Origin of the sequence: Micromonospora sp. H33 (assembly GCF_052068455.1) — a bacterium.
Classification (GTDB): Bacteria; Actinomycetota; Actinomycetes; order Mycobacteriales; family Micromonosporaceae; genus Micromonospora.
Genome location: NZ_JBQHDE010000022.1, coordinates 1 through 41,820, shown reverse-complemented (window position 1 = coordinate 41,820; position 41,820 = coordinate 1). Strand labels below are relative to the sequence as shown.

At 69.1% G+C, this 41,820-nt stretch carries 47 protein-coding genes and 1 pseudogene; 20 read left to right on the top strand and 28 right to left on the bottom strand.

The genetic code is table 11. From position 1 onward, the window contains the following. Positions 1–746 precede the first annotated feature (746 nt). The 3 genes from ACTMS0_RS28265 to ACTMS0_RS28255 all read right to left on the bottom strand — a co-directional run bounded on the left by ACTMS0_RS28265 (position 747) and on the right by ACTMS0_RS28255 (position 2,137). Entirely contained in the window at positions 747–1,055 is a 309-nt protein-coding gene (locus ACTMS0_RS28265; protein ID WP_441158316.1) for an SCO4848 family membrane protein, read from the bottom strand. 91 nt (positions 1,056–1,146) lie between these two features. Continuing rightward, entirely contained in the window at positions 1,147–1,611 is a 465-nt protein-coding gene (locus ACTMS0_RS28260; RefSeq protein ID WP_441158315.1) for an alpha-ketoglutarate-dependent dioxygenase AlkB, read from the bottom strand. A gap of 91 nt (positions 1,612–1,702) precedes the next feature. Further along, complete coding sequence (locus ACTMS0_RS28255; protein ID WP_441158314.1) at positions 1,703–2,137, bottom strand: hypothetical protein; 435 nt, start codon at positions 2,135–2,137, stop codon at positions 1,703–1,705. Between the two features lie 219 nt (positions 2,138–2,356). Here ACTMS0_RS28255 and ACTMS0_RS28250 point away from each other — a divergent pair, with 219 nt between their 5' ends. After that, positions 2,357–2,482, top strand: coding sequence for a hypothetical protein (locus ACTMS0_RS28250; RefSeq protein WP_441158313.1), 126 nt, complete (start codon positions 2,357–2,359; stop codon positions 2,480–2,482). Between the two features lie 78 nt (positions 2,483–2,560). Then, positions 2,561–3,016 (top strand): DUF6098 family protein, encoded by a 456-nt coding sequence (locus ACTMS0_RS28245; RefSeq protein WP_441158312.1) that lies wholly within the window; start codon positions 2,561–2,563, stop codon positions 3,014–3,016. A 73-nt stretch (positions 3,017–3,089) separates the two neighbouring features. Here ACTMS0_RS28245 and ACTMS0_RS28240 read toward each other — a convergent pair whose 3' ends face one another. The 4 genes from ACTMS0_RS28240 to ACTMS0_RS28225 are packed head-to-tail and all read right to left on the bottom strand — an operon-like array spanning position 3,090 to position 5,222. After that, positions 3,090–3,359, bottom strand: a complete 270-nt coding sequence (locus ACTMS0_RS28240; RefSeq protein ID WP_441158311.1) for a hypothetical protein — start codon at positions 3,357–3,359, stop codon at positions 3,090–3,092. A gap of 13 nt (positions 3,360–3,372) precedes the next feature. After that, the gene (locus ACTMS0_RS28235; RefSeq protein ID WP_441158310.1) at positions 3,373–4,458 is read right to left on the bottom strand and encodes a hypothetical protein; all 1,086 of its coding nucleotides are present in this window, start codon (positions 4,456–4,458) and stop codon (positions 3,373–3,375) included. Further along, entirely contained in the window at positions 4,436–4,777 is a 342-nt protein-coding gene (locus ACTMS0_RS28230) for a WXG100 family type VII secretion target (protein WP_441158309.1), read from the bottom strand. Before ACTMS0_RS28230 ends, ACTMS0_RS28235 begins: the two co-directional genes overlap by 23 nt. Positions 4,778–4,781: 4 nt before the next feature. Beyond that, entirely contained in the window at positions 4,782–5,222 is a 441-nt protein-coding gene (locus ACTMS0_RS28225) for a YbaB/EbfC family nucleoid-associated protein (RefSeq protein ID WP_441158308.1), read from the bottom strand. Positions 5,223–5,357: 135 nt separating this feature from the next. On the opposite strand from ACTMS0_RS28225, the gene ACTMS0_RS28220 reads away from it, so the two are divergent. After that, positions 5,358–5,885 carry a DUF6244 family protein gene (locus tag ACTMS0_RS28220; RefSeq protein ID WP_441158307.1) on the top strand — a complete coding sequence of 176 codons (528 nt, stop codon included), beginning with the start codon at positions 5,358–5,360 and terminating at the stop codon, positions 5,883–5,885. Positions 5,886–5,899: 14 nt separating this feature from the next. Here ACTMS0_RS28220 and ACTMS0_RS28215 read toward each other — a convergent pair whose 3' ends face one another. The 3 genes from ACTMS0_RS28215 to ACTMS0_RS28205 form a co-directional block, all read right to left on the bottom strand. Beyond that, on the bottom strand, positions 5,900–7,060 hold the full coding sequence (locus tag ACTMS0_RS28215) for an epoxide hydrolase family protein (RefSeq protein WP_441158306.1): 1,161 nt from the start codon (positions 7,058–7,060) through the stop codon (positions 5,900–5,902). Between the two features lie 156 nt (positions 7,061–7,216). Continuing rightward, positions 7,217–7,738, bottom strand: coding sequence for a hypothetical protein (locus tag ACTMS0_RS28210; RefSeq protein ID WP_441158305.1), 522 nt, complete (start codon positions 7,736–7,738; stop codon positions 7,217–7,219). A gap of 53 nt (positions 7,739–7,791) precedes the next feature. Continuing rightward, positions 7,792–8,106 carry a cold-shock protein gene (locus ACTMS0_RS28205; protein WP_441158304.1) on the bottom strand — a complete coding sequence of 105 codons (315 nt, stop codon included), beginning with the start codon at positions 8,104–8,106 and terminating at the stop codon, positions 7,792–7,794. 135 nt (positions 8,107–8,241) lie between these two features. On the opposite strand from ACTMS0_RS28205, the gene ACTMS0_RS28200 reads away from it, so the two are divergent. Both ACTMS0_RS28200 and ACTMS0_RS28195 read left to right on the top strand, forming a co-directional pair. Then, on the top strand, positions 8,242–8,616 hold the full coding sequence (locus ACTMS0_RS28200) for a PadR family transcriptional regulator (RefSeq protein WP_441158303.1): 375 nt from the start codon (positions 8,242–8,244) through the stop codon (positions 8,614–8,616). Beyond that, positions 8,613–9,986 (top strand): permease prefix domain 1-containing protein, encoded by a 1,374-nt coding sequence (locus ACTMS0_RS28195; protein ID WP_441158302.1) that lies wholly within the window; start codon positions 8,613–8,615, stop codon positions 9,984–9,986. Before ACTMS0_RS28200 ends, ACTMS0_RS28195 begins: the two co-directional genes overlap by 4 nt. Before the next feature lie 113 nt (positions 9,987–10,099). Here the strand turns inward: ACTMS0_RS28195 and ACTMS0_RS28190 are convergent, their stop codons facing one another. From ACTMS0_RS28190 to ACTMS0_RS28150, 9 genes are all read right to left on the bottom strand, one after another. After that, entirely contained in the window at positions 10,100–10,423 is a 324-nt protein-coding gene (locus ACTMS0_RS28190; protein ID WP_441158318.1) for an STAS domain-containing protein, read from the bottom strand. Then, a complete protein-coding gene (locus ACTMS0_RS28185) occupies positions 10,423–10,941 on the bottom strand; it encodes an ATP-binding protein (RefSeq protein WP_441158301.1) in 519 nt (172 codons plus the stop codon). The genes ACTMS0_RS28190 and ACTMS0_RS28185 overlap by 1 nt, the downstream gene beginning before the upstream one ends. A 1,493-nt stretch (positions 10,942–12,434) precedes the next feature. Continuing rightward, positions 12,435–13,496 carry a hypothetical protein gene (locus ACTMS0_RS28180; RefSeq protein WP_441158300.1) on the bottom strand — a complete coding sequence of 354 codons (1,062 nt, stop codon included), beginning with the start codon at positions 13,494–13,496 and terminating at the stop codon, positions 12,435–12,437. Further along, the gene (locus ACTMS0_RS28175; RefSeq protein ID WP_441158299.1) at positions 13,493–13,828 is read right to left on the bottom strand and encodes a PadR family transcriptional regulator; all 336 of its coding nucleotides are present in this window, start codon (positions 13,826–13,828) and stop codon (positions 13,493–13,495) included. Before ACTMS0_RS28175 ends, ACTMS0_RS28180 begins: the two co-directional genes overlap by 4 nt. Before the next feature lie 111 nt (positions 13,829–13,939). Continuing rightward, complete coding sequence (locus ACTMS0_RS28170; protein ID WP_441158298.1) at positions 13,940–17,095, bottom strand: M36 family metallopeptidase; 3,156 nt, start codon at positions 17,093–17,095, stop codon at positions 13,940–13,942. Positions 17,096–17,531: 436 nt separating this feature from the next. Further along, positions 17,532–18,218: a DNA alkylation repair protein gene (locus ACTMS0_RS28165; protein ID WP_441158297.1), complete on the bottom strand. Its 687-nt coding sequence runs from the start codon at positions 18,216–18,218 to the stop codon at positions 17,532–17,534. 984 nt (positions 18,219–19,202) lie between these two features. After that, a complete protein-coding gene (locus tag ACTMS0_RS28160; protein ID WP_441158296.1) occupies positions 19,203–21,245 on the bottom strand; it encodes a carboxypeptidase regulatory-like domain-containing protein in 2,043 nt (680 codons plus the stop codon). Between the two features lie 293 nt (positions 21,246–21,538). Next, entirely contained in the window at positions 21,539–21,814 is a 276-nt protein-coding gene (locus ACTMS0_RS28155; protein ID WP_441158295.1) for a hypothetical protein, read from the bottom strand. 201 nt (positions 21,815–22,015) lie between these two features. Continuing rightward, positions 22,016–22,375, bottom strand: coding sequence for a hypothetical protein (locus tag ACTMS0_RS28150; protein WP_441158294.1), 360 nt, complete (start codon positions 22,373–22,375; stop codon positions 22,016–22,018). Between the two features lie 484 nt (positions 22,376–22,859). Between ACTMS0_RS28150 and ACTMS0_RS28145 the strand changes: the two genes are divergently transcribed. The 7 genes and pseudogenes from ACTMS0_RS28145 to ACTMS0_RS28115 all read left to right on the top strand — a co-directional run bounded on the left by ACTMS0_RS28145 (position 22,860) and on the right by ACTMS0_RS28115 (position 28,184). Further along, positions 22,860–23,240 carry a YciI family protein gene (locus ACTMS0_RS28145; RefSeq protein WP_441158293.1) on the top strand — a complete coding sequence of 127 codons (381 nt, stop codon included), beginning with the start codon at positions 22,860–22,862 and terminating at the stop codon, positions 23,238–23,240. A gap of 5 nt (positions 23,241–23,245) precedes the next feature. Then, entirely contained in the window at positions 23,246–23,632 is a 387-nt protein-coding gene (locus tag ACTMS0_RS28140; RefSeq protein WP_441158292.1) for a YciI family protein, read from the top strand. Next, positions 23,629–24,873, top strand: a complete 1,245-nt coding sequence (locus tag ACTMS0_RS28135; RefSeq protein ID WP_441158291.1) for an RNA polymerase sigma factor — start codon at positions 23,629–23,631, stop codon at positions 24,871–24,873. The genes ACTMS0_RS28140 and ACTMS0_RS28135 overlap by 4 nt, the downstream gene beginning before the upstream one ends. 171 nt (positions 24,874–25,044) lie before the next feature. Then, positions 25,045–25,626 carry a maleylpyruvate isomerase family mycothiol-dependent enzyme gene (locus tag ACTMS0_RS28130; protein WP_441158290.1) on the top strand — a complete coding sequence of 194 codons (582 nt, stop codon included), beginning with the start codon at positions 25,045–25,047 and terminating at the stop codon, positions 25,624–25,626. A 119-nt stretch (positions 25,627–25,745) separates the two neighbouring features. Further along, a pseudogene (locus tag ACTMS0_RS28125) lies at positions 25,746–26,232 on the top strand (IS256 family transposase); the annotation flags it as partial. 27 nt (positions 26,233–26,259) lie between these two features. Then, the gene (locus ACTMS0_RS28120; protein WP_441158289.1) at positions 26,260–26,409 is read left to right on the top strand and encodes a hypothetical protein; all 150 of its coding nucleotides are present in this window, start codon (positions 26,260–26,262) and stop codon (positions 26,407–26,409) included. Between the two features lie 575 nt (positions 26,410–26,984). Beyond that, complete coding sequence (locus ACTMS0_RS28115; protein ID WP_441158288.1) at positions 26,985–28,184, top strand: acyl-CoA dehydrogenase family protein; 1,200 nt, start codon at positions 26,985–26,987, stop codon at positions 28,182–28,184. 7 nt (positions 28,185–28,191) lie between these two features. Here ACTMS0_RS28115 and ACTMS0_RS28110 read toward each other — a convergent pair whose 3' ends face one another. From ACTMS0_RS28110 to ACTMS0_RS28070, 9 genes are all read right to left on the bottom strand, one after another. Next, a complete protein-coding gene (locus tag ACTMS0_RS28110) occupies positions 28,192–28,764 on the bottom strand; it encodes a GAF domain-containing protein (protein ID WP_441158287.1) in 573 nt (190 codons plus the stop codon). 22 nt (positions 28,765–28,786) lie between these two features. Next, on the bottom strand, positions 28,787–29,377 hold the full coding sequence (locus tag ACTMS0_RS28105; protein WP_441158286.1) for a GTP-binding protein: 591 nt from the start codon (positions 29,375–29,377) through the stop codon (positions 28,787–28,789). Then, a complete protein-coding gene (locus ACTMS0_RS28100; RefSeq protein ID WP_441158317.1) occupies positions 29,355–29,726 on the bottom strand; it encodes a DUF742 domain-containing protein in 372 nt (123 codons plus the stop codon). The genes ACTMS0_RS28105 and ACTMS0_RS28100 overlap by 23 nt, the downstream gene beginning before the upstream one ends. 2 nt (positions 29,727–29,728) lie before the next feature. Next, complete coding sequence (locus ACTMS0_RS28095; protein ID WP_441158285.1) at positions 29,729–30,124, bottom strand: roadblock/LC7 domain-containing protein; 396 nt, start codon at positions 30,122–30,124, stop codon at positions 29,729–29,731. 71 nt (positions 30,125–30,195) lie between these two features. Further along, positions 30,196–31,785 (bottom strand): sensor histidine kinase, encoded by a 1,590-nt coding sequence (locus tag ACTMS0_RS28090; protein WP_441158284.1) that lies wholly within the window; start codon positions 31,783–31,785, stop codon positions 30,196–30,198. 1,486 nt (positions 31,786–33,271) lie between these two features. After that, positions 33,272–34,729, bottom strand: coding sequence for an amino acid permease (locus ACTMS0_RS28085; RefSeq protein ID WP_441158283.1), 1,458 nt, complete (start codon positions 34,727–34,729; stop codon positions 33,272–33,274). A gap of 45 nt (positions 34,730–34,774) precedes the next feature. Next, positions 34,775–35,140: a hypothetical protein gene (locus ACTMS0_RS28080; protein WP_441158282.1), complete on the bottom strand. Its 366-nt coding sequence runs from the start codon at positions 35,138–35,140 to the stop codon at positions 34,775–34,777. Between the two features lie 83 nt (positions 35,141–35,223). Then, entirely contained in the window at positions 35,224–35,397 is a 174-nt protein-coding gene (locus ACTMS0_RS28075) for a hypothetical protein (protein WP_441158281.1), read from the bottom strand. Between the two features lie 99 nt (positions 35,398–35,496). Then, entirely contained in the window at positions 35,497–35,907 is a 411-nt protein-coding gene (locus tag ACTMS0_RS28070; protein ID WP_441158280.1) for an IS701 family transposase, read from the bottom strand. A 217-nt stretch (positions 35,908–36,124) separates the two neighbouring features. Here ACTMS0_RS28070 and ACTMS0_RS28065 point away from each other — a divergent pair, with 217 nt between their 5' ends. From ACTMS0_RS28065 to ACTMS0_RS28030, 8 genes are all read left to right on the top strand, one after another. Continuing rightward, positions 36,125–36,367, top strand: a complete 243-nt coding sequence (locus ACTMS0_RS28065; protein WP_441158279.1) for a hypothetical protein — start codon at positions 36,125–36,127, stop codon at positions 36,365–36,367. Between the two features lie 743 nt (positions 36,368–37,110). Continuing rightward, positions 37,111–37,839 (top strand): ANTAR domain-containing protein, encoded by a 729-nt coding sequence (locus ACTMS0_RS28060; protein ID WP_441158278.1) that lies wholly within the window; start codon positions 37,111–37,113, stop codon positions 37,837–37,839. Positions 37,840–37,928: 89 nt separating this feature from the next. Further along, positions 37,929–38,660: a GAF and ANTAR domain-containing protein gene (locus ACTMS0_RS28055; RefSeq protein WP_441158277.1), complete on the top strand. Its 732-nt coding sequence runs from the start codon at positions 37,929–37,931 to the stop codon at positions 38,658–38,660. 150 nt (positions 38,661–38,810) lie between these two features. After that, positions 38,811–39,611: a SigB/SigF/SigG family RNA polymerase sigma factor gene (locus ACTMS0_RS28050; RefSeq protein ID WP_441158276.1), complete on the top strand. Its 801-nt coding sequence runs from the start codon at positions 38,811–38,813 to the stop codon at positions 39,609–39,611. A gap of 130 nt (positions 39,612–39,741) precedes the next feature. Beyond that, complete coding sequence (locus tag ACTMS0_RS28045; protein WP_441158275.1) at positions 39,742–39,864, top strand: hypothetical protein; 123 nt, start codon at positions 39,742–39,744, stop codon at positions 39,862–39,864. 405 nt (positions 39,865–40,269) lie between these two features. Then, positions 40,270–40,668: a lipopolysaccharide assembly protein LapA domain-containing protein gene (locus ACTMS0_RS28040; protein ID WP_441158274.1), complete on the top strand. Its 399-nt coding sequence runs from the start codon at positions 40,270–40,272 to the stop codon at positions 40,666–40,668. Continuing rightward, a complete protein-coding gene (locus tag ACTMS0_RS28035; RefSeq protein WP_441158273.1) occupies positions 40,668–41,225 on the top strand; it encodes a DUF5994 family protein in 558 nt (185 codons plus the stop codon). The genes ACTMS0_RS28040 and ACTMS0_RS28035 overlap by 1 nt, the downstream gene beginning before the upstream one ends. 323 nt (positions 41,226–41,548) lie before the next feature. Beyond that, positions 41,549–41,820, top strand: a 272-nt coding sequence (locus ACTMS0_RS28030) for an inorganic diphosphatase (RefSeq protein ID WP_441158272.1), incomplete at its 3' end; no start/stop codon positions are given.

The following is a 41,820-nucleotide window of genomic DNA, read 5'->3' as shown; positions in this document are numbered from 1 at the left end:
TATCAAGCACCCTGTTGAGTTCTCAAAGAACAACCACACACCATCCGGAAACCCACCACGTGGGCCCCATCCGGGGCTATCACCCACCCGCCGCTCCCGCGCCGGGCACTTTTACTACGTTACCTCACCGTCTCCGCCGTGTCAAACCGTGTGTCCCGGTCTGTCACGCTTCGTACGGTCAGGCGCCGATGATCGCACGCAGCGGCGCACCGCTGGTTCGATCATCGGATTCAGCAGGCCGGCCGCCGCGGTTACCCGCTGGCTCGCCCGGTGCCCTGCCGGTCGTTAACCATACCCGGTCGGTTCCGCCTCACCAAATCCGCCTCCCGGCAGATCCAGCGGGCCCCGCCCGACCGACGTCGCAAGGGGTTCAACCCCTCGGGCGCCGGTGCCATTCCCGTCCCGGAGCTTCAGGTCTTTCGCCCTGTTTGCCCCGTTCCGCGCTGGCAAAGAGAAAGTTACGCGTCTGCGGGTTTGAACGTCAAATCCATGGGAAGCGGCCCGCGTCACACTTCCCCGAAGCGGCGTCGCCGGTTCCGGCGACGATGCCTGGCCCCTAGGCCGAAGGCACCCACTGATAGCTGCAACGCCTCACCCGCGCCCCGCATTCCGGGCCTGACCTGGAGACCGGAACCGCGCCGGAAAACGCCGGCACGGAGCAGCAACGCCCTCAGCCCGCATTCCGGGTCGACCCCGACGCTGCAGCCACGCCGAACCGCTGGGGCAGTGCTCCGGCGCCTCCCAGGTCAGGAGGTCGATCGCCGGCGGGTGGCGCGCAGGGCACGAACACCGAGCACGCCGACGGTCGTACCGATGACGAGGGACGCCGCGATCAGCAGGGCGTGGATCCAGAGGAACCCCGTCGCCGGGAAGTCCCCGACCGTGCCGGTCGACCAGGAGCGGGGGTCCTTCCAGATGGCGACGGCGAACCGCGGCCAGATCACCCAGGTCCAGACGCCGACCCCGATCAGGAAGAACGCCCAGCCGCGCGACAGCACCATGGCGACCGAGTATGCCACCGGGCCGGCGGCGGGACGGCGAACCGACTCAGCCACCCCGCAGCTGACGGAAGGTGATCGAGTACCGCAGCTCGGGCACCGGCGGGATGCTGTGCTGCCAGGCCGTCCGGGCCGCGCCGGCGAGCACCTACGCGGAGCGTGGTGCCAGCTCCGCCTCGTACACCCGGCGCTCCGGACCGCGACCCCGCTGGAACCGCAACAGACACGCGGAGCCCAGCGACAGACCGACGACGGTCGGGCCGAAGGCCGGGGCGTCGCGGTGCCAGCCGATGACCGAACCGGGCGGATAGCGGGTGACCAGCGCCTGCGAGAGGCTGCCGGCCGGAACGCCGGCCAGGGCGGCGCACCGCTCCCGCACCCCGTGAAGTTCCACCGGCAACGCCTCGGTCTCGGTGAGCTGGAAAGAGCCGTAGTCGTAGCGGAAGCCGAACTGCCGCACCGTCCGCCGGGCGATTTGGCCGTGCATGCGGACCTCGCCGAAGTCGTACGCGGACAGCGCGGTCAGCAGGGAGAGTTCCTCGTCGACGTCGAGAAGCTCCGGCTGGTACGTGAACCCCTCCGGACGCTCGTGGACGCCACGCATCCGCCCCATCCGACCGACGGTAGTCCCGATCCGGGGCCGCCACGGGCGGAAGCGGCGGGCGGGCCGCACCTAGCTACCGGTGCGGGCCCGCCCAGCTGGATCAGAAGCAGGTGCCGATGCCGCCGATCGCCGGGTTCGCCCGGTCGTGGTAATGGATGGCGCCGGACGGGTCGGCCATGAAGCCACCCCAGATGGTGCAGCCGCCGCGCACGTACGCCCGCGTCGGGCCCGCCGCGTAGAGCTTGTTGGCGTCGTCGACCTGAGTGGGCAGGTACTGCGCGGAGAGGTAGACCTGGGTACGGGTGAGCGTGCCGACGTACGCGGACTTGATGGTGGCCGTGCAGCCGTACCCGGTGAGGGTGTTGTACATCAGGTAGACGGTGCCGAGCCGCTCACGGGTCTGCGAGTGGTGGATGGGGTCCTGGTCCCGAACGACGTAGCCCAGGCCGCAGAGCGACTGCGGGGTGACCGGGTTGACGGCGGCCTGCGCGGCCGCTCCGACCCCACCGACCAGCCCCACCGCGAGCGCTAGCACGATTGCGGTTCGACGAATGGCACGGAACATGTCTGTCGCCTCTCTTCTGTCCGGCGGATGCGGGACCAGAATCGCGGCGCAGCGTCATCGGTCGAATGTGCGGCAGAGCCACTCCCGATTACGGTCCGGTGTGCCGGCCGCCGATTCCGGCCCGGCCGACCTGCGGCAACCACCACGCATCCATAGATGGACGCCGAATATGACGAATTTCGCAGACACATGTTCCGGCGAACCACAAATTGCCCGGACGTTTCTGCACCGGCCTTCGAGCCCGACGCGTACGACCGCCCGGACTACCGCCAGCGGGTCGGTCGCTACGACGAGGAGAGCTACCGGCGGGGCTGACACTTGCGGAACGGCAGGCATGGTCGAACGGTCGGGGGGGCACAAGAGGGCATGAGCGGGGTACGTCAAGAGGCGGTCATGCCGGTCGTCGACGATCTGGACCAGCTCGTCGACCTGCTGCGCCGGACCGGTCCCGAGGAGGAGCTGTACATCCGCTGGTCCCGGGGTCCGGACGCGGACCTGTCCGGCGGGTACGGCACGGAGCAGTCGAGCAAGGACGCGCTGACCGGCATCGACCTGCCCGGCCTCTCCGCGAACCCGCTCGCGGTCGAGCCGTGGTGGGGTGGCCGACCGCTGCGCCTGTGGGTGGCCCGCCGGCTCTACGACTACTGCCACCTGCGCGAGCTGCGCGGTCCCGGCGTACGCCCGTGGGTGCTGGTGGGTGAGCAGCTCGGCCGGGGACCGGACAACGAACCGCTCGTACGCTGCCACCGCCCGGTGGCATGGGTGTCGGAGCGGGCGCTGCATGAGGCCGACCGCGCGGTGGAGGCGCAGGCCTCGGCGGAGTGGGGGCCGCTGCACCGGGCCGACTGACCGCCGGGCCGCTCAGCCCGTGCCGCCGAAAGCCGTGCCGGTCAGGCGCGTGCCGGTCAGGCGCGCGTGCCGATCAGGCGCGTGCCGCCAGGGCCGCCGAGAGCTTGCCGAGGAACGCGCGGATGCTCTCCTCGCTGTGCGGCGCCTCGACCTGGTCGTTCAGCGGACCCGGATACCGCAGCGCCTGGGTGAGCGCGTCCAGCGTCTCCGCGCGGTCACCGGGGTAGAGCCCGCCGACCACCCCGTCGGCGACCCGGGTGACCACCGCGTCGTCGAGGGCCCGGTCGAACTGGATCCCGTAGAGGATCCCGTTGACGTGGCCCTTCCAGTTGTCCATGCCCATGTTCCGCTGTCTCCTAGAAGATCCGGCTGCCGTCCCAGCTCTGAATCGGGACGTCGCCGAGGCCGTTGCGCTTGAACTCGGCGTCGAGGTTGGCCATGTGGCTCGGGTCGGGCTGGTAGTGGCCGCTCCGCGCGGTCGCGAGCTGGACCTTACCGTCCTTGACCACCAGCTCCCCGGCCGCCGCCACGGGCTGGCCGTTGCCGAGCGTGGAGTGGTGGAAGTCGCCGACCTTCTGATACGTGGACGCGTAGATGTTGCCGTTGCGGTCCATCACGAAGATCGCCTGGCCGTTGCCGCTGAAGACGGTGCTCGAGCCGGACGTGTCGTACGGACGGCCGTCCTTGGCGCTGCGCAGGATCCCGTTGCCGTCGAAGAAGACCCGGTGCTCCTCGAGCTGTTCCGGGGTGAGCCGGCGCACCGGGGTCGGGAAGAATCCGCCGGGAAGATGCTCGTTCCTGTACTTGTCGAGCATCGGCTTGGTGTTGTGGTACCGGGGTGTCGTGTGCGGGCCGGGAATGCCGGGACGGCGGCCGCCGCCGGGACCCCGGCCCTTGCGGCTGAACCGGCGCAGCAGCGTCTTCGCCCGCTTCAGCAGCCGCGGGATGATCTCCTTGGCGACCCGCTCGACGACCTCCTTGACGATCCGCTGGATCGCCATCCGGGCGATGCCGATCGAGACCGGGATCTGGGCGAGCGAGGCGCCGAGACTGGGCGCCGCCGCCGCCAGCGCGATCGCCACCTGCACCACGAGAATCGTCAGCTGGATGATCACGAGGATCTTCTGCGCGAGCGTGATGATCGCCATCACGAGCAACGCCATGCCGATCAGCTCGGCGGCCTGCGCGCCGTCCTCGATGCGGCGAGGCGGGCCCTCCTCGCCACGCCACACCTGCTCGAACACCCGGATGTCGTCGCCGCTGTTGGCGCCGAAAACCTGCGCCGCGCCCTTCTCCGCGTCCCCGACGGCCGTACGCAGCCGCCCGGCGAACGCGAACCACATCTGCGACGCCTCGAACAGCAGCTCCTCGTCGGCCGTCGGCCAGGTGAAGCCGACCCAGCCCAGGGCCTCCGCCAGCTCAGGAGGCAGCTGCATACCCACCGGGCAGCTCCATCCTGTTGAAGAGTTCCGCGTTCGTGGTCTCGATCGCCTCGTAGGCGTCCGCGCCGTTGTTGAGGTTCTCCGCGACCTCCAGCAGCTGGTCGGCCATCGACCGGTAGACGTCGAGCGCGTGCGTCAGCACCTCGACGTAGACGGCGCCGAAGAGCGAGCCCGCCTCGTCGGAGCCCCACGGACTGCCCGAGCCGGTGACGGTGCCTTCGAGGCTGGTGACCTCCGCGCCGAGCTGCTGGCCCGTGGTGTCGAGCGATCCGCCCGCGGCACGCAACGCCGCGACGTCGACCTGGATCCCGTCGGACATGGGGTCACCGCCGGTCCATCCGCCGGGTGGCGGCGTCGAGATCGCTGATCATCCGGTTGAACCCGCGGAACGCGTCCTCCGAGACGCGCTCGAGCTGCCGCGCCAGGGCCGCCGTGTCCGGCACGGCCGCGCCCAGCGTCTCGGCGCGCCGGGCCCGCTCGTCGTCCTGCGCCGCGCGTACGGCCTCCACCACGTACTCGGCGATGGCGGTCGTGCCGGCACGCAGCAGGCTCGGGTCGATCACCAGTGACTCCAGCCGGCCGAACGCGGAGACCTCCGCCTCGACCAGGCCGTCCCCGCCGGCACCACGGCCCACCAGCCCCTCGGTGTCCGGTTGGCTCTCGGGCCCGCCCGGCTGCGCCGTGCCGGCGCCGGTGGCCTGGCCCAACAGCCGCATCGCCTCCTCCAGCGACCGGCCCAGCCCGGACGGATCGATGCCCCCCATACCCATCACCTCACGGTCCGTTTCCGTCTCTCCCCAGGACGCGCGAGACTACCAACGGGCACACCGCCGCCGCAGCCCCGGTGTCGTCTGTGGACCATCCGTCGTCACCCGCCGTGCACTGGAGGAAGCCCGTCCGTGTCGCACATCGAGAAGATCACCGCCGAACTCCGTACCCTGTCCGCCGGCGTCGAGCGGGCGCAGGCACTGACCGCGGCCGCCGACCAGCAGGCCCAGGAGGTCGCGCTCCGCGCCGCCGGTGCCGGCTTCGCGGCGGTCGCGGCGGGCATAACACGGGTACGCGGTGCGATCGCCACGGTGCAGGGGCGGCTGAGCGGCCTCGCCACGTCGATCGGTGAGGCGACGACGGCGACGGCCGCCGTTCCCCGCGAGGCCACGCCGGAGGAGACGGTCGCCGGACTGGGCCCGGTACGGGACGGCATCGTCGGCGCCCGTGCGGCGTCGACGGCGACCATCACCCAGGTCAGCGACGCGCAGCGGCTCGTGACGCTGGTCCTGCGGGGCGGGCAGCCGGGGCCCTTGCTGCAGGGGTTGGAGAGCGTCAAACAGGTCCTCGTACAGGTGGTGCAGCGCACCACGGCCGCCGAGCGGTCCGTCGAGGCGGCGGTCGCCGAGGCACGACAGACCGGCGCGCCGGGCGCCTGAGCGTACGCCGGCGCTCAGACGCGGCCGAGAGCCCGGACGAACTGGCGGATGTCGTCGACCAGGAGACCGGGCTGCTCCAACCCGGGGAAGTGGCCGCCCCGCTCGTACTCGGTCCACCGCACGATGTTCGGGAACGCCTGGTCGGCCCAGGCCCGGACGGGCTGCGACGGGTCGTGCGGGAAGACCGCCACCCCGAGCTGCACCGGCACCGGGGGCTGCCGTCGTGGTGCGTCGCTGACCGGGAGCATGTCGGCCGTCTCGTAGTACAGCTGGGCGGAGGAGCCGGCGCTCCGGGTGAACCAGTAGAGCGAGACGTTGGTGAGCAGCCGGTCCCGGTCGACGGCGTCCTCGGGGCTCTTGCCGGAGTCGGTCCATTCCTTGAACTTCTCGACGATCCAGGCGAGCTGCCCGACGGGCGAGTCGGTGAGGGCGTACGAGACGGTGACGGGCCGGGTGGCCTGGAGCTTCATGTAGCCGGACTCCTCGGCCAGGAAACGCCCCAGCCGGGCCAGCCGCCGACCGGTGTCCTCATCGAGAGCGCCCAACTCCCGAGGATCGCCCGGAGGCGGCGTGATGAGGAAGTTGACGTGCGCGCCGATCGCGTGGCCGGAGTCAGTCGCGGCGAGCGCGACCGTCACCCAGGACCCGAAGTCGGTGCCCTGCGGCAGGTACCGGTCGTAGCCGAGCCGGTGCATCAGCTCCGCCCACGCCCGGGCGATGCGGGGCACACCCCACCCGGTCTCGGTGAGCGGGCCGGAGAAGCCGTACCCGGGCAACGACGGGATCACCACATGGAAGGCGTCCGCGGGGTCCCCGCCGTGGGCGCGCGGATCGGTCAGCGGCCCGATGAGGTCGACGTACTCCAGGAAGCTGCCCGGCCAGCCGTGCGTGAGGATGAGCGGCGTCGCGCCCGCCTCGGGGGACCGGACGTGCAGGAAGTGCACGGTGGCACCGTCGATCTCGGTGACGAACTGGAGGTACCGGTTCAGCTCCGCCTCGGCCGCCCGCCAGTCGTACCCGGACCGCCAGTACTCGGCCAACTCCCGCAGGTAGCCCTGCGGCACGCCACGTTCCCAACCGTCGACGGCCGGCTCGGGCGGCCACCGGGTGTCGGCGAGGCGACGGCGCAGGTCGTCGATCTCGACCTGCGGGATCTCGATACGGAACGGCTTCATCCCAGCGCCTCCCCGGTCACGGCACGCACGAGAGCCACATCGTCGGCCGTCGTACGTGGACCGCGCACCTTCGAACGTGCGCTCCTCCGGGGCCGCGTCTCCCGCCTGACCGTCTGTCGAGGCGCCACCGGCCGGCGGTTGCCGCCTGGGCGATGGCTACCCGGGCGACGCGCCGCGGCGTCGGCGCAGGGCCACGGCCACGAGTCCGGCGGCGAGGACGGTCAGCATCGCACCGCCCCCGAGCCACCAGCGTCCCGACGATCGCGGGGGCGCAGGGGCGGCGGTGACATCCGTCGGGGCTGCCGCGGGGGCGGACGGTGCGGCCGGCAACGGGCCGATCCCCGTACACAACCCGGTCGCGCCGTCGACGGAGTTCACCCGGTACCGTTTGCCGGTGCGGAAGTCGTAGCCGCAGCTGGCCTCGCCGCGGCGTGCGCGCAGCCGGAGGGTGGTCCCGGCCCCGAGGCTGCCCTTCTCGACCGAATCGACGGCGAGTTGGACGGCGGTGTTCGTCACCTCGGTGACCGTACCGACGACGATGAGGTCCGCCCGTGCGTCCGCCTGGCTCGGGCTGAAGACGCACGAGCAGGCCCAGCCGGGCGTCGCCGGTGGGACGACCACGACGAGGCCGAGACTGAGAGTGGTCAGGGCGAGCAGAATCGCGGCGCGCAGCTTCACACCATCCAGGACGCACGCGGAGGCACGGTGGTTCCCACCGGCCACCGGCTGGTTCAGCGCCCGTCGGATTCCGCCTGGTCCTCGAAGGTGATGGTCAGTGAGCTGCGGTAGGCGACACTGGCTCGGTTCCCGGCCGTCGATCCCGCCGGTTCCGTCCCCGTCCAGACCATCAAGGCCCGGTACCGGTACCCGTCCTGGCTGGCGGCCTCGAACCGGAACGTGACCTCCTGCCCGGGCCTCAGCCGTCGGAACCCGTCGGCAGCGATCGCGGAGAAGTGCGCCCAGCAACCACCCGGCACCTCGGGAGCGTCGATCACGCCCCACCCGGCCTCACTGTCGAACTCGCGAACGACACCAGTAACCGTCACCCACCCAGCATGCCGGTTCCCCCGCAGTGCCGTGCGGCCGGATCTGCGAGCCGAGTCGCCACAGCCCCTGGCGCCCGAACGATACCTAGCACTACTATGCATTGCAGTTCTAGGTTATGGGACGCGGGAGGTCTCGTGAAGGTCGCGAAGGATCTCGTGGCCGCCTCGGCGACACCGATGGTGCTGGGCATCCTGGCCGAGGGGGAGAGCTACGGGTACGCCATCCTGAGACGGATCAACGAGCTGTCGGGTGGAGAGCTGGACTGGACCGAGGGACTGCTCTACCCGTTGCTGCACCGGCTCGAGCGCCTCGGCTACGTGGAGTCGAGCTGGCAGTCGGTAACTGGCGAGCGGCGGCGCAAGTACTACCGCATCACCAGCAAGGGCACGGCTGAGCTTGCCGAGCAGCGCCGCCAGTGGGACACGGTCGTGGGCGCGCTCAAGGAGATCTGGCCGGGCCCCGGCGATTCGCGGCCGTTCAGGGCGATTCCGGTGGAGGGCCTGGCATGACGACGCCCGACGATCAGGACGGCTTGGAGGCCCAGTTCGCGCAGTGGCGTCACTACGTGCAGCGCCGGCGGGAGCTGCAGCGGTGCGACGCCGAAGAACTCGAGGACCACCTCCGCGGGTCCGTCGACGAGCTCGTCGCCGTTGGCCTGCGCGCCGACGAGGCGTTCCTCGTCGCGGTCAAACGCATGGGGAGCCTGGACGACCTGTCCCGCGAGTTCGCCCGGGAGCATTCGGAACGGCTGTGGAAGCAACTGGTGCTGACCGGCGAGAGCGACAGCCCGGTGACGGACAGCCGGTCGCGGCGTGACCTCCTCGCGATGGTCGCCTGCGCGGCGGGCGCGGCAGCCTCCATCAAGGTGCCGGAACTGTTCGGGATGAGCCTCGAAGAGGATGGCGCGTTCTACGCGCCCAACGTCGGCCTGTTCACGCTGCCCTGGCTGGCAGCCTTCCTGGCCTGGCGTCGTCACGCCACGAAAGCGCTGATCGGTGTGCTGCTGGCGTTGTTCGCGCTCGGCACCGTGGCGGCCAACGCCTATCCGCTCACGGACGACTCCCAGTCGGTGGTCCTGACCAGCATCCACCTCCCCATCGCCCTGTGGTTCGTGGTCGGCCTGGCCTACGTGGCCGACGATCTGGTCTCCTCACGCCGACGCATGGACTTCATCCGCTTCACCGGCGAATGCTTCGTCTACTACGTGCTCATCGCCCTCGGTGGCGGGGTGCTGATCGCGTTCATGTTCGGGACCTTCGAGGCCATCGGGATCTCCCCGGAACACTTCATCTCGCAGTGGCTTCTTCCCTGCGGTGCCGCGGCCGCGGTGGTGGTGGCCGGGTGGCTCGTCGAGGCCAAGCAGAGTGTCGTCGAGAACATCGCCCCCGTACTCACGCGCCTGTTCACTCCGCTGTTCACCGCGGCGCTGCTGGCCTTCCTCGTCGCCCTCGTCGTGACCAGCGCCGGCATCGACGTCGAGCGGGAAGCGCTGATCCTGTTCGACCTGCTGCTGGTCGTGGTGCTGGGGTTGCTGCTCTACTCGATCTCGGCCCGCGATCCGCTGGCCCCACCCGGGCTGTTCGACAAGCTGCAGCTCGCCCTCGTGGTCAGCGCCCTGGTCATCGATGTGCTGGTGCTGGTGGAGATCACCGGGCGCATCACCGAGTACGGCACCACACCCAACAAGGCGGCGGCACTCGGGGAGAACGTCATCCTGCTGGCCAACCTCGCCTGGTCGGCGTGGCTGGTGCTGGGTTTCGTCCGCCGGCGTACCCCGTTCGCGGCGATCGAGCGTTGGCAGACCGGCTATCTCCCGGTGTACGCGGCGTGGGCCTGGATCGTGGTCCTGGTCTTTCCCCCGTTGTTCAACTACCTCTGAGCCACCGGCTCGGCTTCTTCTTCGACGCGTAGGCGTAGCGGTCAACCGGGGGGCACAAAAACGCCTCTCGACATCTTCACTCCCCCGTCCCACCAGTACGGGTGGAAGGTCCGTCAGGTGCCGGTGGGCGAAAGGGCGTCGAGCACGCCGGTGATACCCAGGACTCGACGGGCGTTCCTGCTGGGGTTGGTGACGACGAGTTGTCTCCCCGCTGCCGTCGCCGTGTTCCGGGCGGTGATCAGTGCGCCGATGACAGTCGAGTCAATGAACTGAACCGCTGCCATGTCGACGTCTACCCGCTGCGCAGCGTCGATCGTGTAGTTGAGGAGGTCCAAGAGGCCTCCCGCTCCATTGACGTCGATTTCCCCGGAGAGCAGGACGATCCTGCGGTCCGGCTCGACGCAGACCTGGTGCTGCCAGCTCGGCTGCGGGTTCATCACTCGTGGCCCTCCCCAGGGCTGCTGAAATCGTCGTTCTGTCGTGCGCCCAATGCTGCGCTGATGTCGGGACCGCTCAGTGGCTCCAAGCACACGGCGACCGTGGCGGTCAACCCGTCGGGTCGGCGCGTGAGGATGAGCCCGTCGGTCAGCTGGCGGGCCAGCCACAGCCCACGCCCACCGGCCACGTCGACCTCCGGCAGTCGCACGGGCAAGTTGTCAGCCGCGGCGCCCTGGTCAGTGACCTCGCAGATCAGGACGTCTTCCTCGCGGCGCAACTCGATGCGCCCGTGGCCGCCGCCATGGCGGACGGCGTTGGTGACCAGTTCGTGCACGGCGAGCACGAAGTCGAAGCCGGGATCGCCCACCAGTCCCGCAGCGGAGACCTTCGTCTCGAGGGCGTGTCGGAGCGTGGTAACCGTCGCGACCGTGAAGTGCTGTGACATCAGCGTCGTGACCCCGCCACGGTGTGCCCGTGCCGGGTCAGCCGGCTCGGCTGCCCACGCGTCGGCACTCATGCCGGCAGGCTACCTATTCCTGCAGACTACGCGACCCTTGCTCGCCGACAAGTATCCCCAGCTCACGGCATCCGCCGCATAATCACCCGAGTGGGGTGGACCGGGGCACGGCGGATCTCCGCCGGGCCCCGGTGACCCGGCGACCGCCGTTGACCAGTCCCTGTCGGCTTGTCCAGCGAGCCCGGCCCGGTCGAGACGGTCCAGCATGCTCGGCTTACGGGCATGCCGCTGCCGCAACTCCCGCACCCGCTGCCGAAAACGCCGGGACCTGGTCGCCCCATTCAGCCAGCGCCCTCAGGTCGACCAACAACGCGACGGCCGCGTCGTACTCCTTCGGCCTCTTCGCGTCGATCATCTCGGTGACCCGCTCGACGCCCTGGCCGTGGCACAGGCAGCCCCGCCGCGAGCGGCCCACCCGGTACGGGTGGAAGGTCCGTCAGGTGCCGGTGGATGAAAGGGCGTCGAGCACGCGTCCGATGCCGGACTGACGGGCCGCCCAGGTCTGAGACGCCGGCGGTGAGATCCCGGGCAGCCCGACGCCCTGAGCCTCAACGAGCAGATGGTTGCGACGAAGGACGCGCCGACACCACCTGTCTCGTCACGGGTGCAGGACACGCTGCAGAAGTGGACCGTTCGCCGCCCCAGACCAGCCAACAGAGGATCCGCGCCACCGTGAGCAGCGACGGCGTGTGTAACAGGACCGCGAGGTGCTACGCCGGTATTTCAGGGAGGTCGCGCTCCACGGCCTCTCGGACGGGCGGGGCCCCAGACCCCCGGGGCCCCGCTCACTCCGAACCCGCCGCACCCACAGAAAGCATCTAATGGCTGAGCCGATACCGCCGATGCACACACCGACGCCGGCCCGCCGTCGCCGCGCCAGCGATACCGCCACGGCGGAATCCGCAAGGGTGACAACTGAGGCATCGGACAGCCCTGCGCAGGCGTCACAAACAGTGCCTGAGCAACGCCGAGCTGCCGTGTGCCGGCACTGTGGGCAACCCTTGTTCGAGGACCTGTTGTGGGGATGGATGCATGACGGGAGCCGATACCTGTGTCAGGACTCGACCACGGGTGAGCTGCTGTGCCAACCGGCGACGCCGGCCTAACGCCATGGCCGAGGCCGTGCCGACGGTGATGGAAGTGGCTGCGACAGTGCCTCACGCACGTCGAGCTCGACCGACACGACCCACGCTGGGTGTCATTGACGGCTGAAGCGGCGGACGCGGTTCGTATGCAAGCCCGATTGCGTCAACACCTGTGCATCCTGACCGTCGATGACAGTGAGGGACGCCTCGACGTCCGGTGGCGCCGTAACGTCCCCCGCCACGGTCCTGGCAGGGCAGCTGCCCGGCTTGCCGGTCCGCCCTCCGACGGCGCGTCGGGCGGATCAATCCCCTGCCGCCAGAAAACGCCCGCCTCGGCTTGACGCAGACCTGTCCGGAGCACGCGTCATGCCGCCGTCACCGCACAGTGGCGGGCAGGGTCGGTGGTCCCTACGTGGTTCGTGTGGTGGATCCTGGCGGTTCCGTCGGTACTGGGGGTAGTCGGCGCAGTGCTCGGATGGCCAGTACCGCCAGTGGTGCGCCCACCGCTAGAACGAGGGTTGCCTGTACTGCGCCGATCGTGAGCAGTGCGGTGTGCTGTGCCTGGTGGCTGTAGTCGGGCAGGGTCGCCATTCGCAGGGCGAGGGTCGTGGCGGCGAGCAGGGTGAACGCCAGCGACCACGGCAGCGCGCGAGATGACCCATGGGGTTGCCTGCCCGCGAGGTGGATCACGATGGCGACGCTGACGACGGCGCAGGCCAGGCCGGGCCAGTCCAGCAGTCGCAGTGCCTGACTGGTGGCCTGGATGGCGAACAGCGGCACGGGGACGAGGAGAATGCCGATCGGTAGCGCGCGCAACCACGGACGGCGCGGCACTGGTTCGGCGTCGTGGTGGAACGCTGCCATGGCGAGTACCAGGACACCGTCGAGGAGCAGCATCACCCACGGCGACGCGGACAGCGGGACCTCGCCGGCAGCTTGTTGCACGGCGCTGGTCACGGCGGGGGGCAAAATGGCGAGCAGGGCCACCGCCTGGGCGACGCGCCGGTGTCCGAGGACGAGCGCGATGTATGCCGGCAGCCACGCGTAGCCGGCCAGGTCCCACGCGGTGCGCCAGAGGTTGTCCGGCGAAACGAGCGCCCATTCGGGTGCCGGGGCGGGCAACCATGCGATCTTTCCGGACAGCCACGCCGTGATGGCCACGCTGGCGGTGACCATCACGGCGTGGGCCAACGTCGCCATCAGGGTGGCCAGTCGGACAGCTTGCCCCCACGCGTACGAGCGGGGTGGGGCGCTGGTCCCGCCGAGCCGCAGCCGGGCGGCGAGGGCGATGACGCTGGCGACCTCGGACAGGTGCGGCCGGCCGTAGTCGGCGGCGTACGCGGTGGTTTCCGCATCGCCGGTGTCCATGCTCTCCAGGAAGGCCGCCACCATGTCGTCCTCCCACTCGCGCCGGTAGTCGACGGGCAGCAGCCGCAACAGGAAGCGGTAGCGCTCCTCCAGCCGACTCATGACGGCGTCGTTCCCGCGATCGGGCTCCGCTGCTCGCCTAGCCGGACTGAGGCGATACGGGCGTTCGCGGCCAGCCGTTCAGCCTCCGCGGCAAGCGCATGGCGGCCCCGCTCGGTCAACCGGTAGTACCGGCGGAGCCGGCCCTGCCATGCCTCCTCCCGGTCCAGCTCCACCAGGCCGTCCGCGACGAGTCGGTCCAACACGCCGTACAGGGAGCCGATCTTGAGCTGCACGCGTCCCCGGGACAGCTCCGCCACCTCGGCAACGATGCCGTAGCCGTGGCGCGGTGCGTCGAGCAGCGCGGTGAGGATGAAGAAGGCTGGTTCCGTCATCGCCCGAGAAGCCATCCACCCAATATAGTGGATGACAAGATATGGTGTGAAGCGGGACTTCGGTGATCGCCACCGTGGTCCGTCGGGGATTGGGCAGCACGCGCCCGAACCTCACCTGGTGTCCGTGGCGGTGACGGTGAAGGGCACTGCGGCGCCGAGCCACAGTTGGGTCAGGATGTAGCGGGTTCCGGACGGGATGGTGCCGGACTCGTCGGCGGCCGCCGACGCCGCCGATCCGAGCAGCGTGCACGACTCGTCGTAGAAGTAGAGGTCGAAGTCGTACGGGGTGGCGGTGCCGCCGCGTACCTGCACCTCGTGCGCGCCGTCGCCGAAGCTGTCCGGCAGCTTCGTGACCCAACCGTCCGCGCCCTGCACCGGCGCCACCGGTACCGCGCAGGTGGACTTGAACGCCGTGGCCGTCACGCCGGTGGCGTCGTCGGCCGTGCCGGTGGACGGGTTGCCCGCCACGATGATCCCGCTCTCGGTCACCGGCGCGTCCGGCGGTGACGGTGGCAGCGGCTCGACTCCGGTCGCGGTCTGCGAGAAGACCTGCAGCTCGGCCACCTGCACGTCCTTCTTCGTCTCGCCGAGCGCGCTGTCGGTCCAGAACCGCACGTACTGGGCCTGCACCGGCTTCGGCAGCGCGAACTGCTTGTAGTGCAGGTCGGGTGCGGTGGGGCGGGGTATCTGGTAGCCGAACGCGTCCGGGCGGGCCAGGACGGTCTGCCAGTTGGTGCCGTCGGTGGAGGTTTGCAGGGTGAATCCGCGCAGGCCCTCGAATCGGGAGGTGGTGAACGCGCTGATCTGGATCGAGGAGATCTGTGCCGGGGCGGCCAGCTTGATGACCGCGTTGCCGGTGTCCGCGGCGGCTTTCCAGCTGCTCGCTTCGGTGTCGTCGATCAGTCGTCCGGCGCCGCTCGCGGTGGCCGAGGCGACGGTTGCGCCGTTGGCGGCGGACGCGAGGTTGGGCGTGAGCGCGAACCGCAGGGCGGATGTCTTACCGGCGGTAATTTTCACGCCGGGGAAGGTGCGGGCGCCGAAGCCCTCGGCCGCGATTGTCACCGGGTAGGTCCCGGCGGTCACCGGAGCGGAGAACCCGCCGTCGGCGGACGACGTGCGCAGCGGCGTCACCCTCGCTTCGAACACGCCGAGGATGATGCGGGCGCCGGGGACCGGCTTGCCGGTGGCGGCGTTGACGACGGTGCCCGTCAGGGTGCCGTTGCGGGCCGGGTTCACGTGCGCGAACGATGGCACCGGGTCGGTGTCCTCACCGCCGTCGGTGGCGGCGTGCACGCCCAGACCCCGCTTGGCGAAGGCGCCGTAGACGACGTCCACCAGCGCGGCGTAGTCCAACCTGCTGTGGTACCGGTTGTCCAGCGCGGTGCGGATCGCGTCGCGCATGTCGACGAAGGACGGGTCGGCCGGGGACAGCGGCATCGCGTCGGTGACCAGCCGCGCCGCGATCTCACCGCCAGCCGCTTCGCCGTAGCGGGCGACGAGGGCCTTGCGCATGTCCCACAGGATCGCCGTCCAGATCTCCCCGTCGGAGTGCACCTCGGCGCCGCCGAGGTCGTAGCCGATGTCACCGAACCCGGTGGGGTTCTGGTCGTAGCTCCAGTTGCGGATGCCGCGGTCGGCGTTGCCGGTTACATGCTTGCCGACCACGGCCGTGGTGGCGAGCTTGTTGCCGTGGAGGTAGTTCAGCGCATACCAGTCGCCCCAACCCTCGCCCATGGACCCGGACTGGTGGGTGTTGAGGGCGTTGTCCTCACCGCTGACGTAGCGGTTGGACAGCCCGTGCGCGTACTCGTGCTCGATGACGGAGGCGTCGAAGTTCCCGTCCGCGTACGGCCCTTCGAACGTGTCGTTGATCGGCTCCCACAGGAACATCCCGCTCCACGGCGGAATGCCGTCGGGCAGGGTGAGCATGTAGGCGTTGTCCCGGCCGGTGTAGGTGGGCGCGCCGCCGCTGACCGCGCCGGCGTGCACCAGCCCGAGGATGGGATCGCCGCCCTGGCCGCCGTTGGCGCCGTTGTTGGTCTGGAAGTTGCCCCCGGACTCGGTGAAACCCAGCGCGCGGAACTCGTCGTGAATGCGGTTGTGGTGCCAGAACAGGTTCGTCGCCGCCGCATCAAGGTCCTGGGCGTAGCTCGGCGGCACGGTCTGCCCCTCGGTACGGGTCCAGTTGGCACCGTAGGCATAGTTGAACTGCGCGGTCGGACTCACCGGCCGCGGACCCTGGTCGGCGGGCACCAGGAAGTTCGAGTAGTTGGCGTACGAGTTGGCGTTGTTGCCGAAGGTCGTTGGCCCCTGGATTCCGGCCAGCCCAGTCGGGTCGACGTAGCCCGACGGCGACTGGGTAGTCGGTCCGAACGATTTGACGACCGGCGCGCCGCCGGCCGGCGCGCCCGGATGGTTCTCGTAGACGGTGCCTTCGGCGTCGTGCGCCACCAGGGACGCCCGGTACAGCGTCTCCCCGGTCGCCGCGTCGACGACGGTGTCCCACGCCTGGTCCAACGCCTTGACGAACAGCACCCGGTACGCCGGCCGAGCCCCGTCCCGGGTCGGGAACGCGCCCTTCTGCACATACGACTCAGCGGCGAAGGGGCCCTTGGCGAAGACCTGGAACCCTGCGCGTTCCCCGGTCGGCTGCGCCGCGTACATGACGCCCGGGGCGAGTTTGCCGACCACGCCGTGCAGCGCCTGTGCCGCGGACAGCTTGTGTGCAGCGGTGAGCCCGCCGCTGCGGGTTGAGCTGCCCGCGTAGGACAGGACTTTCCCGTCGCTGGTCACCGTCACGCCGAGCCGCCCACCCCGCAATGACGGCAGGCCGGCATATGTCTGCGCGAAGTTCACCACGTGGGTGCCGGTGCCGACGAGTTCGTGGTTCCGCACGACGGTGAGCGCCGCCACGTCCGCCAACGTGAGGCCGAACGCGTCGCGGTGGGAATCGATGAAGGACCGGGCCACCCCAACCGGATCCCCCGAGCGGGGACCGTTGAGCCAGCCACCGTCCTTGCGAATCGTCCGAGGCGTACCGAACCGCCCGTCCCAGCTGACCCGCGTGCCGGCGCCCGCCGCTTCGACCAACTCCCGCACCGCCCTGAGCTGCGCGTCGGTCGGTCTCACTGATTCAGCCGTACGACGGACATCGAGCCGGTCGACGCCCGGCGACCCGACGTCGACGACCGCCGAAGCGACCGATGGATTCAGCGTCACGAGGAGGGCGAAGGTCGCCCCGGCGGCGAGCAATGGACGGATACGCATGGAAGCTCCTCTGCGCCGGTCGATCATGACTGCGTCGTGCCGGAGCTACTAGCCCCTCGCAATGCACATCGGTTCCAACGCCGGAAGCGCAACAACAATCGATCTATCACCTGCAACCAGTCGCGGTTTCGGGGGACGCGGTGCGCCTGCCGGGCCCGCTGAAGCACCCGGCCGCGGTGATGCTCGTGCCACCGCCGTCAGCGCCACCGCCGGAGGCGCGCCCGCCCACGCCGCACCCGGCCCAACCGCCACAACTAGCGACAACACACCCCACCCGCCCATGCAATCCGCCGGTCGCAGCACGCCCATCGCGACCCAGCCCGCCGCCCTACCAGCGACGCTCCCGCCACCTACACCGTCGCCCGCGGGGACACCCTGTCCGCGATCGGATGCGCGTTCTGAGGGAGTAGCGGCACGAGCGTGAGCGCGGACCTTCCTACTTATCGTGCTGTCGGCGCACCATCTCGCTGATCCAGATGGGCGCGAACGGAGACGTGCAGCCCGGGGAAGTCGGGTAGTTCTTGAGCACCTCCAGGCGCTCACCGATGCCGATTGCACGGGCGCGGTGCTCGGCGTGCTCGATCCCGATCTGAGCCAGGCAGTGGTTCATCGCCCACTGCAGGCGATCCGGGGCGTCTTTCATCTCCGCCTCGATGACGTCGAGCAGTCCCGCGAGGTCGAGGCCCTCGGGCTTCTTCGTCACGCGTTCGGTGGTCAGCGCCCAGCCGGCACTCGCGACCACTGGATCCGGATCGGCGGACCAGGCCAGGCGCAGCTCTTCGGAGTGCGAGTTCTTCTTCACCACGTAGTTCACGAGCCAGTCGTGCACCTTCGGTGCGCGCGCCCCGCGCAACATGACGTCCAACTCGTCACGCTCGAACGCCTTCGGGCGGCAGATCAGGATCGCCAGCAGTCTCGCCGCGGTGTCACCCGTCTCCCAGAGCTGGCACGCGAGTTCCTGCTGCGTCTTCAGCCGCTTCGCGAGCGCGCGCAGCTTGCCGAGGTTCACACCGTGATCGTCACCGTGTCTCTCGTTCACCTCGCGTGTCTTCGGGTCCTCGAGCTCGGCCAGCTCGGCCATCACCTCGGCCACCGTCGTCTCGGTCAGCGTCGTCTCGGCCACCTCAGCCTCCTGCCCATCACGTGCGAGACGCAGCCTACGACGGAAGTCAGCCTCCTGTCGTAGGCGGTGGGGCCGATCCTCCGGCCGCGACCTATTGATCATTGCGAAGGCAATGACGGTGTCGGCACGTTCGCTCGGGCCGGTAAGGCCACTGACGGCGGTGACAAGGCCCCCGGGGGTGACGTGATGGCGAACGCGCAGTCAAACCTGTCGTTCGCGGCAGGTGGGCTGTCGGTCCTTCAAACGACCGATGACCGCCGAGGCCGATCCGCGAGCAGAACACACTTTGCCCCATTTATCCGGTTGCTTGCTTTATGCGGCTATAAGGTCGGTTCCGCCTTCTCGACTGCCGGGAGGGGACTGAATGAGCAGAGGCGACAACGTGAGACTCATTGGCCACTTCGGTGGAAGCATCCCGAGGGCACGCTGTGCGGCCGAACAGTTGCGGCTTCTCGCTCCTTCACCCTGAAACCCGATACGCCCAACGGGTGTTCGAGCATGCATCTCACATGGCAGTCAGGGAGTCGTGAGCTTGTTGGCTAGCACAACCGAGGCTCGTTCTTCCCGTTCCCGGCGGGCCGCTCGGTCTCGGTGGCGGGCGAGGATACTCGGGGCGGCGTTCAGTGTGGCGGTTGCGGGACTGGTGCTGCTCTGGCCCTCCACCGTGTTGATCGTGGCATCTGTCGGGGCCAGCCTTGTAGCCGCGAGACTCGGAGCCTGGTTTAAGGGACAGTTGTTCGAGCCTTGAGCCGGCTTGGTGCCCGCCCTTTCGACAGTCGGGTGGGACCCCGGGCACGGCCGTGCCCGGCGCCAGCCGTCTGCGCGGACAGGCCAGCCGTGCACGTTCGGCGCCGGAATTGTCCTTGTCCAGACCCCGTAGTGGGCCCGCCGACCCAGCCACGCCGGGCGGAACGGGCCGAGATGGACGGCCTCGGACACAGGAAGGCCGGACACGGCGAGCGTGCCCGGCCTTCGTCGACGTGATCAGCCGAGCGTGAGCTCGAACGCCGCGTCCTTGTGCTTGTGGATCTTGTACGTGGCCGCCGAGGCGAAGTCCTCGCCGCCGACGAACCTGCGGCCGCCCTCGCCCGGGTGGTACTCGAAGCGGATGTGCTGCGCGCCGGCGAGCTGCCTGGCGACGCCGACGTTCGGTTCGGAGATCCACCACACACCGGCGATGTCACCGGTGTCGGCGTTGCGGGCGACCAGGAACCCGTTGAACGGCGTGGTGCTCGCCACCGTCACCGCGACCCCGGCCTCGAGCCGGTAGTCGTAGGTGGTGGTGCCGCCCGCGACGACCGTGATCCGGTCGGCCCGATCGCGGTTGCCCTCGCCGCCGCTCCACTGCGTGGCCTGCCCGTGCACATCGAACAGGAGCGGCCACTCGTACGGGCCGAGCTTGTCGATCCGGTAGCGACCCTCGTCGCCGATCGCGAAGGCACCGAAGCCGCCGCCCAGGCCGACCGGCTCGCCGGCGATCCGGACGGCTCCCTGGGACAGCGCGGCGCCGTCCGGCCCGAAGACCTGACCGGCGATGACGCCCGCGCGATCCATCCGGATGACCGGGGGCGTGACCGTCTCACCGGACTCCACGTCGAACTGCGTGGCGCGCCGCAGGTCGCCGGTGCCGCCGAGCGGACCGAGCCACTGGGCGCCGTAGCCCTCGGCCTGGTCCGGCCAGGCCAGCAGCTGGTAGGTGCCCGCACCCTTCGAGATCAGCTGGGTGACCTTGCCGTTCGCGTCGGTGACCTCGCCACAGCCGTCCGGCATCCGGACCTCTTCGACTCGTACCGGGACGATGCACACGCCGGCCAGCGGCGCGCCGGTCCTGGCGTCCACCACGGTGGCGGTGACGCGTGCCAGCGGCTCCATGACCAGCCTGACATCGGCCTGCTCGCCGGCGACGACCGTCACGGAAGCCCCGTCGAAGGAGTAGCCCGAGGCGTTGGCCCAGATCTCGTGGGTGCCGACGGGCACGGTCGGGTAGATGACCTCGCCGTTTCCGGTGTCCCGCGAGTCGATGCCGATGCTGGAGGTGAAGTTCAGGATCGGCTGGCCCGTACGCGAGTCCACAGCGGTGAGGCGGACGCTGCCCGTCGGCAGCTTCTGGTCGTCGACCGTGGTGGTCTGGCCCTCGGTGACGGTGAACCGGGCCGCCGCCGACGGATCCACCGTGCCGTAGGCGTACTGCTGGAGGAACAGCGCCGAGTTGTAGAACTGGACCGTGTAGCCGGTGCTCACGGGGATCTGGTCGAGCCGGTAGCGGCCGTCCTCGTCGGTCTGGACGCTGCCGAAGAACTGACCGTTGCTCACGTAGACGTCCACGCCGGACAGCGGCGCGCCGGACGTGTCGGTGAAGCGGCCCGCCACGGAGCCGGCGGGAACCAGGCTGTCGTTGACCGTCACCGTGCCGCCCGCGGTGACCGCGAAGACCGCCGCGGCGTCGCGGTCCAAAGTGCCGTACGCGTACTGGCCGAACGCGCCCAGCTCGAACCGGACGAGGTAGCTGCCCGGCACGACGTTGATGGTGAAGTTGCCGTCGGGATCCGTGCTGCCGTAGCTGGAACTGCTGTAATCGACGGTCTCCGCACTGACTGACGCGAACGGCACCGGAGCGCCGGTCCGGTCGACCAACCGCCCGGTGATGGTGCCGACCGGCAGCAGTTCGTCGTCGACCACCGTCGCGCCTCCCGCCGTAACGGTGATGAGATTCGCCGACGACCAGTCGGTCTTGCCGTAGGCGAACTGCGTCGGGTGGCCCCAGGCCTCGAAGTTAACCCGGTACTTGCCCGGAGGGACCGCGTCGAACGCGTAACGGCCCTGGTCGTCGAGGCTCGCGTAGTCCCAGTGGGCGACGTCGTCGCCGTAGAGGTAGACGGAGCCGCCGGTGACGGCGACTCCAGCGTCGGTCAGCCGGCCCGTGATGGAGCCTGTGTCTGCCGCCTGGGCCGGCGCGGCCAGCCCGGTCAGGGCCAGGGTGGCACCCAGCAGCAGTGCGCCGAACCGGCGCAGCGTTGATCTGCTCATGATTCCTCGGGGTGTAAGAGGAGTGAGGATGTGACGGGCGAACGACCCGCGCCGTCAGCCTAGCGAGGGGCGGCACTCGCCTTCCCTCACCGGATCAGGTGAAGATCGCTGCGCGGTGGTCGTCTCCGGCTCGGCGGGTCCGCAGTCCGCCTCGGCCGACGATCGCACGACGGGGTCAACCTGCCTTTTGGGATCGATGATCCTCGGGCCCGCGAGTGCCGACCACACCCATCAATCTGTGGCCCGCGAATGGCCCGCCGGCCGGGATGCGTAGAAGCCTGCTCCCGGCGGGCCTACGATTTCGGACGCACCGCCTCGCGCCGCGCCTCCCGGCGAAGCAGGGCGGTGGAGACGACGGCAGCGGCCACGCAAAATCCCCCCGCTGCCGAAACAAAACCTCGCTGCCCCTGCGCCTTCAAGTGCAGGTATTGGGCCTTACTGATGACCGTCCACTGGCCATGGTTTTGCGCGGCGTACGTTCGGGCACCCAGCTCCTTCACACTCGGGCCCGTGGAGAGAGCTCCGACCACCCAGAAGCCGACGAACAGCAGGCAGCTCGCGATGAGCAACCAACCTGGCATCGTTTCGCGCAACAGACGCCACAACCAGTAGCCGCCCCTGCACCCCTGCCGGTCTCTGCCTGGGGCTGTCCGGGTCGCCTGGCCAGCCAGCTGGCGTTCGGGCGATCTGGGTACTCCTGGGGCAAGCCGCGCAGCGGCGCGGGCAGCCGAGCGCCCCGAGTTCGACGGCGCCGGCCCCGCTGGCGCTCGTTACGGCCTGGCCTGCGGCTCACGGTCACGGCGACGCTTGGCGCGTTGCACGCTGATCAAGTAGGTAGCCATCAGGACGAGGAAGGCCAGCGTCAGCACGCCGTCGATCAGCGATATCGGCTTCTGCCAGCTGCTGGGCCTGACCTCCTCGATGCTGCTCATCCTGAGCAGGCCGGAAACGCCCAGACACACCACCGCCGACGCCCAGAGGCCAGGACGATGCACCACTCGACCGAACAGCCGGACAATCCCGGTGCGCCGGCTGTGGACGAACACGACGGCGGCGAGCACGATCAAGGCGACAGAGACGCTGGCGAGCAGGATGCTCATCGCGAGCCCGCCCGCCTCGAAGGTCATCATGGGCGCGAGGCTAGCCGGTGCACGGTGCCGACTCCAGGCACGGAACAGTCGCTGGGTGCGGCGCGCCGCGGCGCGCGATGCCGGCGGGAGGTCGCCAGCACGCTGTCTTGCCGTGTCCTCCGTCGACCGATGCGCGACATTCGTCCGCCAACTGATCTGCGACACAGCCGGCGCGCGGAACGCGGCATGACCGGTCACGCTGTGCCGTATCTGCAGACGAGGGGCGAACATCCGCGACACTCAGACCTGCTCGACCTCCCCAACTGCTCGCGGTTGCCGGGGAGTCAAGCGGGCGAGTGCGTTTCGAAGGACGGAGGTCGATCCTTTCCTCAGTCACTACTCCGGGGCTGCCTTGAAAGAAGTTTCCGGGATGGTGTCGTATCAAGGCGCAGCCGTTCGTGGAACTAGTGTGCGGCGGCCGGCCGGGCCGCCGGACACGAGGAGTCGGGAAAGGCCCTCGTCGCGGGACTGAGAGGAGACGACCATGACGGAGTACCTGATCACCTTCAACGATGAGTGGGTGCCCGACCACACGGCGGAACAGATACGCGAGAAGGGCACGGCCGCCCGAGCCGTAATCGAGGAGATGCAGGCCGACGGTGTCCTGATCTTCAGCAACGGCGGGCTCGACCGGTCCACCGCGGTGTGCAGTGTCGAGCCGGTTGACGGCAAGCCCGTCTTCACCGACGGCCCGTACGTCGAGACCAAGGAGCACCTCGGCGGCTTCGCCGTCGTGGACGTGCCCGACGACGCGGCGGCGCGATACTGGGCCGGCAGGCTCGCGACCGTGCTCGACTGGCCGCAGGAGGTGCACCGGTTCCGAGGTCCCGGGCAGGCCCGGCGCAACGGCTCCGGGGAGAAGTGAGCGCGGTGCCCAGGTACCTGCTGTCCGTCTACGGACCGGCCGAGCGCACCGAGTTCGGCACCTACCCCTCCCAGGAGGCCATGCTGCAGGCGTTCGCCGACACCGGCGCCTTCAACGAGAGGCTCCAGAGGGACGGTCACTTCGTGTTCGCCGACGGCCTGGAGCCGGCGACGACCGCCACCACCGTCGACGGGCAGGGCGAGAAGCCGGCCTTCACCGACGGGCCCTATCTGGAGACGAAGGAGTACCTCGGCGGCTTCTGGGTCATCGAGGCGGCCGACCTCGACGTGGCACTGGCGCTTGCCGCCGAGGGGTCGAAAGCGTGCCGCGGCACGGTCGAGGTGCGTCCCTTCCGAACCGAGGAATCGGTCGGAGCGCTGCTGGAGCCGTGACTGGTCCCACCGTCGAGCAGGCGATCACCCGTGTCCACCACGAGGAGTGGGCGCGGGTGGTCGCCGGCCTCGCGCGCCGCTTCGGCGACCTCGACGTCGCCGAGGAAGCGACGGCCGAGGCGTTCGTAGCGGCTGCAGAGCGGTGGCCGCGCGAGGGCGTACCGCCCAATCCCGGTGGTTGGCTCGCCACCACCGCGACCCGCAAGGCGATCGATCGGCTCCGTCGCGAGTCGCAGCGCGACGCCAAGCACCAGGCGGCCCGGATCGTGTACGACGACACCCCTCCTGAGCCGACCGGCCCGGTCGAGGATGAGCGGCTCAGACTGGTCTTCACCTGCTGCCACCCTGCGCTCGCGATGGAGGCCCGGGTGGCGCTCACCCTGCGCCTGCTCGGCGGCCTCACCGTCCCCGAGATCGCCCGCGCCTTTCTGGTGCAGGAGACCACGATGGCGCGACGGATCACCCGCGCCAAGACAAAGATCAAGGCGGCACACATTCCCTACCGGGTGCCCTCGGCCGACGACATCCGCGAGCGGCTCGCCGGCGTGCTCTCGGTCGTCTACCTCGTCTTCAACGAGGGCTATCTCGCCAGCGAGGGGGACGACCCGGTGCGCGTCGACCTCACCGACGAGGCGATCCGCCTCGGCCGCCTGCTCCGAACTCTCCTCCCGGACGACGGCGAGGTAGCCGGCCTGCTTGCCCTGATGCTCCTCACTGACGCACGGCGGCCGGCGCGCGTGTCCCGCACCGGGGAGCTGGTGACCCTCGACGAGCAGGACCGCGGCGCATGGGACCGCACCCTCATCGCCGAGGGCAACGCCTTGGTCCGCGAGCGGCTCGAGGCGGTGGCGGCCGGCGGTGACCCACCCGGGCGCTACCAGCTGCAGGCCGCGATCAACGTGGTCCACACGGATGCCCCATCCGCCCGAGACACCGACTGGTCCACGATCGTCGCCCTCTACGACCACATGGTGCTGCTCGACCCCTCGCCGATCGTGCGGCTGAACCGGGCGGTCGCGGTCGCCGAGGTTGACGGCCCCGGGGTCGGGCTCGCCGAGATCGACCGGCTCGCCGAGGTCCTCGACGGCTACCACGCCTTCCACGCCGCGCGCGCCGACCTGCTGCGGCGGCTCGGGCGCGGCGGCGAGTCGCGGGCGGCGTACGACCGGGCCATCGGTCTCGCCGGCAACCCCGCGGAGCGGGCCTACCTCACCCGCCGCCGCGACCAGCTCGCCGGCTGACCGACACGTGGAGCCAGCCCGTTCCAGCACCGTTCGCGGCAGATCCGGATGCTGTCGTTGTCGGTGGAGTCCAGACCATGGAGCTAGATCATCTGGCGCTTCTGCGCGACGAACTGGCCACCTTCCAAGGTTGCCTGAGCGAAGATCTGAGCGCGCCGGTCGAGCACTGCGGTGACTGGACCCTGCGGGAACTGGCCGAACATCTCGGGCAGGGAAACCTATGGGCCAGCCACGGCCACCAGCCAGCGACACGGCGAATGCCAGCCGCCGCCAGCGCCAGCCGACATCGCCTCCTGGTTTGCGGACACCGCTCGGGTCCTGACCGATGCGCTCACGGTCGCCCCTTCAACCCAGGCCTGGACCTTCTATCCGCCACACACCGTCGGCTTCTGGCGTCGGCGCCGTTGCCTGGAGACGCTCGTTCACCGCTGGGATGCTCAGCATGCACTCGGCATTTCGAGCCAGCTGGATCCCGCGCTGCGCGGCGACGGGATCGCGGAAGTCATCGAGGTCTTCGTACCGCGCCAGGTGCAGCGTGGTCGAGCGGCCGAACCCAAAGCGGCGGTCCGCTTCACCGCCACCGACCTCGACAGCTCCTGGGTGCTCGGACCGGGAGAGCCGGTCGGAACGCTGAGCGGTACCGCGCAGGAGCGCATGCTGGCGTTGTGGAACCGGCTACCCATGCCCTGGACGCGGCTGACAGGAGACTACGACGTCGCACGTGCGGTGCTCCACGGCCCGCTAGTACCGTGATGGATCCGCCGACCTGTCGGCGCGCACCGGCTTCGATCGGATGCACTGATCTCGGCAAAGCCGCGAGCGCGAGCTCCACCGGGATCGAGACTTCGGGCGGAAGACCCGGCAGGTGCGGGGTCGAGGGCACCCGGGACATCCTCGGTCTGTAGGCCGGTGACGGCGGCGAAGGCGCCAAGTTCTGGCTGCAGGTCCTCGCCGAATTGAGGAACCGCGGCGTCGCCGACGCCTGCATGGTGGTCTGCGACGGGCTCAAAGGCCTGCCCGACGCGATCGCCGAGGTGTGGCCCGAGGCGGTCGTGCAGACCTGCGTGATCCACCTGCTCCGCGCGTCGTTCCGGTATGCCGGACGGCAGCACCGGGACGCCATCGCCAAACCCTCAAGCCCGTCTACACCGCGCCCACCGAAGCCGCCGCCCGGGCCCGGTTCGCCGAGCTCACCGAAGCGTGGGGCGGCAGGTACCCGGCGATCGTCCGGCTGCGGGAGCAGGCGTGGGCGGAGTTCGTGCCGTTCCTGAACTTCGACGCCGAGATCCGCACCGTCGTCTGCAGCACGAATGCCATCGAGAGCGTCAACGCCGTATCCGCCGCGCCGTCCGGAGCCGGTCGTCAGCGTAGACCGGCGGTGGCTCGGTGACCGGCGATGAGGCGAGCGACGAGTTCGGCGGCCACATCGGCGGCGCGGGTTACGACGCCGCCATAGTCGATTGCCTCGTCTGGGCAGACGTGAATGTGGTCTGTCCGCCGGAACCCGAAGGTGGCGTTGTTCCGGGGCACCGCTGACCGGTTTGGACTGAGCCGGGAGTCAGCGTCCCAAGTACTGATAGGAGGGTGGTGCTGGGAATCTCTGCGGATAAGATCACCGCCAAACCCGTTGGGAGGCAGAGGAGAATGAGACAGCTGACCTCTTCTGGTCGCCGCATCATCATCAAGCCTCGTCGGAGTTCGACTGCACCGGTCGGCGCACGTCCATCCTCTACGGTCGGCGCCGGGCGCGGCGCCAAGGCGCCGGGTGCGGGTGCGGGTGGTAACCGTCACGCCCGAAGCCGTCGCAGTCGGTTCGCTCGCCGTGCCCGACTATCCATGCCGGATGCTGGTGCTGAGGTAGCGGGGAACTCCGAGCGCCGTCTTGCCATGGTCTTCGACATGAACCTGCCCAGTCGTTCGGTGGCCGCACCGGCGGTGGTGATTGACCTGCGGCCGGGTTAGCGGCGCGGCCGAGCCGGAGTTGACCCGTCGAACCGCTGGCGCATCAACGGCGAACCCGAGGATGCGTGCGGCGGCGACCAGAATTCGTGACCTGGCCGGAGGCAACCGGATTCGGCAGGTCGGCAGGTGACTCACGAGGAGATCTGCACATGGACAGCTACTTCACCACAAAACGTCACGAGCGTCTACGGGAAGAGGTGCGAACATTCGCGGAGGCCGAGGTGCGCTCCCGGATTCCGGAAATGGAAGCGTCTCGCTCGGTTCAGCACGAACTGTCGCGGTTGATTGCCCGCCAGGGCTGGATCGGTGTCACGATCAGCCCTGAGTACGGTGGGATGGGCCTGGGACACCTCGCGAAGACGATCATCATCGAGGAGCTGTCACGGGTTAGCGGCGCGATGGGTGCCATGGTGCAGGCCAGCCAGTTGGGTGTGGCCAAGATTGTGCACTTCGGCAATGACAGTCAGAAGAGGCGGTGGCTGCCGGCCATCGCCGACGGAAGCTGCCTGCCCACCATCGCGGTCACTGAGCCGCAGTCCGGTGGTCATGTCCTCGGCATGGAGGCCACCGCGGTACGTGACGGCGACGACTACATCCTGAACGGCCGGAAGGTGTTCGTCGGCAACAGTCACGTCGGTGACCTGCACGGCGTGGTGGTCCGCACCGGCCCGGGTTCTCGGGGGCTGTCTGCCTTCCTGGTCGAGTCGGACCGTCCTGGGTTCTCGCTCGGCCCACATCGTGCCGCCATGGGCTTGCACGGCTTCAGCTTCGGCGAACTGATCTTCGACAACTGCCGGGTGCCCGCGACGAACCTGCTCGGCGTGGAGGGCGACGGCCTGGCCGTCGCCTACTCCTCCAGCGTCCTGTACGGCCGGCCGAACCTGACCGCTGTCTCCCTCGGCATCCATCAGGCCCTCCTTGAGGAGACCTCCGCATACGTCACCGAGCAGCACCGCTACGGCAAGCCGCTGCGCGACCTCCTCCCGATCAAACTGAAGGTCGGGCAGATGCAGTCCCGGCTGATGACCGCCCGGCTGGCGGCCTATCACGCGGTGCACTTGCTGGACCAGGGCCTGCCCTGTGACGCGGAGCTGATGAACGCCAAGCTCATCAACGTCGAGTACGCCTTGGACTCGGCGCGTAACGCGATGGAAGTGCACGCCGCATGCGGGCTCTACCCCGACCGCCCCGTGGAGCGGTATGTCCGCGACGCGCACCACATTTTCGCTCCAGCCGGCACCTCGGACATCCAGCTACTCCGTCTCGGCGAGGTGGCACTGGGGATGTCCAAGGGGCAGTGGTCGGAGCGGCTCGCCGCCCCACTGTTGGAAACGGCGGCCGCTTCCTGACGTCGTCCTATCGCCCGCTGCGCTGGTTGATCCGTTCCATCAGCTCGGCGGCCAGAGACTTGATGGTCTCCAGTCCCTGCCGACCCCATGGGCGCGGCTCGGTGTCCACGACGCAGATCGTGCCGAGAGCCATACCCGTGTGGTCGAGCAGTGGGGCGCCCAGGTAGGAGCGGATGCCGATCTCGTCGACCACCGGGTTGCCGGCGAACCGTGGGTAGTCGCACACGTCGTCGAGTACCAGCGCCTTGCGCCGGACCACGACGTGCGGGCAGTAGCCGTGGTCGCGTGGCATCACCCGGCCCGGCTGCCCGGCGGCCGCGGACTCAGGTGTGGTGCTGGCTCGGCCGGCCGGGGCGGTGTAGAGGCCGGCGAAGTACTGGCGGTCCTCGCTGATGAAGTTCACCATCGCGTATGGGGCGCTGGTGATGTGTGCGAGTTTTTGAGCGAATTCGTCGAACTCGGGGTCCGGGCTTTCGCCTAGGCCGAGATCGCGCAGCCGCCGCACCCGGTGCGGCGCTTCCTGATCGATCGGCGTCAGTGACTGGTAGGCCGGGGATTCGTAGGCCATGTTGGGCTCCATATCTGGCAGCTGTGACGTGTTTTCATGCCGGCTGGGATTGGGAGGTGCGCAGTAAGTGCTGGAGCAACGCGATCAGCACCGCCGTCGCGGAGCGGGTTTGACGGGCATCGCACATGACTATCGGCACGTCCGGTTTGAGTTCGAGAGCGGCCCGCACCTCCTCGGGTTCGTAGTGGAACGAGCCGTCGAACTGGTTCACGGCGACCAGGAAACCGATGCCACGGGCTTCGAAGAAGTCGACGGCTGCGAAGCAGTCCTGTAGGCGGCGGGTGTCGGCGAGGACGACTGCCCCGAGGGCTCCGGTGGACAACTCGTCCCACATGAACCAGAAGCGCGCCTGTCCGGGTGTGCCGAACAGGTACAGGATGTAGCGGGGATCTATGGTGATGCGGCCGAAGTCCAGCGCCACGGTGGTGGTGGACTTGGCCTCCACGCCCGTCAGGCTGTCGGTGCCTACGCTGGCGGTGGTGAGGATCTCTTCCGTACGCAACGGCCGGATCTCGCTCACCGCGCCGACGAATGTCGTCTTACCCGCGCCGAACCCACCTGCGATGAGGATCTTGAGCGCAGTCGGGAATATCGGAGACAGTTCAGAGTCGTTGCTGTAGGCCATGGAGAACCGCCTCCAATACGGATCGTTCAGTGTGATCGGCGATAGGGCTGGGAGCTCGGGTGCTCACCGCTCCGCAATCCACCAAGTCGGAAAGCACCACCTTCGTGATGGCAGCGGGCAGTCTCAGATGTGCCGCGATCTCGGCGACCGTGATCGGGGCGGCGCAGAGGCGAAGGGCCCGGGCATGGTCTGGCTCAAGGTGCCCGCGAGGCAGCCGGCCGGTGGCCATCACCCAGGACAGCAACTCCATGCGGGTACTGGGCCGCGTCCTACCGTTACTGACCGTGTACGGGCGCACCAGGCGCCCCGCGTCGTCGTCGAGAAAGGGTTCTTCCTCGGGACCCACCATGGTCACCGGATCATGTCGCCAGTACCGACGGCAGCTTGACGCGTCGGCGTGGCCAAGAAGGGACGTACGCTCTTGACCATTTGCGACATCTCGTAGCCGAGTACGCCGACGTCGGCATCACGGCCTGCGACCACCGCGAGGACGGCGTTAGGGCCCGCGGCGGTTACGAACAGCAGGGCATCATCGAGTTCGGCCACCACCTGACGGACCCCGTTACCCCCACCGAAACTGCCTCCGGCGCTGCGGGCGAGAGAGAATAGGCCGGAGGCGATTGCGGCCAAATGGTCCGCGCCGGCCCGATCGAGCCCGTGGGCGGCCTTCGGTAGGCCGTCTGATGACAACAACAAAGCACTACGGGTGTGGGGGACCCGCTCGGCCAGCCCGGACAGCAGCCACACGAGATCCTGAGACTGTCCTGCGGGCGCATTGCTCCGCATAATAGGTAACCCTCCTTAACGGTGATGCGTGGTCAGCTGATGCCGCCAGAACGGCGTTCGGAGCCGTCATCCCCGCCGGGTCCGGCTTCGCCCTGACTGAAGGCCCGAGTGAACGTAGCCATGAGAGTCGGGTCAGGTTCAGCGACTTCTTCCTTTGCGAGCGGGGCGGTGGAAACGGCCTGCAGCTGCGGGGCCAGATGTGCCTGTGGTTTCCGGTGCGGTAGTTGCGGACGCGCGCTGCCGTCAACCTGGGCTGGAGCCGGGTCGCTGGCGGGGTTCCCCTGCGCCGGAGTGAGAGTGTGTCTGGCGTCCTCGCGGGCCAAGGAAGGCCCGGCCCAGTCCCATGCGGCCGGCTGTGCCACCTGCTCGGCGCGAGTCCCCTGGCCGGCGACGCGGGTCCGGTCATTGAACAGGGGCGGGGCAGGGGCGGGTGAGTACGCTGGCGGGGCGGTCGAGGCGGTCGCGGCCACTGCCAGTGATGGTGGTTCGTGTCGGGGCGCGTGGATCATGGGCTGCGACTGCGTCTCGTGCCAGGGTTCACGTCTCTGCGGCGGTGCACCGAGCAGCCCGGGCGGCACGATGAGCACCGCCTGGATACCGCCGTAGATGTTGGTCTGCAACCGGACCGTGATGCCGTGTCGGCGGGCGATGACCCCGACGACGAACAGCCCGATGCGGCCATCGCGCAGCAGCTCGCCGACGTCAATCCCGGTCGGGTCGGCCAGGAGACGGTTCACCCGGTCTTGATCGGCCAGCGGCATACCCAGACCCCGGTCCTCCACCTCGACAGCGATACCGGCCGTGACGGCCTGGGCGCGAAGTAGTACCTGTGTGTGCGGGGCGGAGAAATTGGTGGCGTTCTCAACGAGTTCGGCGACCAAATGGATGACGTCGGCGACAGCGTGGCCCCCTACCGTGCCCTCGATCGGTGGCACCAGCTTGACCCGCGAATAGTGCTGGACCTCGGCGATAGCCGACCGCAGCACCTCGGTCAGAGCAACCGGCCTGCTCCACTGCCGCCGGGAAACAGCCCCACCTAGCACCGCGAGGTTCTCCGCGTGGCGGCGGATACGGGTGGCAAGGTGGTCGACCTGGAACAGACCCTTGAGCAAGTCAGGATCCTCCACCTGATTCTCCAAGTCATCGAGCAGCTGAATCTCCCGATGCACCAGAGACTGCAGCCGTCGAGCGAGGTTGACGAAGACCTCTACCTGGTGACCGGAGCTGGGCGCGGGTGCCGCGGGTGTCACTGCTGATGCCTCTGCCAGGGCGACCTGGGCAGCGTGCAGGACCTCGTCCAGTTCGCGCTGCAGTAGCGCGAATCCATCGCCTCCCGTCAAGGAAGCGAGCTCCGCGGGTGACTCGAGTCGCTCGCCGCGGCGCAACCGCTGGATTCGTTGCTGCACCTCGACTCGGCGCTGGTTGGTCGAGGACCGTAGGGCGTCGATCCTGGCGGTGACCAGGCGGTCGGCGGCATTGGCGCGGTTGGCGGCGACGGCGATGACCACCACACATACGATCCATGCCAGGACCAGAACGACGCCCATCCTGGTAGTGACCGTCTCCCCGGAGGCGACGAGCACGTAGAGGACGGCGGCGGCCCCGAGCACCGCGATGACCACTGCGGGTAGCACCGCTAGCCATATCAGACGGGGCCCCAAGCCACTGGGCCTGTATGCAGCATGTGCGGGAGATTCGCCGTACGGGTCGGGTGCTCGATGGGCGGCACGCGTGTCTGGAGGGGAAGACTCAGGCATCAGCATCCTCGGGCCAGGAGGGGAACCGCTGGCAAGTGCGGGTCATCTCGGTCGACCTGCATCGTGCGCAGACAGGTGATTGCTTGGATACGGCAGTCTAGAACGTCACACCTTTCGCCCCGCCGTTGATCAAACCACCTAGATCCTATATGGACTGTTTGAGCGCTCAAGCTAGTGCCTCGTCATTGAACGTCGATCGTGTAATCCGTCGGTTCTGAGGACGTGTCCGGCAGGCTGTCTCTCATCGTTCGTGGTGGGAGGTGGTGGCCGGTGGGCAGACGCCCAGAGGTGTTCGTCCGGCAGGTGTCGATGGTCGAGGGCCAGCGGTTGCAGCGGATCACCCGGACGGCGAAGGACCCGGTGAAGCTGGGCCGGGCGATCGTGGGTGCTGATGTCCGCCCAAGGGCAGCCGGCGTCGGACATCGCCCACCTGCTCTCCGCTCCTGCGGTCCCGACGTCGCGTGGGCAGGCGAGTGCGGGCGGGGGGCTGAGGCTGATCCACGAGACCAGCACAGACCCCGCCCCACACGTACGCCATCGCACGTCGCGGTGGGTAGCCGAGCGGCCCAACGGACCTGGTGTGGGCACTCGGGATCGTGCAGGTCATCACGGCGCAGAGCGCCTTCAGCCAGCACCCAACCAGGTGTTGAGCGAGCAGAGCCGGCTCTTCGTCGGTTGCCTCACGGCTCTCACCCTGTCGGCGACGGCAAGCCTGGCCGGCGGGCAAATCTTGGGAAGATCCGTCCCAAGGCGTAGAAGCAGTCAAGGCCGCGACCCGCGTTTCCGCTGGTCACGGCCTTGATCGTTTGCGCGCCCGAAGGGACTCGAACCCCTAACCTTCTGATCCGTAGACCGATGCTTGTCTATGGGCATGATCGGGCTGTTCAACCGTCCGCCCCGGTCCCGCCCAGTCCGTGCGGCTCCCCATAGATATCAGCAGGTCCAGGCTTTACATCAGGTCTCGTCGATCACTGTCCCCCGTTAGATGAGGCCCACGGAATCCGAAAGAGTCCCTGCACGTTCGGATCAGTTCCCCGACGTCCGAGCAGCCACCGAGCAGCCATGGATCGCCGTTCACGAGCTGGGCCTGAACTACCGAGACTTGCGGACCAAGCTCATCCGCCGGGCGTCCACCGCACCGTCACCGCACTCGAACGCGACATCCGCGCTTGGCTCGACGGATCAAACGACCAGCCCCGACCGTACGTCTGGACCAACACCGCCGACGAGGTCCTCGACAACCCCGCCGCCTACTGCAAACGAATCTCGGAAACAGGACACCAGCGCGGGGGAGGTGACGCGGAGCCGGACTCCGTGTCCAGGTCCGGCGGATCGGGCATCGGCATCGCCCCTATGCGCCCTTGGCGAGTCGGCTGTGGCGGCGGCTGTAGAGGAAGTAGACGAGCAGCCCCAGCACCGTCCAGGCGAGGAACCGCAGCCAGGTCTCGACGGTGAGGAACAGCATCAGCACGACGCAGGCGACCATCGTGAGCGCCGGTATCACCGGCCCCCCGGGTACGCGGAAGCCGCGGGGCAGGTCCGGCCGGGTGTGGCGCAACAGGATCACCGCGGCGGCGACGAGGGCGAACGCGAACAGGGTGCCGATGTTGACCAGTTCGGCGAGTTCCTGCAGTGGGATGAACCCGGCGAGCGCGGCTACCAGGAGGCCCACGGCGATGGTGCTGCGGTGCGGGGTGCCGAATCGCGGATGCACCCGGCTCAGCCAGCGCGGCAGCAACCCGTCACGGCTCATGGCGAACGCGACCCGGGTCTGCCCGAGCATCATGATCATGACCACGGTCGTCAGTCCGGCGAGGGCGCCGACGGTGATCAGGTTGGCGAAGAAGGGCTGGCCGACGGCCTGGAACGCCGCGGCCAGCGGTGCCGTAGTGTCCACCTCGGTGTAGTTCTGCATGCCCACCACCACCAGCGAGACCGCGACGTAGAGGGCGGTGCAGATCGCCAGCGAACCGAGGATCCCGCGCGGCAGGTCGCGCTGCGGTACCCGGGTCTCTTCGGCCGCGGTGGCCACGACGTCGAAGCCGATGTACGCGAAGAACACCAGCGCTGCCGCGGCGAAGATGCCGCTGATGCCGAAGTTGGCCAGTCCCTGCCCGAAGATGGTCTGCAGCAGGGTCCCGTCGGTGCCGGAACCGCCCGAGGCCGGCTCGGTCGGCGGGACGAACGGCACGTAGTTGTCGCCCTTGACGAAGAACAGCCCGGCGGCGATCACGAAGAGCACCACCGCCAGCTTGATGGTGACCACCACGGCGTTGACCCGGGACGAGATCTTGATGCCGGCGACCAGGACCGCGGTGAGGACCAGCACGATGAGCGTGGCGGGCAAATTGAACGGGCCGCCCTTGCCGGCGACGGCGGCGGGAAGTGTCACCCCGAGCGTCTCCAGGAGCACCGCGAAGTACTGTGACCAGCCCACCGCCACCGTGGCACCGGCCAGCACGAACTCGAGGATGAGGTCCCACCCGATGATCCACGCAATCAGCTCGCCCAGCGCCGCGTACGAGTAGGTGTAGGCGCTGCCGGCGACCGGCACCGTGGACGCGAACTCCGCATAGCACAGCGCAGCCAGCGAGCAGGCGATACCAGCCACGACGAAGGAGAGCGCGACCGCCGGCCCGGCCGTCTGGTTCGCCGCCACGCCGGTCAGCACGAAGAGGCCCGTACCGATGATGACCCCGACGCCGAACACGGTGAGATCCACGGCCGACAGCTCCTTGCGGAGCTGGTGCTCCGGCTGCTCAGTGTCACGGATCGACTGCTCGACCGACTTCCTGCGCAAGAGGCTCACGACCGGATAACCTCACCGTCTCGGACGATTGATGATGCCCACAAGCTAACGACTCACCCGGATTGTGGTCATGACTCGGTGAGGGCTTGTCGGGCGTATTGGCTGGTCGCGGCTCGGGCTTGGTGACGGCGTCGGCAGATGGACCAGATGAGTGGGGTCGGCGCGGCGGCGGCTGGGTTCGATGATCAGGATGTCGAACAGGTGGCGTAGCTCGTTGACGGTCACCGGGATCAGCCCGGCGGGGTCGGGGTGCCTGTGGTGGGTGGTCGCGGCGGCGAGGAAGGCGTGGGCGAGGACGAGCATGGTCCAGCGGTGCCAGGAGATCCAGCGGCGGTTCTGGTGTTGGTCCAGGCCGAGTCCGGTCTTCGCGGCCTGGAACGATTCTTCGATCTTCCAGCGGCGTCCGGCCACGACAACGAGGGTGTTCAGTGCGACGGTTGTGGGTGACCAGCAGCGGTAGAAGGCGAGTTCCCGGGTGCGCCGGTTCCGGCGGATCAGTAGCCAGTGGTGGCCGCCGTGCTCGTCGAGGTGGGCGGGTAGCGCGTGAAGGACCAGTCGTAGTAGCGGTGTCCCTTCGCGCCGGGGCCGGCGGACATGCGTTGCCAGGCGGTCGCGGGAAGGCCGGCCGCGAGCAGGTCGACGCGGTAGGCGCCGATGCCGGTGGTCACGTGATGTGAGCAGGCCACGGCGAGGACGTAGCCCAGGCCCAGCGCGCGCAGCCGTGAGGCCAGCCGCGGATAACCGCCGTGTGCCTCGTCGGTGGCGACTCACCGGCAGGGCATCCCCGCGGTCACCGCTGCCTCGATCATGCGGGCTGCCAGTTGTGGCTTGGTCGCGAACCGCACGTGGTCCGGGATGCCGGCCTCGGTGCGGCGTTCGGTGTCGTCGCACCAGGATCGAGGTAGGTAGAGGGCGGTGTCGCGCATCGAGTGGGCGGCCGTTGTGGCGTAGACGAGGTGGACCGCGAGCTGACAGTTCTCGATCTTCCCGGCCGTGCCTGAATACTGCCGTTGGACGCCGACGGTGTGCCGGCCCTTCTTCAAGTCGCCTGTCTCGTCGACGATCAGTACGGCCTCGGGATCGCTGGGCGCGCCGACGGCGCCGGCGTCGCTCGACGAGGCGGCCGCGCTGTACCGGACCTGGACCGCCAACCGCAGTGTGCTGGTGGTGCTGGACAACGCCGCCTCGGCGGCGCAGGTCCGTCCGCTGCTGCCCAGTTGGGCCGCGCTGCGCCGCCCTGGTCACCAGCCGGTGGGCCCTGACCGACCTGGACGCGGGCGTCCACGTACCGTTGCCGCCGCTGCCACAGCCGGCGGCGCTCGACCTGTTCGCGGAATTCGCCGGCAGGGACCGAATGGCCGCGGAGCCGGAGGCCGCCGCCGCGATCGTGACGTCGTGCGGCGGTTGCCGCTCGCGGTGCGGATCGCCGCTGCCCGCGCCGTCACACGTCCGGACGCCTCGCTCGGCGTCCTCGCCAGTCGCCTCGCCGACGAGGGCCGCCGGCTGGACGTGCTGGAGGCCGGCGACCTCTCGGTGCGGACAACTGTTCAGCTCGGATACCAGACCATCGCCGCCGACGCCGCGGACGGGCACCGGCACGCCACACGCCTGTTACGGCTGGCCGCCACCGTGGACTGAACGGACGCCGACACGCACGCGTACGCGGCCCTGGCGGACCTGTCCCCATCGGAGACGGATCGGCCCGTCGACCTGCTGCTGGACGCCTACCTGCTCGAGTCGGCGGGCAACAGCCGCTACCGCCTGCACGACATCGTCCGATTGTACGCCCGCGAACGCGCCCACCTGGACGAGGAGCCCAGCGCGCGGGAGACGGCAATGGGCCCGAATGGAAGGTCAGCAGCGCGATCCCGGCCGCCTCGATCGCGGGTGGGACTGCGGCCAGAGGCTCAACTTGAGCAGCAGACGATGGAGCCGCCGGCACCCGTTATCTGGCGGCCGGGTGGACGTGCACTCGGCGTCCCTCAACGAGCGGGCACGCCCTTGACGACCACGCCGTCCGGCACATCGCGGACGACGCAGGCGCCCGCTCCGACGGTGCTGTCCCGGCCCATATTCGGTGGTGACCGAACGTGGTCGATGTCGTTGAGATCATGTGCGCAAGATCGATGATCTTACGAAGACGGTGTTCTCAGCGCCCGGGCCGTGCCTCGGGATACGGTGAGAGCGTCACCCCGGACCCCGGCTGGCCGCATGGGGCGTGTCCGCTCCGCATGATCAGGGTCGGAGTGAGTCGTGAACGAGCACATCAACGGGCCGCGTCTTCGCTTCCGAACCGCTCCTTCCGCCCGTACGTCGGTGACCCTTTGCCGCCCGACCGGGGCTGATCGTCCCCGCTGGCACGACCCCGGTGCGGCGGGCCGGTGAGCGCCGCACGCCGGATCCGGCTGTGGACCCTGGTCGTCGACGCGGCTCGGGGCGGGACGGTCACGGTCGACCATGTCTGCGCCGCGACGGCGTCGGTCGCCGACGTGGACTCCGCCGCCGTCACGGTGACACTGCCCGCCACACCAAGGGAGGTGCTGTGCGCCAGTGACCGGACCGCCTGGGATCTGGAGGAGCTGATTCTGACCCTCGGGGAGGGGCCTGGGATGGACACGATCTCCGGCGGGCCGGCCCTGGTCGCTGACCTGGCAGCGCCGGAGTGTCTGGCCCGTTGGCCGGCGTTCGCCCCGGCGGCGGTGCTCGCCGGGGTCCGTGCGGTGTTCGCGCTGCCGCTCCAGGTCGGCGGGATCCGTCTCGGTGTGCTGGATCTCTACCGCGCGCGGGCCGGCGGCCTCGCCGGCACGCAACTGGCCGACGCCCTGACTCTGGCGGACACGGCGTGCGCGGTGCTGCTGGACGGTGCATCCCGCGACGGGCCGGAGCAGGACGATCGTTGGCCCGAGCAGGCCGGGGTGCACCATCCCGAGGTGCACCAGGCCACGGGGATGGTCACGGTCCAGCTGGGGGTGAGCGCGGCGGAGGCCCTCATCCGGCTACGCGCCTTCGCCTACTCCCACGACCGACGCCTCCGGGACGTCGCAGTCGACGTGGTGGCCCGGCGCCTGCGTTTCGACTCCCGCGACGCAGCTGGCGACGGGGCCGGATGAACGCCGGGACCCGGCCCATCGTGTAACCGGTCGGTCGCCCGCGCCGCCGCCCATCCGAGTGGGGCTATCGTATGCCGAGGGTGAGTGACATGGCCGAGATCCAGCTGTCCGACGTGTTCGTGGAAATGGCTGACACACTCGTCGACGACTTCGACGTGATCGAGTTTCTGCATGTGCTCGCCGACCGGTGTGTTCAGCTGCTGGGCGTCTCGGCGGCCGGGCTGCTGCTGACCGACCAGCAGGACAACCTTCAGGTGGTGGCGGCCTCCTCGGAACGCACCCGGCTGCTGGAGTTGTTCCAGCTGCAGACCGACCAGGGGCCCTGCGTGGACTGCTTCCGCACCGGCCAACCCGTGTCGGTCATCGACCTGCGGGCCGCCGGCAACCGTTGGCCCCGGTTCACCGCCGCCGCGGCCGAGGTCGGCTTCACCGCGGTACACGCCCTGCCCATGCGCCTACGTTCCGAGGTCATCGGCGCGCTGAACCTTTTCGACACCCGCGCGGGCGCCCTTGACGAAGGCAAGGTCCGGATCGGGCAGGCCCTGGCGGACGTGGCCACCATCGGGCTGCTCCAGCAACGCGCCATCCACCACCGCGACATCCTCACCGAGCAACTGCAGACCGCACTCAACAGCCGAGTTCTGATCGAGCAGGCCAAGGGTGTCATCGCCGAGCGACTCCAGGTGGACGTGGGTGAGGCTTTCGCGCTGTTGCGCACCGGCGCCCGCAGCCACAACCGGCGGTTGTCCGATCTGGCTCAGGCGATCGTCGACGGTTCCGAGCAGCTCACGCCAGGAATGACCGCCAACCTGTCCGCCTGACTGCCTGGTTGGCCAGCGGCGGCCTGTGCTGTCCCGTTGGCCGGCGTCGGGCGGTGCGAATCGGCGCGATGAGGCGTACGGTGAGGTTTGTCGCCCGGGCCCCCGGTGGCTGTCAGCTCCACCGCCGCCAGCCGTAAGGGGCATTGAACAATGGTCATCCCCACCGCGACCGTGACTGCCGTTCCCCGACATCCGTCGGCGGGTGATGTGCCGGCGACGAGCGAAGAACTGTTGCGTCGACACGCTGCCCTGAGCTGCGACGATCCCGATCGTACGAGACTGCGGACCCGGATCATCGAGGGCAATCTGCCCATGGCCAGCCGACTGGCCCGCCGATACACCGGACGCGGGGAGCCCTACGAGGACCTGGCCCAGGTCGCGGCTCTCGCCCTGGTCAGAGCCGTCGACGGATTCGACGTCCGACGAGGCGTTCCGTTCTCCTGCTACGCGGTCCCGACCATTCTCGGTGCCCTGCGCCGGCACTTCCGCGACACGACATGGGCGATGCGGGTCCCGCGCCGCGCCCAGGAACTGAGCAGCATGGTGCGAGCCGCCACGGCCGAGCTCACGCAGCGACAGGGCCACCATCCGACCACCGCGGAACTCGCTGGCCACCTGGACGTGAGCGTCGACGACGTCCTGGCCGGACTCACCGCGTCGCAGGCCTACCACCTGCCATCCCTCAACGCGCCCCAGCTCGGCGCCGACCACGTCGAGACCATCGAGCTCATCGGCGCCTTCGATCCCGGCTACGCGCGCGTGGACGACCACCTGACACTACTGCCGTTACTCGCCTCCCTTCCTCTGCGCGAGCGTCGGATTCTGACTATGTGGTTCTACCGCCACATGACCCAGGCGCGGATCGCCACCGAAGTCGGGCTGTCACAGATGCACGTGTCCCGGCTGTTGAAGCGTTCCCTGGCCCAGCTCAGGGCCGGAATGCCGAGCTGACGGGCCGCCGTCCCGGTCACATCCGATCGCCCAGAGGAGAGCGTCAAACGATCACGAGAGGACTTCGATGGCAGTTGGTCCGTCCGCCATCACGACTGAGTCCTCCGTCGTCCCGTGCGGATCCATCCCGATGCGGCTCGGCGTACGGGTGAAGCGCGCCGTCGAACGGCGTTCGGGTCGGATGCGGGTGATGCTGCTCGTGACCGTCCTGCTCCTGCCGTTGCTGCTGACAACGCTGTTGGGTGGCCGCTGACCGGGTACTGACGGGCTGCGGAGCGATCCGGTCGCGGAGCGGGTGGTCAGCCCCTGCAGGAGGTCGACTCGCCCCGGACTTCCGTCCTGGCGCTCGCCACAGCATCGCCCCATGGTGCCGATGACCCTTGGCATGTATGAGGCGGTGCTGTGTTGGGCCGCGGCGCGCCGGCTGCCGGATTCGCCTCCCACCGTGGTCTTCGTTGAACGGCGACGGGCTTCGGTTCGTTCTTCTGCCTGGTCCTGTGCGGGGCGGGTGCGGCGGAACGTGTTCGCCCGGATTGGTAGATCCGACATCTCGGGCGTACCGATCAGCCCAGACGGAGAGTAGGCTGAGGTTGTCGTCCTGGACCCCGACGGCCCCGGTTCGCGTACTTCGCGCGCCACCGTCGGAATGAGGTCCGCAATGGCCAGGTTCGGCTCCGCCCGCTCCACCAACATGCAGTCCGGCCCCGAGATCAACGACCGGTCCCGCCCTGTGCCGCGTGTCCGCGCCGGGGGTTCGCTGGTCGCGTTCACGGCATCCGCCGTGGTGCTGCTCCTGCTACTGATCTTCATCCTGCAGAACGGTCAGCGTACGGACGTGCACTTCTTCGGCGCGCAGGGGCAACTTCCGATGGGAGTCGCGCTGCTGCTCGCCGCGGTGTTCGGCGTGCTGCTGGTGACCATCCAAGCCACCATGCGGCGCATCATTCAGCTGCGGCTGTTGACCCGCAGGCACCGCGCCACCCCCTACACCACCATCACCCGTCCAGACCCCGCCGGCACCGACCCGGGTGCCGACGTACCGGAGGGACGGAACTGATGATCCGCTCGGTCGAGGACCGCATGACATGGGTCTGCACCCGTGAGCCGCCTACGGCACGCCTGCGGCTGGCTGACTCGCCGTCCAGCCGCGAGATGCTCGACGGCGGTTGGTGGCCGACCTCCCGCGACCCGGTCGTCGAACTGTGCAGCCTGGTCACCGCGCTCACCGCCCAGCGTGGCGGCGTGATCGAACGGATCATGCTGCAGCCGGCGGCCTGGGACAGGCATCCGTGCCGGATCGGCGTCGGCGGCGCCGTGGTGCGGGTGGGCTGGTTCACCACCCTCGGGGCCGGGCTGGTGGTCGTCACAGGCCCGAGGGATCTGCGGATCGACCTGGCCGTGATAGCGCCCGAGACTACGTACGCCGTGGCGACGGCGGCCATGCTCGCGGCTTCGCGCCCCGCCACCACCACCCGCGCCGCCGATGTCCTGTTCATACCGCCCAGCCCTCGCGCAGGACGGTTGGCGCGACACGGCGACGATGTCGCCGTGTGGGAGACCGATGGTGGCCACGTTCAGCCCGATCGACAACCCGCAGCGCCGGCCCGGGCCTGAACGCTCCAACCGGCCCGGGCCGGGAGGCGCGGGGTCCGGGACCTCGGTTCGAGGTCCCGGACCCCGAAGCCACCACTGACCGCATTTCACCAGACGCGGGATAGGCAACAATCGGGAAGGACATGTGGACGCCGGACGCGCCCGGCTCCCCTTATCCGCTCTCGGGTGCCTGCGTTCGCCTGGCCGAGCCAGCCGCTACAGCTACCGGCCGGTCGCGCCGTTGTCGGTGTTCGACACCCACACGGCAGCGGGATCGCCGGGTTCATCACCGACCGGGCCGGTAGCCGTTGACCGACTGAAGGTCCGAAGAGCGGAGCAACCGCATGGAGTTCGACGTCACCATCGAGATCCCCAAGGGAACACGCAACAAGTACGAGATGGACCGCCGGACCGGCCGGATCCGACTGGACCGCACCCTGTTCACCGCTACCCAGTACCCGGCCGACTACGGCTTCATCGAACACACCCTCGGCGAGGACACCGACCCCCTCGACGCGCTGGTACTGGTACAGGAACCCACCTTTCCCGGCTGCCTCATCCGATGCCGGGCCATCGGCATGTTCCGTATGCGGGACGAGAAGGGGCCCGACCCGAA

Coding starts and splice junctions, on each gene's coding strand:
- ACTMS0_RS28035 (WP_441158273.1), top strand. CDS start 40,668: ATGATCCGCTCGGTCGAGGACCGCATGACATGGGTCTGCACCCGTGAG.
- ACTMS0_RS28170 (WP_441158298.1), bottom strand. CDS start 17,095: ATGCGTATCCGTCCATTGCTCGCCGCCGGGGCGACCTTCGCCCTCCTC.
- ACTMS0_RS28110 (WP_441158287.1), bottom strand. CDS start 28,764: ATGGAGCCCAACATGGCCTACGAATCCCCGGCCTACCAGTCACTGACG.
- ACTMS0_RS28160 (WP_441158296.1), bottom strand. CDS start 21,245: ATGAGCAGATCAACGCTGCGCCGGTTCGGCGCACTGCTGCTGGGTGCC.
- ACTMS0_RS28240 (WP_441158311.1), bottom strand. CDS start 3,359: ATGGGCATGGACAACTGGAAGGGCCACGTCAACGGGATCCTCTACGGG.
- ACTMS0_RS28195 (WP_441158302.1), top strand. CDS start 8,613: ATGACGACGCCCGACGATCAGGACGGCTTGGAGGCCCAGTTCGCGCAG.
- ACTMS0_RS28230 (WP_441158309.1), bottom strand. CDS start 4,777: ATGTCCGACGGGATCCAGGTCGACGTCGCGGCGTTGCGTGCCGCGGGC.
- ACTMS0_RS28050 (WP_441158276.1), top strand. CDS start 38,811: ATGGTCATCCCCACCGCGACCGTGACTGCCGTTCCCCGACATCCGTCG.
- ACTMS0_RS28055 (WP_441158277.1), top strand. CDS start 37,929: ATGGCCGAGATCCAGCTGTCCGACGTGTTCGTGGAAATGGCTGACACA.
- ACTMS0_RS28175 (WP_441158299.1), bottom strand. CDS start 13,828: ATGACGGAACCAGCCTTCTTCATCCTCACCGCGCTGCTCGACGCACCG.
- ACTMS0_RS28105 (WP_441158286.1), bottom strand. CDS start 29,377: ATGGCCTACAGCAACGACTCTGAACTGTCTCCGATATTCCCGACTGCG.
- ACTMS0_RS28115 (WP_441158288.1), top strand. CDS start 26,985: ATGGACAGCTACTTCACCACAAAACGTCACGAGCGTCTACGGGAAGAG.
- ACTMS0_RS28100 (WP_441158317.1), bottom strand. CDS start 29,726: ATGGTGGGTCCCGAGGAAGAACCCTTTCTCGACGACGACGCGGGGCGC.
- ACTMS0_RS28145 (WP_441158293.1), top strand. CDS start 22,860: ATGACGGAGTACCTGATCACCTTCAACGATGAGTGGGTGCCCGACCAC.
- ACTMS0_RS28215 (WP_441158306.1), bottom strand. CDS start 7,060: ATGAAGCCGTTCCGTATCGAGATCCCGCAGGTCGAGATCGACGACCTG.
- ACTMS0_RS28190 (WP_441158318.1), bottom strand. CDS start 10,423: ATGAACCCGCAGCCGAGCTGGCAGCACCAGGTCTGCGTCGAGCCGGAC.
- ACTMS0_RS28185 (WP_441158301.1), bottom strand. CDS start 10,941: ATGAGTGCCGACGCGTGGGCAGCCGAGCCGGCTGACCCGGCACGGGCA.
- ACTMS0_RS28040 (WP_441158274.1), top strand. CDS start 40,270: ATGGCCAGGTTCGGCTCCGCCCGCTCCACCAACATGCAGTCCGGCCCC.
- ACTMS0_RS28250 (WP_441158313.1), top strand. CDS start 2,357: ATGTTCCGGCGAACCACAAATTGCCCGGACGTTTCTGCACCGGCCTTC.
- ACTMS0_RS28225 (WP_441158308.1), bottom strand. CDS start 5,222: ATGGGGGGCATCGATCCGTCCGGGCTGGGCCGGTCGCTGGAGGAGGCG.
- ACTMS0_RS28180 (WP_441158300.1), bottom strand. CDS start 13,496: ATGAGTCGGCTGGAGGAGCGCTACCGCTTCCTGTTGCGGCTGCTGCCC.
- ACTMS0_RS28245 (WP_441158312.1), top strand. CDS start 2,561: ATGCCGGTCGTCGACGATCTGGACCAGCTCGTCGACCTGCTGCGCCGG.
- ACTMS0_RS28150 (WP_441158294.1), bottom strand. CDS start 22,375: ATGATGACCTTCGAGGCGGGCGGGCTCGCGATGAGCATCCTGCTCGCC.
- ACTMS0_RS28260 (WP_441158315.1), bottom strand. CDS start 1,611: ATGGGGCGGATGCGTGGCGTCCACGAGCGTCCGGAGGGGTTCACGTAC.
- ACTMS0_RS28045 (WP_441158275.1), top strand. CDS start 39,742: ATGCGGCTCGGCGTACGGGTGAAGCGCGCCGTCGAACGGCGTTCGGGT.